Source organism: Bacillus sp. 5w2, from assembly GCF_054353775.1.
The window spans coordinates 1-57,671 of the sequence record NZ_JBTIWT010000018.1; the positions used below are offsets into that span (position 1 = coordinate 1).

62 protein-coding genes and 1 pseudogene (1 of these 63 running past the window's edge) are annotated in these 57,671 nt (G+C 35.7%); 22 read left to right on the top strand and 41 right to left on the bottom strand.

Translation table 11 applies throughout. The features are described from left to right. Nucleotides 1-308 precede the first annotated feature (308 nt). Nucleotides 309-824: a type 1 glutamine amidotransferase domain-containing protein gene (locus ACXY7N_RS23470; protein ID WP_016133702.1), complete on the top strand. Its 516-nt coding sequence runs from the start codon at nucleotides 309-311 to the stop codon at nucleotides 822-824. 322 nt (nucleotides 825-1,146) lie between these two features. Next, complete coding sequence (locus ACXY7N_RS23475) at nucleotides 1,147-1,350, top strand: hypothetical protein (protein ID WP_016089175.1); 204 nt, start codon at nucleotides 1,147-1,149, stop codon at nucleotides 1,348-1,350. Between the two features lie 51 nt (nucleotides 1,351-1,401). Here ACXY7N_RS23475 and ACXY7N_RS23480 read toward each other — a convergent pair whose 3' ends face one another. Then, entirely contained in the window at nucleotides 1,402-2,664 is a 1,263-nt protein-coding gene (locus tag ACXY7N_RS23480) for an MDR family MFS transporter (protein WP_488592633.1), read from the bottom strand. A gap of 103 nt (nucleotides 2,665-2,767) precedes the next feature. Here ACXY7N_RS23480 and ACXY7N_RS23485 point away from each other — a divergent pair, with 103 nt between their 5' ends. Next, entirely contained in the window at nucleotides 2,768-4,507 is a 1,740-nt protein-coding gene (locus ACXY7N_RS23485) for an ABC transporter substrate-binding protein (protein ID WP_488592634.1), read from the top strand. Nucleotides 4,508-4,689: 182 nt separating this feature from the next. Further along, complete coding sequence (locus ACXY7N_RS23490; RefSeq protein ID WP_016133699.1) at nucleotides 4,690-5,208, top strand: hypothetical protein; 519 nt, start codon at nucleotides 4,690-4,692, stop codon at nucleotides 5,206-5,208. A gap of 54 nt (nucleotides 5,209-5,262) precedes the next feature. Here the strand turns inward: ACXY7N_RS23490 and ACXY7N_RS23495 are convergent, their stop codons facing one another. Together ACXY7N_RS23495 and ACXY7N_RS23500 are read right to left on the bottom strand one after the other, a co-directional pair. Beyond that, a complete protein-coding gene (locus ACXY7N_RS23495; RefSeq protein ID WP_016089179.1) occupies nucleotides 5,263-5,811 on the bottom strand; it encodes an NAD(P)H-dependent oxidoreductase in 549 nt (182 codons plus the stop codon). A gap of 19 nt (nucleotides 5,812-5,830) precedes the next feature. Then, nucleotides 5,831-6,370 (bottom strand): ester cyclase, encoded by a 540-nt coding sequence (locus tag ACXY7N_RS23500; protein ID WP_016089180.1) that lies wholly within the window; start codon nucleotides 6,368-6,370, stop codon nucleotides 5,831-5,833. 169 nt (nucleotides 6,371-6,539) lie between these two features. Between ACXY7N_RS23500 and ACXY7N_RS23505 the strand changes: the two genes are divergently transcribed. Then, the gene (locus ACXY7N_RS23505; protein ID WP_001059468.1) at nucleotides 6,540-6,878 is read left to right on the top strand and encodes a winged helix-turn-helix transcriptional regulator; all 339 of its coding nucleotides are present in this window, start codon (nucleotides 6,540-6,542) and stop codon (nucleotides 6,876-6,878) included. A 33-nt stretch (nucleotides 6,879-6,911) separates the two neighbouring features. On the opposite strand, the gene ACXY7N_RS23510 is transcribed toward ACXY7N_RS23505, so the two are convergent. The 5 genes from ACXY7N_RS23510 to ACXY7N_RS23530 form a co-directional block, all read right to left on the bottom strand. Then, nucleotides 6,912-8,114 carry an MFS transporter gene (locus ACXY7N_RS23510; RefSeq protein WP_016089182.1) on the bottom strand — a complete coding sequence of 401 codons (1,203 nt, stop codon included), beginning with the start codon at nucleotides 8,112-8,114 and terminating at the stop codon, nucleotides 6,912-6,914. 209 nt (nucleotides 8,115-8,323) lie between these two features. Next, complete coding sequence (locus tag ACXY7N_RS23515) at nucleotides 8,324-8,902, bottom strand: TetR/AcrR family transcriptional regulator (RefSeq protein ID WP_016133698.1); 579 nt, start codon at nucleotides 8,900-8,902, stop codon at nucleotides 8,324-8,326. A gap of 129 nt (nucleotides 8,903-9,031) precedes the next feature. Next, nucleotides 9,032-9,346, bottom strand: coding sequence for a DMT family transporter (locus ACXY7N_RS23520; protein ID WP_000539674.1), 315 nt, complete (start codon nucleotides 9,344-9,346; stop codon nucleotides 9,032-9,034). Nucleotides 9,347-9,348: 2 nt separating this feature from the next. Then, nucleotides 9,349-9,693 carry a DMT family transporter gene (locus ACXY7N_RS23525; protein WP_000796014.1) on the bottom strand — a complete coding sequence of 115 codons (345 nt, stop codon included), beginning with the start codon at nucleotides 9,691-9,693 and terminating at the stop codon, nucleotides 9,349-9,351. A gap of 1,041 nt (nucleotides 9,694-10,734) precedes the next feature. Further along, nucleotides 10,735-11,094 (bottom strand): MerR family transcriptional regulator, encoded by a 360-nt coding sequence (locus tag ACXY7N_RS23530; RefSeq protein WP_016089185.1) that lies wholly within the window; start codon nucleotides 11,092-11,094, stop codon nucleotides 10,735-10,737. 138 nt (nucleotides 11,095-11,232) lie between these two features. Between ACXY7N_RS23530 and ACXY7N_RS23535 the strand changes: the two genes are divergently transcribed. Continuing rightward, nucleotides 11,233-12,003 (top strand): SDR family NAD(P)-dependent oxidoreductase, encoded by a 771-nt coding sequence (locus ACXY7N_RS23535; protein ID WP_016089186.1) that lies wholly within the window; start codon nucleotides 11,233-11,235, stop codon nucleotides 12,001-12,003. A 67-nt stretch (nucleotides 12,004-12,070) separates the two neighbouring features. On the opposite strand, the gene ACXY7N_RS23540 is transcribed toward ACXY7N_RS23535, so the two are convergent. Beyond that, the gene (locus tag ACXY7N_RS23540; protein WP_016089187.1) at nucleotides 12,071-12,526 is read right to left on the bottom strand and encodes an N-acetyltransferase; all 456 of its coding nucleotides are present in this window, start codon (nucleotides 12,524-12,526) and stop codon (nucleotides 12,071-12,073) included. Between the two features lie 137 nt (nucleotides 12,527-12,663). Then, a complete protein-coding gene (locus tag ACXY7N_RS23545; protein WP_016089188.1) occupies nucleotides 12,664-13,158 on the bottom strand; it encodes an Lrp/AsnC family transcriptional regulator in 495 nt (164 codons plus the stop codon). Between the two features lie 204 nt (nucleotides 13,159-13,362). Between ACXY7N_RS23545 and ACXY7N_RS23550 the strand changes: the two genes are divergently transcribed. After that, nucleotides 13,363-14,274: a DMT family transporter gene (locus tag ACXY7N_RS23550; RefSeq protein WP_016089189.1), complete on the top strand. Its 912-nt coding sequence runs from the start codon at nucleotides 13,363-13,365 to the stop codon at nucleotides 14,272-14,274. A 32-nt stretch (nucleotides 14,275-14,306) separates the two neighbouring features. On the opposite strand, the gene ACXY7N_RS23555 is transcribed toward ACXY7N_RS23550, so the two are convergent. The 9 genes from ACXY7N_RS23555 to ACXY7N_RS23595 all read right to left on the bottom strand — a co-directional run bounded on the left by ACXY7N_RS23555 (nucleotide 14,307) and on the right by ACXY7N_RS23595 (nucleotide 22,144). Then, nucleotides 14,307-14,789, bottom strand: a complete 483-nt coding sequence (locus ACXY7N_RS23555; RefSeq protein WP_488592635.1) for a PRK06770 family protein — start codon at nucleotides 14,787-14,789, stop codon at nucleotides 14,307-14,309. Between the two features lie 87 nt (nucleotides 14,790-14,876). Beyond that, nucleotides 14,877-15,278 carry a nuclear transport factor 2 family protein gene (locus ACXY7N_RS23560; protein WP_016133692.1) on the bottom strand — a complete coding sequence of 134 codons (402 nt, stop codon included), beginning with the start codon at nucleotides 15,276-15,278 and terminating at the stop codon, nucleotides 14,877-14,879. A gap of 156 nt (nucleotides 15,279-15,434) precedes the next feature. Further along, nucleotides 15,435-15,839 (bottom strand): DoxX family protein, encoded by a 405-nt coding sequence (locus ACXY7N_RS23565; RefSeq protein ID WP_001077759.1) that lies wholly within the window; start codon nucleotides 15,837-15,839, stop codon nucleotides 15,435-15,437. A gap of 160 nt (nucleotides 15,840-15,999) precedes the next feature. Continuing rightward, the gene (locus tag ACXY7N_RS23570; protein ID WP_367888439.1) at nucleotides 16,000-17,064 is read right to left on the bottom strand and encodes a DUF871 domain-containing protein; all 1,065 of its coding nucleotides are present in this window, start codon (nucleotides 17,062-17,064) and stop codon (nucleotides 16,000-16,002) included. A 48-nt stretch (nucleotides 17,065-17,112) separates the two neighbouring features. Beyond that, on the bottom strand, nucleotides 17,113-18,477 hold the full coding sequence (locus tag ACXY7N_RS23575) for a PTS transporter subunit EIIC (RefSeq protein WP_048567144.1): 1,365 nt from the start codon (nucleotides 18,475-18,477) through the stop codon (nucleotides 17,113-17,115). A gap of 24 nt (nucleotides 18,478-18,501) precedes the next feature. Then, entirely contained in the window at nucleotides 18,502-19,386 is an 885-nt protein-coding gene (murQ, locus tag ACXY7N_RS23580) for an N-acetylmuramic acid 6-phosphate etherase (protein WP_016089194.1), read from the bottom strand. 294 nt (nucleotides 19,387-19,680) lie between these two features. Continuing rightward, entirely contained in the window at nucleotides 19,681-20,544 is an 864-nt protein-coding gene (locus tag ACXY7N_RS23585; protein WP_016089195.1) for a MurR/RpiR family transcriptional regulator, read from the bottom strand. Between the two features lie 17 nt (nucleotides 20,545-20,561). Further along, a complete protein-coding gene (locus tag ACXY7N_RS23590) occupies nucleotides 20,562-20,891 on the bottom strand; it encodes a hypothetical protein (protein WP_016089196.1) in 330 nt (109 codons plus the stop codon). A 125-nt stretch (nucleotides 20,892-21,016) separates the two neighbouring features. After that, nucleotides 21,017-22,144, bottom strand: a complete 1,128-nt coding sequence (locus ACXY7N_RS23595) for a cation:proton antiporter (protein ID WP_000899803.1) — start codon at nucleotides 22,142-22,144, stop codon at nucleotides 21,017-21,019. 343 nt (nucleotides 22,145-22,487) lie between these two features. Here ACXY7N_RS23595 and bcaP point away from each other — a divergent pair, with 343 nt between their 5' ends. Then, nucleotides 22,488-23,891: a branched-chain amino acid transporter BcaP gene (gene bcaP / locus ACXY7N_RS23600; RefSeq protein ID WP_088084621.1), complete on the top strand. Its 1,404-nt coding sequence runs from the start codon at nucleotides 22,488-22,490 to the stop codon at nucleotides 23,889-23,891. Nucleotides 23,892-23,919: 28 nt separating this feature from the next. On the opposite strand, the gene ACXY7N_RS23605 is transcribed toward bcaP, so the two are convergent. From ACXY7N_RS23605 to ACXY7N_RS23620, 4 genes and pseudogenes are all read right to left on the bottom strand, one after another. Next, entirely contained in the window at nucleotides 23,920-24,090 is a 171-nt protein-coding gene (locus ACXY7N_RS23605) for a hypothetical protein (RefSeq protein ID WP_016089198.1), read from the bottom strand. A gap of 12 nt (nucleotides 24,091-24,102) precedes the next feature. Beyond that, on the bottom strand, nucleotides 24,103-24,306 hold the full coding sequence (locus tag ACXY7N_RS23610) for a hypothetical protein (RefSeq protein ID WP_000391504.1): 204 nt from the start codon (nucleotides 24,304-24,306) through the stop codon (nucleotides 24,103-24,105). 126 nt (nucleotides 24,307-24,432) lie between these two features. Next, nucleotides 24,433-24,603, bottom strand: a pseudogene (locus ACXY7N_RS23615) (helix-turn-helix domain-containing protein); the annotation flags it as partial. 745 nt (nucleotides 24,604-25,348) lie between these two features. Next, on the bottom strand, nucleotides 25,349-27,811 hold the full coding sequence (locus tag ACXY7N_RS23620; protein WP_116329215.1) for a LamG-like jellyroll fold domain-containing protein: 2,463 nt from the start codon (nucleotides 27,809-27,811) through the stop codon (nucleotides 25,349-25,351). A gap of 353 nt (nucleotides 27,812-28,164) precedes the next feature. Here ACXY7N_RS23620 and ACXY7N_RS23625 point away from each other — a divergent pair, with 353 nt between their 5' ends. After that, entirely contained in the window at nucleotides 28,165-28,590 is a 426-nt protein-coding gene (locus ACXY7N_RS23625; RefSeq protein ID WP_488592636.1) for an S-Ena type endospore appendage, read from the top strand. Between the two features lie 59 nt (nucleotides 28,591-28,649). Here ACXY7N_RS23625 and ACXY7N_RS23630 read toward each other — a convergent pair whose 3' ends face one another. The 5 genes from ACXY7N_RS23630 to ACXY7N_RS23650 form a co-directional block, all read right to left on the bottom strand. After that, nucleotides 28,650-28,994, bottom strand: coding sequence for a DUF3992 domain-containing protein (locus tag ACXY7N_RS23630; RefSeq protein WP_000525819.1), 345 nt, complete (start codon nucleotides 28,992-28,994; stop codon nucleotides 28,650-28,652). A gap of 20 nt (nucleotides 28,995-29,014) precedes the next feature. Continuing rightward, nucleotides 29,015-29,383, bottom strand: coding sequence for a DUF3992 domain-containing protein (locus tag ACXY7N_RS23635; RefSeq protein WP_001277534.1), 369 nt, complete (start codon nucleotides 29,381-29,383; stop codon nucleotides 29,015-29,017). A gap of 110 nt (nucleotides 29,384-29,493) precedes the next feature. Then, complete coding sequence (locus ACXY7N_RS23640) at nucleotides 29,494-30,099, bottom strand: DedA family protein (RefSeq protein WP_000435008.1); 606 nt, start codon at nucleotides 30,097-30,099, stop codon at nucleotides 29,494-29,496. 11 nt (nucleotides 30,100-30,110) lie between these two features. Beyond that, nucleotides 30,111-30,392 (bottom strand): YkvA family protein, encoded by a 282-nt coding sequence (locus ACXY7N_RS23645; protein ID WP_000733844.1) that lies wholly within the window; start codon nucleotides 30,390-30,392, stop codon nucleotides 30,111-30,113. Between the two features lie 277 nt (nucleotides 30,393-30,669). After that, entirely contained in the window at nucleotides 30,670-31,044 is a 375-nt protein-coding gene (locus ACXY7N_RS23650) for a VOC family protein (protein WP_116363267.1), read from the bottom strand. Nucleotides 31,045-31,152: 108 nt separating this feature from the next. Between ACXY7N_RS23650 and ACXY7N_RS23655 the strand changes: the two genes are divergently transcribed. The 4 genes from ACXY7N_RS23655 to brnQ2 all read left to right on the top strand — a co-directional run bounded on the left by ACXY7N_RS23655 (nucleotide 31,153) and on the right by brnQ2 (nucleotide 33,756). Next, entirely contained in the window at nucleotides 31,153-31,368 is a 216-nt protein-coding gene (locus tag ACXY7N_RS23655) for a spore coat associated protein CotJA (protein WP_000362186.1), read from the top strand. A gap of 8 nt (nucleotides 31,369-31,376) precedes the next feature. Next, nucleotides 31,377-31,640 carry a spore coat protein CotJB gene (locus ACXY7N_RS23660; protein ID WP_488592637.1) on the top strand — a complete coding sequence of 88 codons (264 nt, stop codon included), beginning with the start codon at nucleotides 31,377-31,379 and terminating at the stop codon, nucleotides 31,638-31,640. 12 nt (nucleotides 31,641-31,652) lie between these two features. Continuing rightward, the gene (gene cotJC / locus ACXY7N_RS23665; protein WP_016133685.1) at nucleotides 31,653-32,222 is read left to right on the top strand and encodes a spore coat protein CotJC; all 570 of its coding nucleotides are present in this window, start codon (nucleotides 31,653-31,655) and stop codon (nucleotides 32,220-32,222) included. Nucleotides 32,223-32,439: 217 nt separating this feature from the next. Continuing rightward, a complete protein-coding gene (gene brnQ2 / locus ACXY7N_RS23670) occupies nucleotides 32,440-33,756 on the top strand; it encodes a branched-chain amino acid transport system II carrier protein BrnQ2 (RefSeq protein ID WP_016133684.1) in 1,317 nt (438 codons plus the stop codon). 42 nt (nucleotides 33,757-33,798) lie between these two features. On the opposite strand, the gene ACXY7N_RS23675 is transcribed toward brnQ2, so the two are convergent. The 3 genes from ACXY7N_RS23675 to ACXY7N_RS23685 all read right to left on the bottom strand — a co-directional run bounded on the left by ACXY7N_RS23675 (nucleotide 33,799) and on the right by ACXY7N_RS23685 (nucleotide 36,494). Next, nucleotides 33,799-34,803: an ABC transporter permease gene (locus ACXY7N_RS23675; RefSeq protein ID WP_061672631.1), complete on the bottom strand. Its 1,005-nt coding sequence runs from the start codon at nucleotides 34,801-34,803 to the stop codon at nucleotides 33,799-33,801. Between the two features lies 1 nt (nucleotide 34,804). Beyond that, nucleotides 34,805-35,671: an ABC transporter permease subunit gene (locus tag ACXY7N_RS23680; protein ID WP_016089204.1), complete on the bottom strand. Its 867-nt coding sequence runs from the start codon at nucleotides 35,669-35,671 to the stop codon at nucleotides 34,805-34,807. Nucleotides 35,672-35,759: 88 nt separating this feature from the next. Then, nucleotides 35,760-36,494: a YwaF family protein gene (locus ACXY7N_RS23685; protein ID WP_016089205.1), complete on the bottom strand. Its 735-nt coding sequence runs from the start codon at nucleotides 36,492-36,494 to the stop codon at nucleotides 35,760-35,762. Between the two features lie 211 nt (nucleotides 36,495-36,705). On the opposite strand from ACXY7N_RS23685, the gene ACXY7N_RS23690 reads away from it, so the two are divergent. The 4 genes from ACXY7N_RS23690 to entC all read left to right on the top strand — a co-directional run bounded on the left by ACXY7N_RS23690 (nucleotide 36,706) and on the right by entC (nucleotide 41,499). Continuing rightward, on the top strand, nucleotides 36,706-37,812 hold the full coding sequence (locus tag ACXY7N_RS23690; protein WP_016089206.1) for an efflux RND transporter periplasmic adaptor subunit: 1,107 nt from the start codon (nucleotides 36,706-36,708) through the stop codon (nucleotides 37,810-37,812). Beyond that, entirely contained in the window at nucleotides 37,809-38,483 is a 675-nt protein-coding gene (locus tag ACXY7N_RS23695) for an ABC transporter ATP-binding protein (protein WP_000609098.1), read from the top strand. Before ACXY7N_RS23690 ends, ACXY7N_RS23695 begins: the two co-directional genes overlap by 4 nt. Nucleotides 38,484-38,509: 26 nt before the next feature. Continuing rightward, a complete protein-coding gene (locus tag ACXY7N_RS23700) occupies nucleotides 38,510-39,661 on the top strand; it encodes an ABC transporter permease (RefSeq protein ID WP_431154278.1) in 1,152 nt (383 codons plus the stop codon). A gap of 446 nt (nucleotides 39,662-40,107) precedes the next feature. Further along, the gene (entC, locus tag ACXY7N_RS23705) at nucleotides 40,108-41,499 is read left to right on the top strand and encodes a cell wall-binding protein EntC (protein ID WP_488592643.1); all 1,392 of its coding nucleotides are present in this window, start codon (nucleotides 40,108-40,110) and stop codon (nucleotides 41,497-41,499) included. Between the two features lie 282 nt (nucleotides 41,500-41,781). Here the strand turns inward: entC and ACXY7N_RS23710 are convergent, their stop codons facing one another. From ACXY7N_RS23710 to ACXY7N_RS23740, 7 genes are all read right to left on the bottom strand, one after another. Then, on the bottom strand, nucleotides 41,782-42,867 hold the full coding sequence (locus ACXY7N_RS23710) for a DUF871 domain-containing protein (RefSeq protein WP_016136523.1): 1,086 nt from the start codon (nucleotides 42,865-42,867) through the stop codon (nucleotides 41,782-41,784). Beyond that, on the bottom strand, nucleotides 42,857-43,135 hold the full coding sequence (locus ACXY7N_RS23715) for a hypothetical protein (RefSeq protein ID WP_016089211.1): 279 nt from the start codon (nucleotides 43,133-43,135) through the stop codon (nucleotides 42,857-42,859). The genes ACXY7N_RS23710 and ACXY7N_RS23715 overlap by 11 nt, the downstream gene beginning before the upstream one ends. Continuing rightward, a complete protein-coding gene (locus tag ACXY7N_RS23720) occupies nucleotides 43,111-44,421 on the bottom strand; it encodes a PTS sugar transporter subunit IIC (protein ID WP_001013048.1) in 1,311 nt (436 codons plus the stop codon). The genes ACXY7N_RS23715 and ACXY7N_RS23720 overlap by 25 nt, the downstream gene beginning before the upstream one ends. Before the next feature lie 82 nt (nucleotides 44,422-44,503). Next, nucleotides 44,504-44,809 (bottom strand): PTS sugar transporter subunit IIB, encoded by a 306-nt coding sequence (locus tag ACXY7N_RS23725; RefSeq protein WP_033659631.1) that lies wholly within the window; start codon nucleotides 44,807-44,809, stop codon nucleotides 44,504-44,506. 1 nt (nucleotide 44,810) lies between these two features. After that, entirely contained in the window at nucleotides 44,811-45,131 is a 321-nt protein-coding gene (locus tag ACXY7N_RS23730; protein WP_016133680.1) for a PTS lactose/cellobiose transporter subunit IIA, read from the bottom strand. Between the two features lie 111 nt (nucleotides 45,132-45,242). After that, nucleotides 45,243-47,183 carry a BglG family transcription antiterminator gene (locus tag ACXY7N_RS23735; protein WP_016089214.1) on the bottom strand — a complete coding sequence of 647 codons (1,941 nt, stop codon included), beginning with the start codon at nucleotides 47,181-47,183 and terminating at the stop codon, nucleotides 45,243-45,245. Nucleotides 47,184-47,258: 75 nt separating this feature from the next. After that, on the bottom strand, nucleotides 47,259-48,347 hold the full coding sequence (locus ACXY7N_RS23740; protein WP_488592638.1) for a DUF871 domain-containing protein: 1,089 nt from the start codon (nucleotides 48,345-48,347) through the stop codon (nucleotides 47,259-47,261). Between the two features lie 473 nt (nucleotides 48,348-48,820). Here ACXY7N_RS23740 and ACXY7N_RS23745 point away from each other — a divergent pair, with 473 nt between their 5' ends. The 3 genes from ACXY7N_RS23745 to ACXY7N_RS23755 all read left to right on the top strand — a co-directional run bounded on the left by ACXY7N_RS23745 (nucleotide 48,821) and on the right by ACXY7N_RS23755 (nucleotide 53,365). Continuing rightward, entirely contained in the window at nucleotides 48,821-50,023 is a 1,203-nt protein-coding gene (locus ACXY7N_RS23745) for an MFS transporter (protein ID WP_016089216.1), read from the top strand. A 185-nt stretch (nucleotides 50,024-50,208) separates the two neighbouring features. Beyond that, on the top strand, nucleotides 50,209-51,195 hold the full coding sequence (locus ACXY7N_RS23750) for an NAD(P)-dependent alcohol dehydrogenase (protein WP_016089217.1): 987 nt from the start codon (nucleotides 50,209-50,211) through the stop codon (nucleotides 51,193-51,195). Nucleotides 51,196-51,709: 514 nt separating this feature from the next. After that, entirely contained in the window at nucleotides 51,710-53,365 is a 1,656-nt protein-coding gene (locus tag ACXY7N_RS23755; protein ID WP_088083252.1) for a Na/Pi cotransporter family protein, read from the top strand. 34 nt (nucleotides 53,366-53,399) lie between these two features. On the opposite strand, the gene ACXY7N_RS23760 is transcribed toward ACXY7N_RS23755, so the two are convergent. Then, nucleotides 53,400-54,398 carry a YhdH/YhfP family quinone oxidoreductase gene (locus tag ACXY7N_RS23760; protein WP_016089219.1) on the bottom strand — a complete coding sequence of 333 codons (999 nt, stop codon included), beginning with the start codon at nucleotides 54,396-54,398 and terminating at the stop codon, nucleotides 53,400-53,402. 465 nt (nucleotides 54,399-54,863) lie between these two features. Between ACXY7N_RS23760 and ACXY7N_RS23765 the strand changes: the two genes are divergently transcribed. Both ACXY7N_RS23765 and ACXY7N_RS23770 read left to right on the top strand, forming a co-directional pair. Continuing rightward, nucleotides 54,864-56,072: an LCP family protein gene (locus ACXY7N_RS23765; protein ID WP_016089220.1), complete on the top strand. Its 1,209-nt coding sequence runs from the start codon at nucleotides 54,864-54,866 to the stop codon at nucleotides 56,070-56,072. 148 nt (nucleotides 56,073-56,220) lie between these two features. Next, a complete protein-coding gene (locus ACXY7N_RS23770) occupies nucleotides 56,221-56,661 on the top strand; it encodes a hypothetical protein (protein ID WP_016089221.1) in 441 nt (146 codons plus the stop codon). Between the two features lie 33 nt (nucleotides 56,662-56,694). On the opposite strand, the gene ACXY7N_RS23775 is transcribed toward ACXY7N_RS23770, so the two are convergent. Both ACXY7N_RS23775 and ACXY7N_RS23780 read right to left on the bottom strand, forming a co-directional pair. Further along, nucleotides 56,695-57,459: a sulfite exporter TauE/SafE family protein gene (locus ACXY7N_RS23775; RefSeq protein WP_016133675.1), complete on the bottom strand. Its 765-nt coding sequence runs from the start codon at nucleotides 57,457-57,459 to the stop codon at nucleotides 56,695-56,697. 33 nt (nucleotides 57,460-57,492) lie between these two features. After that, nucleotides 57,493-57,671: the 3' end of a DsrE/DsrF/DrsH-like family protein gene (locus ACXY7N_RS23780; RefSeq protein WP_016089223.1), read on the bottom strand. 301 nt of this gene lie beyond the right edge of the window; only the last 179 of its 480 coding nucleotides appear in the window; its start codon lies beyond the right edge, outside the window; it ends in the stop codon at nucleotides 57,493-57,495.

A 57,671-nucleotide genomic window follows, 5' to 3' on the forward strand; every position in this document is an offset into this window, starting at 1 on the left:
TTTCTCCTTGGCTTTTTATTTTTAATTCTACACCTATCAAAAATCCCGGTAGGTTCGTCCTGTTTTTTCTTAAGCATAGAGTGCTAGACACCCCGCCTTCCCCTCCGGTGTTTTATAGCTTAATTATGATTTTTGACATACAAAAACGATAATACATGTTTACGTCCTAATAAAAAGGGTATGTATTAAATTAACAGGGCAAAGGAACTGGAGGGAATGAAAAAACATGAATTAAAGTTTCACTTTATAAAAGGCATTGCTCAAAGAAGATTCTGGAACCGATACTATAATGTAAGGAGCTGACTGCAATGAGTAAAAAAATTGCTATTTTAATAACGGATTATTTCGAGGATACAGAATACACAGAGCCAGTAGAAGCTTTTAATCAAAAGGGATATGAATTAACAACTATTGAAACGGAAAAAGGGAAAACGGTACACGGTAAACAAGGAAAAAGTGAAGTCGTAATTGATAAAAGTATTGATGATGTTTCTCCAGAGGACTTTGATGCCCTCTTCATACCAGGCGGGTTTTCCCCAGATATACTTCGTGCAGATGAACGGTTTGTTCGCTTTAGTAAAGCATTTATGAATGCGGATAAACCTGTTTTCGCTATTTGTCATGGACCTCAGCTACTCATCACTGCACAAACACTTGAAGGACGTGATGTGACTGGATATAAATCTATTGAAGTCGATTTGAAAAATGCCGGTGGAAATTTTCATGACAAAGAGGTTGTCGTATGCCAAAATCAGCTAGTAACAAGTAGACAACCAGAGGACATCCCAGCGTTTATTGAAGAATCGTTGCGTATATTAGGATAGCTACTTTGCTTCACTAACCTCCTTTTATTTATATAAAAAAATTTAATCAGTGGGGTTTCATTCATCCCCCACTGATTATTAGCCCTCACCAACTGGTCGTTTACAGGCAAACAGACCTCCACAAACAGCGGGATAAATAAAAAGAAGGGAATCTAAAAGTTCAGTTTTAATAATTTTTTGGATCCCTCCTTTTTTCGTCCCAAAATTTCTAATCACTATTCATAGGCAGTTCTCATATAGTGAAAATGACTATATAATTCCAATCCATAAGTTAAATAATCATTTTGCACATATATAAATACAAAAGATGGGAGCCTTATTTATGAATAACAATCCACCTTCAACGCCCCCAAATCCTACAGAAACAAATAATCGTGAAGTAAGCTTGCAAACGTTACGCGTCATTGGACTTATTGTACTGATTAGCGGCTACATATTAGTAGCTCTTTCTGAAGTAGGAACGTTAAAAAATCTTTTGCTACAGCCTAGCACTACTCCAAATTTAGCTGAAGTTGATCCGTTTTAAAAATTATATAAAAAGCGAGTCCCAGTATAACTGGTTCGCTTTTATATAGTTTCATCCAATCTGAGAAACATTTCTCTCATCCTCATACTTCTCTTTCCCTATCGCCTTCATAAATAATACAATACTGCTCATACCAACAATAAAGTACAGGGCACTCATGCCCCAAGATGCAAGAAATGAACCTAGCATAACACCTAATGCCCCGTTCATTTTTGCCACTTGAAAGACCATTCCGTTAATCGCCATATATGAACCTCTCGCCTCATTTGGCACCATATCTGCCATAATAGATTGACGCACTGGCACATACATCATCTCGCCTACCGTTTGGAAAAGCCCTGCAATTAATAAAATCCATAAAGTATTGCTCGTTCCGAGTATTGTAAAGCCAATCGTGTAAATGAATAAGCCTACATATAAAATTTTCAAATCGTTGAAGCTTTTCAGCATTTTAATAAGAAGTGCTGAACATAACACAACTAAAATTGTATTCTCTGCTGAAATCCAGCTCAGCATGCGAATACCTGTTAAATCAAACGTAAAACCATTCCCAAATAAAAAGTGCACCGTTTCAAATTCCTTCTGCAAACGCACTCCTAAATAATTATTTATTTGAAACTCTAAAGATAATGTACATATACTTGCTGCACAAAAAATTAAAAACGCTCTATCTTTCATCACGACTTTATAACTATCCGCCATATCTTTTAATACATTTTTCTTCTCCAGCGTTTTTCGTGCTACATACACTTCTTCCATATATACAGCCATCACATATAAAGTAATGGCTGCAACAAGCGTTAATACGATAAACAGTTGTAATCTATAGTTTTCAAATAGTAATCCGCCAAATATTGCTCCAATTGCAATTGATAAATTAATAGCCCAATAGTTAATGCTGTACATCACTTTTCGATTCTCAGGTGTACTCACATCAATTAACATCGCTTCAGTCGCTGGATTCATAAGTCCAGATCCTAAGCTATTCACTAACATAAATACGAACGTTAACCACGGTGAGTCTACATAATCTGAATTCGCAACTCCCATACAAGCAATGGAAATGACTTGTATACTTTGGCCAATAATCATCACTTTTTTACGACCGAGCCGATCTCCAACATATCCACCATATAAACCTATTACTAATGAAGCTATGACATTAATGAGTAGTAAAGTACCAGCAATCGCACTACCTAACTTTATGGAAAAATAAATCGCCATAAATGGAAAAATCATCGTGGACACAGTACGTGTTAAAAACGAAGTTATAATTCTAATTTTGATATTTCGATGCATACTCCAAAATCCCATTGTTCCCCCTCCTTATGCTTACTTATTTTACTTTGAAAAAGAGGAAGAAAAAGGTTAGAATATTCTAAAGAGTTTCCCCTTTTATAAAAGGAAGTGTATATGCATGAAGATTATGGACTATTACATTCGGTTAAGATTACACGCACAAGATCAACAACATATTCGAAATAGCTTACAAGAATTAGCGGATGTTTTATATTGCAGTACGAAAAACGTAAAGATTTTATTAAAGAAAATGAGCGAGGAACAATTAATTCACTGGACTCCAGGGCGAGGCCGCGGGAATAAAACGGAAATTAAATTTGCGCATAGTTTCCTAGAAGCGATTGAATCCTATACAGATGAACTGTTAACGCAAGAAAAGTTAAAGGATATTTTTCTTCTTTTAAAAGAACCCCTACCTCTTGCACTTCAAAAAAAGATAGAAAATAAACTGCATCATCATTTTGGATACGAACCTTCAAACGATATGTACGATATATTAAAGATTCCTATATCGAGAAAGATATTCCCATTAGATCCGGCCTTTGTGGCTGTAACTACGGAGAGCCATCTTACGAGTCAGATTTTTGACACGTTAGTCGTTTATAACGATGTTACTGAAAAAATGGAACCACACATTTCGCATACGTGGGAATTAAGTGAAGACGGGCTGACGTGGACCTTTTATTTACGAAAAGATATATATTTTCATAACGAAACAATTTTAACTTCTAAAGATGTACAATTTTCATTTGAAAGACTAAAACAAGTTCAATCTCCTTTCGAATGGTTAACAGAAGAAATTGTTCAAATTGAAACACCATCACCACTGCAAATTCGATTTCATTTAGCAAAACCCAACTTTTTTTTCTTACACTATGTTAGTTCCATGCAACTAGCAATTTTGCCGCTTGATGCGAGTATTCAAAATCATCATTATATAGGTACTGGACCTTTCAAACTTGCTCATTACTCTGAAGATAATATCGTACTCGAAGCGTTCACTCATTATTTTAAAGAGCGCGCGTTATTAGACCGTATTGAATTTTGGGGTATTCCTGATCATGTACAAATAGATGCTGATTATGAACTACCAAATGAAGAGCAAAATGAAAGGCATGATATACAAATAGAGGAAATAGGTTGTATTTATGCTAGCTTCAACTTTACAAAACCTGGCCCTCATCACGACATTTACTTTCGAAAAGCTTGGAGAGAACTATATGATGTTGAAACGATACTTCGTAACATAGAGGGTAGACGAACAATTTCTGCATCAAGCTTTTTCCCTGAAAGGAGTCGACAAGCTTCTAAAAGGTCTTACTCTTTAGAAAAAGCGAAAGAGTATGTAAACAAGAGCACCTATAATGGAGAAACGATACATATTTACTTCTTCGCATTTAAAGATAGTGCAAATGACGCATATTTCCTAAAAGAACGGTGTGAACAATTAGGAGTACACGTAGAACTTCATCCATTTCTCGTTTCAGATTATATGGATCGTTCTATTGATAAACATGCCGATATTATTTTCATGGGAGAAGTGTTTGCTGCTGATCATGAACTTGCATTCTTAAATGTATTTAAAAATAAAAGTTGCTTCGTAAATCGGTTCATGGACTCACACTATGGAAACCAAATTAACTGTTTACTTGATACCTTTTTATTAGAAGAAAATAAAGAGAAGCGCTATAAGCTTATGTATGAGATCGAAGAATTTTTACAAGCAGAACACATCATTTTATTTAACTATCACGTTTTAAAAAGAAAAACATACCCTTCTTCTTTGAAAAACGTAACAATTGATTCATTCGGCTGGGCAAATTTTGCAAAGTTATGGATACAGCCATCCACGTATTAAAATGTGAGTTTTTATAAAGTGAAACTTTAATCAGTGGGGGTTTTGTTCATCCCCACTGATTATTAGCCTTCACCAATCGGGCTTTTACGGGCAGCCCGACCCCCACCTAACTTCTTTGCTTCCGCTGAATTTTGAGGTGGGGGTCTTACTGCCCGTTAATGCGGGATAAAAGGAGAAGAACCATGAAACGCAACCTAGAAAAAAGACTTTCCTATCTATACACAGGTGAATTATTTTCAGTCATTACTTTTATTTTCACAAGTTACTTACTTAATTATGCTTATCCTACGTTACATTTATATTCCCTATATTCTTTTTGGGTCTCATTTCTTCTTTTAGAGTTTATCTTATTACAAGGAACAATTTACTGGTACGTAAAGTGGAAACGACTAAAGAAAGAGAAAACATCTGTTACGCCTATTAGAATGATTCAATATTTAAAAGTACTTAAAAAGATAAATATAGCATTCATTATCACGGGATTTATTACGTTTACTATTGATTTTGTAATTTGGTATCCCCACTTACCTTTAGGCGGGCTATCATTCACTCTATTTGTTTATATTTTTGCATTACTTGAGTACATTAACTATTATCATACTCAGCTTTCATACGATAACATCTCTGATATAAAACATTTAATCAAATCAAAAAAACTAAAACAGTCCTGTATAAGTAAAGATTTTCAACGTATTTCATGAAAGAGAAGGTACTACATCCTTAGTAGTACCTTCTTCACATACAGATCCAAACTATTATTTCATTACTCCATCTAAGTGATCTTTCAAGTTCAATAAATATTGCTCAATATTTGGATTCTTCACCACATCATAACAAGCAAAACTCTTTAACGGACTCATACCGAGAAACTTTTGCACGCGATGTAAATGACTAAGCACTGATTCTAAACTTTCTCCTTCAAAGAACTTCGTCTTATCTCCAAATGCTTTCTCAGGTGCATTCCAAGTTGTAGAGAACATATATTTCTTCTCTTTTAATAAACCACCTGTTCCATATTCATCAGCACCTTTAAAGAACAAACCGTATTCATATACTTCATCCATATACGTTTTAAATAAGCCCGGTACACTAAACCAGTAAATCGGTGTTTGATAAATTACAACATCCGCCCATAAAAACTTCTCTTGTTCTTCTTTCATATTGTAGCCATCTTGAATCGTTGTTGTTTTCACATGATGATTCTCGCTTAATACCGTTACCATATGATCTACTAACGTTCTATTTAATCGCCCTTCTTTCGTACCGTATTTTTCATGTCCATTTATAATCAATATATTTTCCATCGCTTTTCTCTCCCTTATTTTATTCCTCAGCTATTAACCCAAGTTGCTGTTTCAGCGTAAGATTATCTTCTAAATGCCAGTCTTCTGTTATCTTTCCGTCTTTCACATGTAAAATATCAATTGCAAAAAAATTGATTTTCTTATCATTATGCGTTCCTGTAAAAGAAAGACGAGCTGTTACTTTATCTCCAACGACTAATAAATCCTCAATCTCGCAATGTATATCAGGCACAACTTTACGAAAATTTTGTGCCGCAAACTTTAATCCTTCCGTGCCTTGTGGTCGCCCTTTCGGCAATGTATTATCGAAAAAATTTTCAGCAACAGTCTGCGGAATAAGCTCCTCTTTACCTGTATCCCAAAATGCGTAAAAACGCTGCGCGGCATGAACCATTTCGGTCGCTTCCTTTTTACTGATTGAAGGATCAATTGTCATTGCTTTTGGCTGTGGCATTTCTTTTAATAACTGGACTTCAGTTTTTTGCTCCCCGCCGCATGCTACAAGTACAATACAAATAACAAACAAACTAAGGAACCCAAACAACTTTTTTATCTCCATGAAAATCACCTCCCCCTCATACAAACCCTTTATATTTCTTATTGCTATTGTATATGTACTAACTTCCTTTATGGAAGTAGTGATATTTTTTTCATATAGTTACCAAAAGTATAGTTTTGTGATACTATAAAGCAAATTCATTCAAAAAAATTTTATGGAGGCTAGTTCCATGAACAATATAGATCCAGTTGAATTAACGAAAGGTTTACCTGGCATACCTTGTCCTATCGCTAAAACACTTGATGTAATTCGTACAAAATGGACGTTTTTAATTATTCGTGACCTTCTTATCGAAGGAACATTACGCTTTAGTGATTTGCAAAAATCAATGGACGGGATTAGTCCGAAAACATTATCGCTTCGACTAAAAGAATTAGAATCTCAAGGCATTATAACGAGAAAAGTATATCCAGAAGTTCCGCCTCGTGTAGAGTACACATTAACGGATAAAGGAAAGCAATTAGAGGGGATTTTTATTGAATTAAAACGGTTTGGATTAAGTTTATAAAACAAAAACCCCTTACCGTCGTAAGGGGTTTGATTACTTCGCAAAACTTTCAGCTAGTTGCTTCTCTCTCCACATAAATGTAATACCGAGACCAACTATTAAAACAACTCCTGAAAATGCATATGGATAATGAATATTCATATCAAATAATATTCCACCCATCGCTGGTCCTGCGATATTTCCTAAACTCGTATAAGTCGAGTTCATACCAGCAACGAATCCTTGCTCTTTTCCAGCTGCTTTTGATAAAAACGTCGTTAAAGCTGGACGCAGTAAATCGAATGCTAGGAAAATAAAACAAGTAACAAGAAGTACAATCCAATAATTAAAGACTATAGTTGAAACGAACGCTAATACCGCACCTACAATTAAACATATTTGAATCAACACTTTTTCACCGAACATGTCGACTAATTTGCCAAACATAAATACTTGCACAACTACCCCAAAGATTGAACTAATTGTAATAATTGCCGCAATATCTTTCGGTGTAAAACCAAACTTATGATCAGAAAACAGGCTAAACACAGTTTCATACGCCGATAAACCGAAAGCAAGTACAAATACGATAATAAATGCAATTGCATACATTGGATGTAATGATTTCTTTAAATCACCAATAAAACTTGATTCTTTCGTATTAGCAGAAATCTCTGCAAGCTCTTCTTTTGTTAACGGTTCTTTTAAAATAAAGATAGAAATTACACATGCTATAAAAGCAATTGCTGCAGCTACAAAGAACGGCACACGTATACCGTATTCTGCAATAAATCCGCCAATTCCAGGTCCTATAATAAAGCCGGTACTAATAGCAGCAGATAAATATCCCATCGCCTTTGGACGTTCCTGCATAGATGTAATATCCGCAACATATGCCGTAACACCAGGCATAATAAACGCAGCACTAATTCCGCCTAACACCCTCGCTGCATAGAGCATCCATACATCTGTTCCTAAACCAAAAAGAAGCTCTGAAACACCAAAAATAAATAATCCAATGATGATCATTTTCTTCCTACCATAAAGGTCGACCCACCGGCCTGTAATAGGTGAAGCAATAAGCTGAGCCATTGCAAACACTGCAACGAGATATCCCATCGTCTTCCCTGTTAAACCCATATCATTCATAAAGGACGGCATAACCGGAATGATTAATCCAATCCCTAAAAAAGCGATAAATATATTACTCAAAAGAATGACCAATACCATCTTTTGTTCTTTTATCGGTTTCTTCACTTTTAACACCTCTTCCCGTAAGTTCCTCTCAAAAAAATGCCTAAGAAGCTTTTTCTTTATCCTGCTATTTGTGGGCTAATCATGAGTAGAAATGCCTCCACCCATTAGAATTTCACTCTATCCTTCCACACATACATAAGCATTAGGTGAATGACTATCATTCAGTTTTCCTCAAAAATGAACCTACCTTTTCAGACAGGTTCATCCCACTATTTCTTTATATGTAGTGCATGTGTTAAAAAATCTAGTACTTCTGCCTTTTGTAGCTCGACTTGCTCATCATCTTTATGATCATATAAATAAACTTGTTCCGCTGCTGATTCAACAAGAGCAATAAATAACTTCGCTGTTCGCTCTGCATGAACCGAATCACGAATTTCACCAGCTTCTTTTGCCTCATTTAAAAACTCGCTTAGCCACTTATAAAGAGGCTCATACACAGCTTCCCATTCTTTTATATGTTCTGTAGATGCAAGCCCCGCATACATTAAAGCTTGTATTTCACGATATTCCTCTATAAAGTGAAATACCGCATCTATTACTTGCGTCACTTTACTTGAGAAAGGCGCATCATTTTGCACTTTTTCCTTTACTGCAAGTATCATCTTTTCAACCATCACTTCTGCTATTGCAGGCATAACAGATAACTTAGAAGGAAAATATAAATAGAAAGTTCCTTGTGCAATGCCCGCCAATTTCACGATATCAGAAATCTTCGTTTTTTCAACGCCCTTTTCCTGAAACACTTCAATAGCTGCATAGACAATTTTCTCTTTTTTATTCATCATCTAAACCCTTTCACACGCGTATTGAATGACTGTCACTCATTTTATAAAATAACTAGCTATACTGTCAATTATCGTGCACTTTTTATAATAAAAATCTCCTAACGACTTGTTAGGAGATGCAGTATACCTTTATGACAGAGCCTTTAATCCTGTCACGCCGCATACAATAAGAGCCACACTAATGATACGTGCTTTACTTTTCGACTCACCAAACAGGAACATATTTAATAAAACGGCACCTGCTGTTCCAATACCAATCCAAACCGCATACGCGACGCTTACTTGTAAGAATAAGAAAGATGTATACAAGAATGCGAAGGATGTAGCAAATCCACCTATATAAAGCGCTCCATTTGCTAACGTTTTATCTTTGCTATACATTTTAAGACCGATCACACCGACTATTTCACTAATTGCGGCACAAAATACGAAAAACCAACCCATCTTTAAGCAGCTCCTTCCACAGTTTCTTCTTTATTATCAGCTAGTTTTAAACCGATAACGCCAGCTACAACCATCACGATAAAAAATAGTTTTCCGACGCTGAAACTTCCGCCGAAAAGGAATACATCCATTAAGAAAGTACCTACCGTACCAGCTCCGGCAAAAATGGCATATACAGTCCCTGTCGCAAGATGTTCACACGCTTTAGAAAGAAAGTGAAAATCAACAGCGATAACTCCTAAAATAATAATCCAATGCCACCAAGTATCGGCCGTATTAAAGCCAAACACCCAAAAAATTTCAAAGATACATGTTAATATGACATATAACCAAGCTCTATTTTTCATACCTCTCACCTCTTATGACTGACTATCAGTCATTTTTGTTTTAAAAAAATATACTCCTTAATCACTACTATATAAAAACAGCTATCATCCTCATTTATCATTATATTCTTTCCATTTCCAAGCTAACTACATCCTCCCACAGAAAAATGACTGAATGTCATTCATAAATATTGTACATGAATATTTTAAGAACTGTCAATGCAAAAAGATTATTTAAAATTTCTTTCATCCGATTTGTATATTTCCTAATAATCTGTTAATACTGCTAGTAACATAATATTTTCTCCACTCCCCCTTGGAGAGATCCCTTGAATAGAGCAGTTAGCTTTTGCTAGCTGCTCTTTTTATTTTTCATCTTTCATAATCCAATTCAATCGCATGTTCACTTGATCCAAAATAAATATTTGCTTATGCAATACTATCACGATATTCTTCGCCATGAATTCCCGAAAAGTCATTTCAGATTCGTTTTAGATCTGATTTTCTTCGTTCTAAATCGGTAATGAGCTGTTTAATTTATTCAATTACCATTTCACTTTTTTGTTCTACAATTCGATATGCAATATTTCATATTTTATTATCGCAATATCACTTTATTAACCTTCATTTTATATAAATGGGTTCCTATTATGCGATAAATCAACATTTGTAATTTAATTCCTTATTTAAATCAGCTAGTTTTCATTTTTAAACACTATATTCGGATAATTATATTGGAATTTATTGTTCTACACATCCAAATACATCTTGTGTATTATGTAGGAGAAGAGTAATTAAAAGACTTACTCTTTGCTATTGAGGGAAGAGCCTGAGAGCCATATCAGGCTCTTCTTCGTTTATGTACCTTGTATTAAGATGCGATTTTCAGTAAAAAATTACATTCAAGAAATCATAATTTATCTACTATGAAAATATAAACACTAAATCTTCACATCCAATTTACCGAGCAGTTAGCTTTTGCTAACTGCTCTTTTTTATTTTCCAGCACACTGTGAGATTAAATCCATTTTTATCATATAACTAAGGAGCAGATTATGTTTTCTATTTATTTTCCAAAGAGGCCTTATATGCAATAATTTTATTCTCAAGCATCTTTTCTGTAGTTACTAAGTTTTCTCTTTGAATCTGAATAGATCTCCTATGATCTTCTAGAAGCTGTAAACGAGCTTCAGTCGTATGCTCTCCTTCTAAATATAACCTAGCGTATTCTCTTATTTTCGCTATTGGCATTTGCGTTTGTTTTAATTTCATGACAAACTGCAACCACTTTATATGTGACTCTTCATACAGTCGATTCCCATTTGTATCGCGATTTGCAATTAATATATTTTCCTTTTCATAATAACGTAGTGTATGTGTGCTCACTCCTAATAATGTAGCTACCTCACTAATTGTATACATACTCTAACTCCCTCCACGTGCTTACCCTCATATATTTTATAGCCTTATCAAATTTATAAAAAAACATTTGACTTAGAGTATACTCTAACAAATACAATCTAACCATAATACATTCATTTGAACTTAGGGGGATTTTATATGAAATACACTGTTATTACTGGTGCCAGTTCTGGAATTGGCTATGAATCAGCTTTAGCTTTTGCATCTCGCGGAAAGAACTTAATACTTGTAGCTCGAAGACAAGAAGAATTAGATGGATTAAAATTAAAAATTAACGAAATGAATCCAGAATTGGATGTTGTCATTCGAAGAACGGATTTATCTATCACGGAAAATGTTTATAAACTTTATGAAAGCCTACAAACTTTTCAAATTGAAACGTGGATTAACAACGCAGGGTTTGGTAATTTCGCCTCAATTGCTGAACAAAACTTAAATAAAATTGAAACGATGTTACATGTAAATATAGAAGCATTAACAATACTCTCTTCCCTTTTCGTTCGAGATTATTCAATGGTTGATGGCACACAACTTATTAACGTTTCATCAGGCGGTGGATACACGATCGTTGCTGATGCTGTTACGTATTGCGCTACGAAATTCTATGTAAGTGCATTTACAGAAGGCTTATCTCACGAATTGAAAGAACAAGGTGCAAAACTGCAAGCAAAGGTTTTAGCACCTGCTGCAACTGAAACAGAATTTGCAAAACGTTCATTGGATATTGATGAGTTCCAATACAATAATGTTGTACCGAAATTCCACACTGCAAAACAAATGGCACAATTTATGCTTGATCTTTACGACAGTGATAAAGTTGTAGGGATTGTCGATGGTTATACTTATAACTATGAGCTTAAAAACCCCATTTTTAATTTTGCAGTAAGAAAAACGAATTCAAGTTCTTAATTTCCCCTAAAATATAGATGCCCACTATTACGTAAATAATAGTGGGACTTTTTTCTCTCTGAAAATTTCACCCAACATATCGAATCATCGCCACCTCATCACAATGATCAACTTTTGGACAATGTCTACAATCAATCCATACTTTCTCCGGTAACGCCTCTCTATTCACAAAATCAAACCCGCACTTTTGAAAAAATTCCGTTTCATATGTTAAAGAAATGACTCTACTCACTTTTATTTTCGCTGCCTCATTTATTACATGGTTCACTAACATACGTCCAATTCCTTTTCCTGCATATGTATGCGAAACGACTAACGACCGAACTTCTGCAAGATCCTCCCCTAACACATGTAAACCAGCAACCCCAACAATTTTCTCGTCTTCCTTCATAACATATAAACATTGTAAATATTGATAGAGAGATAAAAGAGAACGCGGTAAAACCACTCCCTCTTTTGCATAAGCTTCAATGAGACTATAAATTTCTTTCACATCACTCGTAACTGCATTAAAGATTTTCATATTATATCCCCTTGCCCCGATATTAATATTTATAACCTAAATTGAATTTTAATACATATTTTTATATAATAATACATCTCTCCTTTTTCCCCGTCAATCACTTTTCTTAACCTTACACAAACAAAGAACCAAGCAATCTAATCGATGCTTGGTTCCTCATTTCGTATCGGCAATACGGTCGAATATTTAATTTCACGAAGTGCTAAACTCGTCTGTATCCTTGTAATACCAAGCTTATTCAGCTTTCTAATAAACTGCTCTAATTCTTTACGATCACGATTTGCAACCTTTAATAAATAATCATACTCTCCCGTTAAGCAGTGACATTCTAATACTTCCGGCATCGACTCTAATTCTTTTTCCAACACTTCAAGTTTATCCGATTGATGAATATTCGTACTCATAAAAATAAAGCATAACAAATCAAAACCAAGCTTTTCTTGGTTTAGAATGGCTACTTGCTTATCAATGAACCCTTCTCCATCTAATCTTTTTATTCTTGCATGCATCGCAGCCGGTGATAAATTAACACGTCGCGCAAGCTCTGCATTACTTACATGTGACTCCTTCTGCAATATATCTAAAATTTGTACATCTAAATCATCTAACACTTTAATAACAGACGACTCCACCAAAACTCCCCCTTTTTATTGCCGATGATTATTCGGAAATACACCTTATAACTTACATAAAATTGAATTTTTTTCCGCAAATGATATTCAAAACAAAACATTTTATCGACTTTTAACCATTATACAAAAGAATATATTACACAATGAAGAAAAATGCTAAAATTATTTACAATTGACATTGATTACAACAAAGGGGATTTTAGTATGCCTTATTTTTATGTCTTTTTACTATTATTAACGAGTTTATTATGGGGAGGAAATTTCGTCGTTGGAAAATCACTCGTTGATCATGCGTCGCCGATGACACTTACAAACTTAAGATGGATGATTGCCATCGTTTGTTTATTGCCGATGGTTTGGTTTAAAGAGAAGAAAATCATTCCACCACGTGCTGCCATACTTCCTTTAATACTAATGGGGATTTCAGGGGTCGCTCTTTTTAACATTTTTCAATTTTTAGCACTAGAAAAAACATCCGCAACAAATGTAGGACTTATTTCTACATTGAACGCAATTTCAATTGCACTATTTTCAGTATTATTTCTAAAAGAAAAAGTAAATACACTTCAAATTCTATCCATGATTCTTTCATTCTTTGGGGTTATTCTTGTTCTATTAAAAGGTAACTTTGCACTTTTATTTTCACTACATTTTAATAGCGGAGATTTATGGATGATTGCGGCAGTTTGTATTTGGGGAATGTATTCTGTTTGCAGTAAGTGGGCAACAAAAACAACTACACCACTTATGGCGACATTATATTCTGGTATTTTCGGCGTTATTTTATTACTGCCATTTAACATAGGGAACTTCACTGTTTCCAATATAAACACTTCTTTCATAACATCACTTTTATATACTGGGCTTATTTCCACAGTTCTTTGTATGGTATTTTGGAATATTGGCGTGCAAAAATTAGGAGCTACAACATCAGGGATTTTTCTAAACTTCAATCCGATTTTCACAGCTATTCTAGCATTCCTTTTCCTCGGTGAAGAACTAACGTGGATACAAATTTTCGGGACAATGATTGTTGTGACAGGATGTTATTTATTTTCTCATTTCAAAACGGTTACGGTTCAGCCCACTAGAGCTTTAATGCGGAAACATTCTTAATCAAAAAGATCGCCATCAAAGTGGTGATCTTTTTATTTACCTTTCATTTCTTTCACATACTGCTTTTCTTCTTCTGGCGATAAACGTTCTGTTGCCTTTCCAGTATCACCACCTTGAATTTCCCACAAAAAGTTATGCTCCTCAACCGTTTGTGAGAAATCCCCTTTCTTCCAACGCTCTAAAGTGGCAAGTAGCTTGGATTTATGTTTAAAATTTGTACTACTTTCTACTGCCTTCTTAGCACTAACAATTTCCTTATTTGTCATTTCAATAAATCCCCATTTTTCAGAGGATTTCACTTTTTGATGTACCATCCTATGCATGGTAGAAATAATTTCATCCTCACTAAATTGTGGCTTCTCTTCCTCAACTTTCTTCTCCTGTTGGCCCATTGCTTTTTGTGTTTTAAGACTCTTCTCCTCTTCCTCTATATAATTAAGAAGTTTAGTAGTACCGAATACAGCCCCTATCACAATTACAATCATGGTAATTGTCCCTATTATCCATTTCTTCATATTATGTACTCCCCATTCCCCTAATAATCACATAAACAAATGGAATCGCCTAGGCACAGTCGATTCCATTTGTTTCCTTATTTCATTTTAAACCTTCATCGCTTCCCTAACAATATAACTATCCACATACTGCTTAAACTTCACAATTTTTCCGTTCTCAAGTTGCCATACATGAACAAATTCTGCTTTAAATGATTTTCCCGTTTCTCTATAAACACCAGAATATATACCTTCAGCAATAATTACATCTTTTCCGTTTACTTCATGGTACGTATTTACACTCGCTTTATAATCATCCCATTCTGATCCTAATCGGCTAAATACATTTTCCATTATTGCTTCTACACCTATATAAGTTCCCCCGTACGGGAATCCTTCTGCCTCTGTCCATTCTACTTTTTCAGAGAGGGCTTCTACTAAATGTTTTGCATTCGAAGAAGCTGATCCTTCATACGTACTTCGAATAATTTCTAAATTTGATTTAGGCATGTTACTTCCTCCCGTTTTTATTCATTTTTTACACAAGGTGTAACCATTTTCGTTACACCTTGTGTAAAAAAATATTAAAATTATTTTATTCTTAATTCACAAGTTGTAATCATTATAGTTACAATAGTTCTTTAAGTCAACAATTTATAAATAAGTTTACTTCGTTTTCATTACTTTCTCTTTTAAGAAACGGTCTACATATCCTTCTGCTTTTACAACGAATAAATACGCACCCATTGATAATAATGCAAGATCTAATTCATATCCTGGATTCTTTCCATCTCCCAATAACCCTGCTGCTCCATTTACCTTTACGATAGCTCCAGCTAAAATAAGAGCGAATAACAATCCTACATATCGTACGCCTAAGCCGATAATTAATAATATACCACCAACTAATTCTACAGTTGCTACGCCATATGCAAGACCACCTGGTAAGCCAATGCTTGTAAACCATCCTGCTACGTTATCGATACCTGATTGAAATTTCGCTAAACCATGTGCAAAGAACGTTACTCCTAACACGATACGAATCATTAAATTCCCAATATATTGATTCATTTTGAACTCTCCTTTTTGTTTTGTTATGGTGAACTTTTATTTACAAATCAAAACAATACGGTATTTCATTCCATTCGTCAAATGATTTTTTTAAGAAAACAAAAAACATTATCCCTTTTACGGATAATGTTTTCTTACAAAGTAGCGCTAATTCAAGCTTTTACTCTATCGCACAAAAAAGTTGAAACATTTTTCCAGCGCCAACATACGGCAATAAAGATATATCCTCTTCTACAACCATGCCAACAACATTCACTTTCTCATCTTTAGGCAAATCATGTACAACAACTTGCATCTCTCCTGCATATCTACCGTACAATTCATTATCAATTGTAATGCTGCCTTTCTTTCTTGCAATTGCATGCATCGGCTGTAAAATCACTTTATTTCCTTCTCGTGATTCTACAGAACGAATGACATCACGAGCTGGATCTAGTCTATTTGTATGCACTTGTTTTACCATTTTTAATGCTTCACTTTCCTTTATCAATGGCTCATATCGTAGAGGAATAATCCCTCTACTCGCACTCGCTATCTCTTGTACACTTTCTAGACTTCCGCTTATATCCCCAATTAAAACTTTATCAACATCACACTCTTGTACAAGTTCTAAATAGGCTTCGAGCGGTCGCATATAACGATGTTTTTCTAACGTTGGTAAGCCTTCATATAACGGACCACGTTTTTCCCCATCGCCTGGAATAAATGCCATCGTTGTTATTCCGCACTCATGCAAATATTGATTTTGTTTTTGCAAGAAGGACTTTGCTAACGCTGTCTCTGGACGCGGATAAAAATTATGCCATGCTTCTACATTCTCTACTCGTATACTTTCTGCAAGTAACTCTTTCCAAAATGACTTTGTAATCGTACTCGCATTTAAAGCCACTTTCATCTTATGAGATACGCGCGCAATTTCTTTCGGCGTAATGCCATAATCCATTCGTAAACCAGTAATACCCCATTCTACTACCTCTTCCACATTTTCGTACGTCATTCCTAAATGGTGTAGCGATTTTGGAGAAACATCGACCATTAATTCCATTTCATTTTCAAGAGCCTGTTTCCCAAGTATTTGAATTAACTCTTTATACGTACCCGGATCATCTTCTGGAATGTGAAGTGATGTAAAAATAGATGAAAACCCGTTTTTCTTCGCTACTTTTAGCCACTCTTCTTGTTTCGTTACTCGTTCTTTTGCAAGATAAATTGAAACTCCGATCATATGAATCTCCCTTTCTATGAATAGAAAAAGAGAAAGGAATCCCTTTCTCTATATGTTTTCTGCCATTTCTTCTTTGAATCCGAAGAAGTACGTAAAGATGAATCCGAAAGTATATGCTACTACTAATCCAAGGAAATATAATAAATATTTATTATCAGCAATTAACGGAATTAATGATAATCCTGATACGCCGATTCCAAGTGCGGCTGTTTTCATAACGGCTTGGAATGCACCGCCGACAGCTGCACCGAGACAAGCTGTAAGAAACGGTTTCCCAAGTGGTAATGTAACACCGTATAATAACGGTTCGCCAATTCCTAAAAATCCAACTGGTAATGCACCTTTAATTACGTTACGCAGTCGTTTATTTTTTGTTTTTACAAAAATCGCAATCGCTGCTCCTACTTGCCCAGCTCCAGCCATGGCAAGTACTGGTAATAAAGGTGTTACGTGCGTTTGATTAATAAACTCCATATGAATCGGTGTTAAACCGTGATGTAATCCGACCATAACGAGCGGTAAAAATGTTCCCGCAAGTACTGCTCCTGCAAACGCGCCGCCAATATTTAAAATCCCATTAATTCCGCTTGTAATTCCTTCAGATAAGAAACCTGCAACTGGCTGAATGGCTAACATCGTTACGATACTTACGACTAATACAGTAATAAGCGGCGTTACAATAATATCAACTGCATTTGGCACTGCTTTTCGAACTTGTCTTTCCACTACAACCATAAGCCATGCTGCAAAAATAACTGCAAATAATCCGCCCCGTCCGGGTACGAGTGCTTCACCGAATAATTTTACAGTCGCCATCGCCGGGTTAAAAATTAAAATACCAGCAATTGCCCCAAGAACCGGTGTCCCGCCAAACTCTTTCGCTGTATTCCAACCGACTAAAATCCCTAAGAATGTAAAGATACCGCCACCAATGAGTAGTAACATTTGTAGCCACGTTGCATTCGGATCAGCACCTGCGTTTTTCGCAAAGTTAGCAACCCCGTTTATAATTCCTGACGCAACAAGACCCGGAATTAATGGAATGAAAATACTTCCTATTTTTCTTAAAAAGTTTTTCACTGGTGTATTATTTTTCTTCTTAATCTCTGATTTCATCTCTTGCCCGAGATCTTCAAGATGATGATCTGCCACCTCACCAATTCGCAGTCCTGTTAAACCTTCCATTTCAGCTGCTACTTTATTTACTGTCCCTGGTCCAACAACAACTTGAAGTGTCTCATCTTCAATAACACCCATAACCCCTTCAACCTTTTTCAAAAGGTCCATATTCACTTTACTTTCATCATGAAGCGTTAATCGCAGTCTCGTCATACAATGAGCAATACCACGAATGTTTTTTACTCCCCCAAGTTGCTCTGAAATTTCTTTGGCCATTCTCTCTTCTTTCTTCATAATAGAATCCCCCTCCCTATTATTTTATAGTGCCTTCTTCACAAACCCTTTCGCTTCTTTTAATTTCTCCAGTGCTTCCCCATACTCACACTGCAATAACACCATAACAATCGCGGCTTTCACATTACGTTCTGCTTTTTCGTAATACTCTGCTGCTACTTCATAACTAACACCTGTTGCTTCCACAATAATTCGTTTTGATCGTTCTACTAACTTTTCATTTGTAGACTGAACATCTACCATTAAGTTTTTATACACTTTCCCTACACCAATCATAGAAGCTGTTGAAATCATATTGAGTACTAATTTTTGCGCTGTACCAGCTTTCAAACGCGTTGAGCCTGTTAAAATTTCGGCGCCTGTTTCTACTTCCACATTTAGCTTTGCATATTTACTTATTTCAGCATTTTTATTACAGGAGATACTAGCTGTACTCGCTCCCACGCTATGCGCGTATTTCAATCCCCCAATGACATAAGGAGTTCGACCACTTGCCGCAATTCCAATTACAGTATCTTTCTCGTTTAATCCGATACTTTTTAAATCTTCTTCCGCGAACTCTTCACGGTCTTCGGCACCTTCCACCGCTTTAGTAAACGCTTTCAATCCTCCTGCTATAAACCCCTGTACCATTTTATTATCTGTGCCAAATGTCGGCGGACATTCCACTGCGTCTAAAATACCTAAACGACCACTTGTACCAGCCCCAATGTAAATGAGTCGCCCTTCTCTTTCAAATGATTGAATTACAGTTTGCACAACCTGTTCAATCTGTTCTATCTCTTTTTCAACTGCTAACGCAACAGTTCGATCTTCTTCATTCATGCTTTGCAAAACTTCTTTTATACTCATCTCATCTAAATTCATCGTCTTTTCATTACGGTGTTCTGTCGATAAATTTTCTAACATATTACCACCTACTTTGAAATTTAATTTCATACTTTTATTATAACTTTAAGAAATTTAAAATCAATATTACTTTATTATTTTATGAAATTTAATTTCTTTTCATGACGAATTTATCCCACTTTAACTGGCAGTAAGACCCCCACCTCAAATTCAGCGAAAGCAAAGAAGATAGGTGGGGGATCAACTGCCTGTAAAAGTCCGATTGGTTCAACTAATAATAAGTGGGGGATGCCCCCCACTTATTAAAGTTTCACTTTATGTCAGTACGAAAAAAAGATGGGTTTCCCCATCTTTTCATTTTAACTTCCGTAACCGCAAAGCTTCTTCTCTTGTCTCCATAAATTGATCCAACACTTTATTACCAATCCGATTAAACGTAATCACATATAAAGCATCAATCATATTCAATTGTGTCATTCTCGAAGCAATACTCGCAATACGATGATCTTGTTCTACATCTGGCATACAAAGACGAATATCCGCCTCTTTATATAACGGTGATGATTGATCGAGCTTGGTAATCGCAATAACTGTTGCACCTTGTCTCTTCGCATATTGCGCCATTTCAAGTACATCTTTCGTACGACCAGATGTTGAAATCGCCACAAATATATCGCCCTCTTTTAAATTTGTCACAAGCGGCAACATCATATGAAAATCAGATAGCATCATTGCAGTAAATCCGAGCCTTGTAAATTTATAAGCCCCGTCCATCGCTGGAGTAGCTGATCCGCCTACTCCGTAAAATATAATTTTATCCGCATTTACAATAAGGTCTGCTGCTTTTTCCAGCTCCTTCTTATCTATAGCCGTAACGCTCGCCTCAATTGCAGCTTTATTCACATATGTAACTTTATTAAACAAGTCATACGGTCCATCTTCCGTATTCATCACTGAAAAATCGTTAATATTATAATCAGCAATCGTTAATTCGCGAACGAGTGCGATTTTAAATGCTTTAAAACTTCCGATTCCAATCGACTTACAAAAGCGAACAACGCTCGCCTCACTTGCGCCTGCATTCGTTGACACTTCTTTCGTCGTTAAGTTCGGAACAATCTCTGCATTCTCCATTATGTACATGGCAACCTTCTTTTCAGCTGGTGAAAATTGATCCATATTACTTTCAATTTTAAATAGTAATGTAGAAGCTTTCACTATTTAACCTCCACTTCTTACGGTTGCGTATCTTCTCTACTATCATTTGTATCATATAGATAAAAAGCATCATTACCAGGTGGATGATGAACAATTACAGTTCGCTCCCCTTTTTTATATGACGTTATTTCACCTTCAGATCGCTGTTTTTCCCATCCATGTATCCAAATTGCAAAGTCAGGTACAAAAGCAGTGTACTTATAGTCTTTCGGATTTTCGTCTTCTACATAGGAAGAAAAAATAGAAACTGGAAAATCTTTCACTTTTGATTCTTTCCATGCAGTAAATGGTATACATAGTGCAATAAGTATGATTACACCGATAACCTTCCCCTTCGTAATCCTCACACATTTTCTCTCCTCGACTTATCATATACGTAGATTTTACCATAATTACAACCTATTCACGCTATATGACTATTGCTTTTTTCCAATAAAAAAGAGCTTACCTACATCAGATAAGCTCTTCCTCTCTATACAAAATATTTCTTCAAAAGCGGCGGCGTAATAATCGTCGTTAATATAACAACAATGACAATTGCTGTGAAATTTTCTTTCGCTAATAAATTCGCCGCAAGTCCATTCGCTGCGATGATAAGCGCCACTTCTCCACGCGATACCATTCCCGCACCGATACTAATAGAAGATTGAAGGTTGAATCCTGTTAGTCTTGCTCCTAAACCTGATCCGATTAACTTTGTAAAAATCGCAATAAGCGTCATAATGATAATGAACCAAAGCTGGCTTCCGATACCTTGAAATGTAATTTCCATTCCGATACTTACGAAGAACACTGGTACAAATATCGCATAAGCAATTGGCTCAATCTTATGTTCTACCTCATGCTTGTATTCTGTTTGAGAAATCGCAATCCCTGCTGCAAATGCTCCAATAATACCGGCGATTCCCATCATTTCACTGTAATACGAAAAAGAGAAACAAATAATAAGTGCTGCACTAATTAATGCTTCTGTTACGCGAAGTGGTACGAGCATCTTCATAATCCATGGAACCACTTTCCAGGAGATGAAAACGATACTTACAAAAAAGATAATTTTCTTTGCAATGACAAGCGTTACATTTACATCTTGTGTACCTAAAAAACTCATCACAAATGCTAATAAAATAACAACAATTACATCATCAAATACAGCTGCCCCTAAAATCGTCGTACTTTCTCTCGTATTCATTTTCCCTAAATCTCTTAATGTTTGAACAGAAATACTAACCGAAGTGGCACAAAGTAATAACCCTAAAAAGATCGCATGCGACTGTAACATTCCAAACGCAAGTCCTGCTAAATACCCACCAAGGAATGGGAAAATAATCCCTCCCATCGCTACTGCGAATGCAGATTTCAAATTCCGATTTAACTCTTCTAAATCCGTTTCAAGCCCCGCCATAAACATAAGTAGTAAAACACCAATCTCACTCAGTTCATCAATCAATTCAGAACTATTAATAATACCAAGCACAGCCGGACCGATAATAATACCAACAATTAACTTACCAAGTACAGAGGGCTGGCCGAGTCTTACACTAATATCACCAGCTAATTTCGTACAAAGTAAAATGACGACAAGTTCAAAATAAAATAACATAACATCTTCTCCTACTTTATAAAGTGAAACTGTAATCAGTGGGGAATTTCCCCATATCCACTGATTATTCGTTGAACCAATCGGGATAAAGTGAAACTGTAATGAGCGGTTTTGTCACTCTGTTAACCCTCGTCCATTCCTGCCAGTAGTTTCCCCTATTCATCCGCATTTTATTTGTCATATTTTTATTTGACAAAATATTCTGAATTATATTAAGATTAATCCAGCAATTTTAAAAAACTAGACACCATAACTGTACCTCCATTTACTTACGTACTCTTTTCTAGTGGGCTCATACTATATTCGCAGTTATGGAAATGAAAAAACGGGGGGAGAGTCCAAAGTGAAGTCATTATTACGAAAAAAAGCGCTTAGTACTGAATCACCACGGCAGTTAGATAGAACATTAACTGCACTTGATTTGACGTTTTTAGGAATTGGCGCCGTAATTGGGACAGGGATCTTTGTATTAACAGGTATTGTCGCAGCGAAACATTCTGGTCCTGGTATTATGCTATCATTCCTTATTGCTGCCTTTACTTGTGCTTGTGTAGCCTTTTGTTATGCCGAATTTGCTTCGTCTATTCCTGTCTCAGGAAGTGTGTATACTTACGCATACATGACAGTCGGAGAAGTTGTAGCCTTCATCGTTGGTTGGTGTTTAATGCTCGAATATTTACTTGCCGTAGCAGCGGTAGCTGTCGGTTGGTCTGGTTATTTACAATCTTTACTACAAGGCTTTAACATACACCTGCCCGCCATAATAGCCTCGGCCCCTGGCGTAGGAAAAGGCGGCATTATCGATTTACCTGCCGTTTGTATTTTACTACTCATTACAGGACTTTTAAGTTTCGGTATACGCGAAAGCGCACGCATTAATAATATTATGGTTCTTATCAAGCTAGCTGTTATTATCGCCTTTATCGTAGCAGGCGCAAAATATGTAAAACCTGAAAATTGGACTCCGTTCATTCCATTCGGATACGACGGTATTATTACTGGGGCTGCCACTGTATTCTTCGCCTTCTTAGGCTTTGATGCAATCGCAACCGCTGCAGAAGAAACGAAAAAACCACAGCGCGATTTACCAATTGGCATTATCGGTTCCCTTCTTATTTGTACTGTTTTATACATGATTGTATCTTTCGTTTTAACAGGTATGGTTCCGTATACACAATTAGATGTTTCGGATCCAGTTGCGTTTGCCTTACATTTCGTTGGTGAAGATACAATTGCAGGACTACTCGCTGTTGGGGCAATGACTGGAATGACAACCGTTCTTTTAGTCGTTATGTATGGACAAGTTCGCGTTTCGTATGCGATGAGCCGCGACGGTTTACTTCCAAAAGCGTTAGCACGTGTGAATAAAAAAGTAAAAATCCCTTTATTAAACACGTGGATTACTGGCTTTGTGTCAGCTTTATTAGCAGGACTTTTAGACTTACATGTATTAGCTAACTTAGTGAACATCGGTACGTTAACAGCCTTCACATTCGTTTGCTGCGCGGTACTTATTTTACGAAAAACACACCCTGACTTAAAACGCGGATTCCGCGCACCTTTCGTACCTGTATTACCAGTTGTTGCAATTCTTTGCTGTTTATATTTAATGATTAATTTGTCTAAAACGACATGGATTAGCTTTGCCGTTTGGCTTCTAGTCGGCTTATGCTTCTATTTCTTCTACTCTAGAAAACATAGTCACTTAGCTACTGAACAATCGAATGATGAAGAGAAAAAAGCATAACAAAATAGCTCGCCGATGAAACGGCGAGCTATCTTTCTGTACTATTATATTTTTTCGTTAACGATTGTAAAATAAAAAATATGCCGATGCAAGCTGTAAACCACGCCCAATTTCCTATTGGTGTAGAATATTTAAAAACGCCAATACCTACAAGCACTAGAAAAATAATCACCTGATATATAAGCTTCCACTTTTGCATATGTTCCCTCCTTTACTTCGTTCCCTTCTTTTTCTTCTTCCATGCATTTAAACTATCAAAGAAGAAATTAATAAATAACGTGCCTAAACCCGCTAATAAAAACGTCATTAAAAATAGAACCCATATACTTTTTTCTTTTAAGAAATAATATCCTACAAGGAGCACAACCGCGATCCATACATATTCAAGAATTCTTTTTAGCTTTTTCTCTTCCAAATTATTCGCTCCGATACGATAAACTTAACTAAATCTATACAATTCAATCAAATTTACACAAGTTAGTGCTTCATCGTGTTCTCGCAGCCCCAAAGGGACGAGGGGTATAACACTCCACACGAGGCAGTATCGTTTCTGTAAAGCTAACTGTGAAACAGATTTTCCAAATAGCTTATAGTATCTATCACTCATTCTTTTACAATAGTTATAAGCAAATCTTGCAGCACCAGCATGGTTTCTAAGCACTTTTTCTTGTTCAGGCGTTGGGATTAGTCTAACTTTCTTCGCCAATATCATCAGAAGCCTACTCCTTTACTGTGCGATTATTCGGGCACTCACCTTTCAGATAATGAAAGATTGGTTCTTCTGAATAGTAGCGTGTTCCACCAGCATTCTCCTGAGACTACTCGGATGCAAACCTGTTAATTCCGATACTTGACTAACTCGTACAAATTTCATTATTATTCTTACCTCATTGAATCCATCATAGCACATACGTTCGACAGATTCGATGAGGTTTGATAGATTTAATTAAATTTATCTCGTTCAACTAAGGGCGCAATTCCTTAGCCAGTTCTCTTATGAACTTCTCATGTTTTCACATGAGCGCAGACTATATGTTTATCTCTTTAGAGATAGAGGATTTTTCCATCACCATAGGCTTGTGATGTACTCTCGTCAGTTATACGAGATAGTCGTTGAACGTTCATCTTATCACTTTTGACTTAGATGATTCGAGGCGGAAGACCCATTGTTCTAGTGTTTAGGATTTAACCTTGCACCATCTGATTGATTTTTTCTGCTTTCGCGACATTCACGCTCGCTATTTCTAGCCACGTTGTAGTTCAATCAACTTTAGGGATTGCCCGCAGTTAACCCTCACTACTAGCCAATCACTTGACTAGCAGGGCTTACTGATATATTTAATTAACTTTCGTTATAATTGGTTAAATAAATCGTAACAGTTAATTACCCTTTTTCTATGCTATTTTTAGTATAACAAAAAAGAAGCCTATCATGATAAGCTTCTTTTTCTTCTCTCTTATTTGTTCATACTTTTTTCAACAAGCGAAATCGCATATTCTATCGTACGATTCATCGTTTCTACTTGTGCATCTTTTACTTTCGCATCTTTTAATACAGCTTCTGCCACTGTAATTTTTTGACTCAATGATTTCACTGAACCATCCGTTACATTTGCAGCTTGCGCTTTTTTCACCACTGTTTTTGCAGATTCAATATTGATTTGTAATTTTTCTTTCGGTGTTTTAGGTTGTTCTTCTGCCACCTTTGATTGTACAAATGCTACATTAGCTGTTTTTAATTCGTTATACGTTTGAACGATTTGCTCTCCAGTACTTCCTACATTTTCAAATGCTTGCTTTGCAGTGTTATAGCTTTTCTCTAGTTCTTGAAATGCTTCTTTTGAATATTGACCTGGTTTGTCACCAAACTCATATTTACCAGCTAACACTTCTTTCACTTTCCCAAGCTCTTCATATAACGTGTTTACTTGCTCTAACTTCGTGCGGTTAGAAAACTCATTGTACGCTGCTAATACTTCTGAAGAACTTAACGCTTTACTATATAATCTTGCAAGCGCGATTTGTCCATTTAACGGAATACCGCCATTTCCATTACTATCTGGGTCAGCTCCAAATGCAAATGGTACGTTTGGATGATACACTTTTCCTTGAGCTGGTTGGCTATTTACTTTTTTACCATCTACGTAAATAGCTACTTCACTTCCGTTATATGTTCCTGTTAAGTGATATGTTTTGTTTGCTTCTAGCTGAACTCCAACACGCTTATAACTACCACCAATATGAGCCCACAATTCAACATATCCACTTCCTGTAGATTCAAATCCAATTCCGCCACTCTCTGTATTTTGTAAAATACCTTGTCCACGAATTTCATTCATTGAAAATACAGTTTCTAACGTAAATGTATTTGCTGCTTTCTCTTTTTGTGCTGCTGAAAACGGAAGGTATCCAAATGTATTTGCTTGTCCATTCAATTTCATTACATTTGTTTTTAAAGCTTTATCGTATGCAATAGATACATTCCCTTTCACATCGCCTTTCGTCCCAAACAATGAGTTATCTTTAAACGTGCCATCTAAGAAATTCACATCAAAGACATCTGCCTTTGGTACTTTTATATTCGGGTCAATATTATCTTTTTTCGTAGTGATTTCTGCTGTTAACGGTTGTGCGCTTTCATTACCAAATGAATCAATCGCAACGACTTCAAGTGTATATGTTTTCCCGTCATCTAATCCTGCCAGTGTAAACGTAAGATCTTTTGGCACTGGGTCACGATAAAACTCTGAGAATGCTAACAACTTGTTTTTAATTTCTCCTGTTTGCTTATCTCTAGCTTGTACACGATAAGAATGGACAAGTAGGTTATCCAGTGCTTGCGGGAATGTCACCGTTGCCGCATTTTCTGTTACATTTGATACCGCAAGCTTTGCATCTTTAGCAAAGTAAGGCTTTTCTTTATCACGATCTTCTACATGTGTAAATGTATCTTTCTTTGCTGGTAATTTAATTTTCCAAGGCTCGCCTGTCCAAGAATTCGTATGGAAATCACGACGATTAATTGTTACCTCTTTATCATCTACTTCTACTAATAAACCCTGGCTTAACGTACTAGCTCCTGGCGGGATATTCCCTTGTACTTTACCACCTTCAACCTCCATATAACTTACTGAAGATGTACCAACTGATGTAAAGTCTTTTTGATGAATTGATCTTGGATCGTCTAACGGGTAATGCGAATGACCTGAAAACGTGATAACCTGCGGGTATCCTTTTAACACCTCATTAATTTTCGCACTATCTTTCGTTCCCCACTCTTGACTACCGTATACTGTATCTTTAATATGTTGGTGTAAAAATACGAAAATTGGTTTTTCTGGATCATCTTTTTGTGCCTTTGCCATTTCTTCTTTTAACCAATTAATTTGCTTGTCCGAATAATATCCATGAGTTGTCCCATCCTCTGGAGACATAACAAGGAAGTGATACCCTTTCACCACTTTATGATAGTAAATCGATTCCATTCCTGTTTTTTCTAAGAAACGCTTCTGCGCTCCCTCTACAGATAAACCGTTCCAATAATCATGGTTACCAAGAGAATTCATTCGTACTGCATCTTTATTTGCATTTTCATTATACACTTGCATGAAACGATCATATTGCTGCAGTGATCCTGAATCAGTAAAATCTCCCACAATTACGAACGCATCTTGTTTAGGTGCAAGTGTATTAAGTTGCTCGATTGCTCGTTTCCAGCGAAACGTATCATCCGTTCCACTATTTTTAATATGTACATCACTTACGACTGGAAAAACTATTTTCTTTTCACTTGGTGCCTTTTCTTGCTTTTTCTCTTCCGCTTTGACTGATGTACTCCACGGAAATGATACGAATGCTAATACAAAAACCATTAATAACCCAATAAGACCTTTTACTTTTCGTAAAGCTGTTCTTTCCACTTGAATCCTCCTCATAATAATTGATTCATTACAAGGGCTATTTTATCTAAAATATATTAATGTCGTTTAAATAACAAATAAATTTTATTAGATTTTTGTAAATATACAGTTAATTAAAAGCTAAGTCCAACATTCCTCGTACTATTGTATACAACCACCTTTTGTCTAAAAGAGTCTGATCATTCTTTTCCTATGACTATTCACATATAATCTTTTCTATAACACTAATGATAAGTTAAGGTTTAAGCCTATTAGACAATCTTAATTTTAAAAATTTTCTTCTTTTCTTAACACATCGGCCATGCTTCTACATTTAATAGTAGTAAAAGACAACTTAAAAAGGAGGGGTTGTATTGAAGAACAAAAAAAATATTGGCTGTTTCGCTCCTTTATCTATCATTTGCCCAAACCCTTGTCCACCGCCCCCTCCTCCAAATCCAAGTTGTGAGCGAGTAACAAATGAATTTGCAGGGAATTTCCTCATAACTAACAACACCATTTCCTCTATCAAAGATGCACTACAATCAATGATACTGTGGCAAAGTGATGGGATACTACTTATATCAGGTACTGTCTCGGTTTACAATAGTACTAGCAGCACAGAGGCAATTACAATTGAAATCGTTGGAGCAGTAACTAATATTTTCACTGTCTTTCCTGGCAATACTATATCTTACACAGGAAAAGACTTACAATCTGTCAGTATTATTAATATACAAAGTGATCCTTCACTATATTTAGAAGGCAAGTACTGTTGCCAATTTACATGTTGCTTATAGAATACCAATTTCATTACTTTCTCAATTTAAAAAAGCATACCATTTACGGTATGCTTTTTTTATGAAATCGGATAACGTACAGTAATACAAAACTCTCCTTGATTAACAGTTGTTCCTGTCGTAGTAATTCGAACAGTCGTAAAATATCGTACAGTGAAAGTACCACTACTTTGTGGCTGTACAGTAATTGTATCAACTACTGTAGCACCTACTAAAAAATCCACTGTAATCGGGTTCGCACCTACATCATATTTCACGTAACCTGAACCATATACTTCTTGCGTGATGTTATTTGTATATACAATTTGAGTACCAGCACCTGTAATAGACCAGTCTGTACATACTTGATCTTGTACAAGCGTTTTATTCGAACAACAAGACAAACTGGAACTTCTCATTCCCATTTCGATCCTCTCCTATTCTGCTATGAAAGTGGATAACGTGTTGTAATACAAAATTCTCCTTGATACGTTCCAGCAGGTGTTGCAGGTAACACAACTTGTATACTATCAAAGCGGCGATACGTAAAAGCAATACTCGTTCCTGGGTTTAATGTTTGTGTATCAATTGTAGCCCCAGCAGAATCCAGTGCTTCTACAGTAATCGGACCTGGTCCAACATCATATTTAACAAAACCAGTACCCACTACGTTTTGGTTAATATTATTTGTATAGAGAACATTATCAATTGCTGCCGCAACTACAGTAGCAGACCACGGACTACACACTTTATCTTGCACATAATTTTTATCTGGACAGCAAGTTAATGCTGACCCTGAGCACTCACAAGACATAGTTGTTTCCCCTCTCTCGTTTATATTCCCTATATGTGTATGTCCCTCAGAGTCTTTTGCCTGTACTATTCATCTATTTTCACAAAATGTGCAAATTCCAATACCAATGACTAGATAGATTCCGATCTATTTCGTTTTTTCATAAATTTATAGATTAAGATACCACCGACAATAATAACAACGACTGCTAATATCGGTAACATATATTGACCAACAACATCTGCTGCTTTTGCCCAATGCGGACCTAATTTCATTCCAAAATAAATATACAAAGTCGTTAATGGGAACATTGCTACAAATGTATATATGCTAAATTTCCATATGTTCATTTTCGCCATACCACACGGAACAGAAATAAGTGTTCGAACTCCCGGTACAAAACGTCCAACAAACGCTACAACTGGCCCATATTTCTCAAAGAAATCATCTGCTTTTTGAATTTGTTCTTCTTTAATAAAGAAGTATTTCCCATACTTTATTAATAGGGGGCGACCACCGTAATAACCGAGTGCGTATAACGTTAATGGTCCTGTCGTTCCGCCAAGTGTCCCTGCTAATACAGCTAACCAAAAATTCATATCACCCTCGTATACCCAATACCCAACCATGGGCAAAACTACCTCTGCTGGAATAAATTCAAACGTTAATGCTAACACAACTCCAAAATAAGAAAACTGCTTTAAAAACTCGATTATATCTAAAATAATTTGCTCCATACTTTCAACTCCTATCCTACGTTTACATTATGCTTTTCTTGCAATTGTACTGGCGCCATTTTTACAATTCGATTTAAAATGAATAACACAATTCCAATATCATCTAAAATACCGATGAACGGTAAGAAGTCTGGAATTAAATCGAGCGGCATCGCTACATAACCAACTAAAAAAGCAATAGATAAGATTTTCTTCTTTATTGAAACCTCTTTTGAAGTAAAAAAGTCAAATAGGAATGGAACAAAACGACGGACATGAAATACAACTCTTAATCTACTAATAAGTTTTTTCATTTTTATATCTCCTCTCTTTGTATACAAAAAGGACCCTACCAAATATGGTAAGGGTCCTAAAAAAGACAATAAGGGGCCTTTACCATTGCTGGTAAAGGTCTCACTAACAACGAAACGTTGCCAATAAAGCCGAGGGTTTCTCCCTGTAATGACGACTTTACTGTAATAAGTTACTCCCCTTTATATACACAATTTTATACAATCACATTAAAATATTTGGAGGGGCTTGTCAATATTTTTTTCATCCACCATTCAGGTTATTGCACTATAAATAATACTATGCTGTATTCTCCGCTGAAACAATTTGGACTTTAAAACGATCTGGATCATAGAAAGTTACCCTTATTTCTTCACCACATCGTTCTTCTAAAAATGCTACTTTATAAAACTCTAACTTTTTCTTTATCCGCTCAATGTTTGTAGTTCTTAAAAATACTTCCTTCACTGATGATGTGACGGTCTCTCTATATTCTCCCAGTCCCCTGTTTACAACAAAACAAATTCTCGTTGAACCGATATCATACCAAACACCTGTTACACGTAATTGTGGTCTTTCCTTGCTTGGCTTAAAGCCTAGAATCCCTTCGTAAAAGTATAATGTTTCCTTTAAATTTTTAGATTCTAATACAATGCATGTTGTAATCCTTTCCATCCGCACTCCTCCTGTCTCTATTAGTTTTCTATATGTGTCATAAATCTTAATTATGTACGAATACAATACGTAGTGATGAATATTTAATTAATAAAGGAGGCGTATAACATGGATAAATACATGAAATCCTACATACCTTATCATGGTCCAAACGATCCTTGTCCTCCAATTGGGAAAAAATATTACTCAACTCCCCCCCACTTATATATGGGCTTTCAACCAGCTAATTTACCCCAATTCCCACCAAAAGAAGCTTTAAGAAAAGGGACTCTATGGCCAGCATTTTATGATTACTATGAAAATCCTTACAAAAAAGGACGGTGAATAAAAACGTGACACAAACATTGCCTAATGAATATTACAAATGGATTGAAGAACTGCAAGAACTAGACTTTGTCTTAGTTGAACTTACCCTCTATTTAGATACGCATCCCGACGATACTGCCGCTATAAATCAATTCAATGATTTTTCTTATAAACGAAGAATACTACAACAAAAAATTGAAGAAAAATACGGACCACTTCAGCAGTTTGGAAATAGTTATTCTAACGCCCCATGGGAATGGAGCAAAGGACCGTGGCCATGGCAAATATAAAGGAGAGAAACTATGTGGATTTATGAAAAGAAATTACAATATCCTGTTAAAGTAAGTACTTGTAATCCCGCACTCGCAAGATTATTAGTTGAACAATATGGTGGTGCGGATGGTGAATTAGCCGCTGCTCTTCGCTACTTAAATCAGCGTTACACGATTCCTGACAAAGTCGTTGGCTTACTAACTGATATCGGTACAGAAGAATTCGCACACCTAGAAATGATCGCTACAATGATTTATAAATTAACAAAAGATGCAACACCTGAACAAATGAAAGTTGCTGGATTAGACGCACAGTACGCTAATCATGATAGCGCTTTGTTTTATCATAATGCTGGTGGTGTTCCTTTTACTGCTACTTATATTCAAGCAAAAGGAGATCCTATCGCAGATTTATATGAAGATATTGCTGCTGAAGAAAAAGCAAGAGCAACTTATCAATGGCTCATTGATTTATCTGACGATCCCGACATAAATGATAGCTTGCGCTTTTTACGTGAACGAGAAATTGTCCATTCACAACGTTTCCGAGAAGCAGTTGAAATTTTAAAAGAAGAACGCGATCGAAAAATTTATTTTTAATACACGTATCCTGGCGATATGTGTTTTTTTACGTTTAAAGTTAAATCCTTCCTATTAAACATATAAATAGTATATTTATTCGATTTAATGCATTATTTTTTAATATTTTCAAAATTCCCTATTGCTTTCTAGTCATCAGACCTTTAAAATAATAACAGTTACTCGACAAATTATTTGAATTTTCGACAAAAACACTCATTAGGAGGATTTTCTTTATATGCGTACAACTTTAAAACCAGCGCAAATACTTTCGATTAGTTTATTACTATTCGCAGTTTTCTTCGGTGCTGGTAATATGATTTTCCCGCCCCTTCTCGGTCTTTCTTCCGGAGAAAATATGTGGGTTTCCATTACAGGATTTATTATTACAGACGTCGGTTTATCTTTACTAGCTATCGTCGCTGTTGCCCTTGCCGGTGGTAGTTTTAATACTTTAGCAAGCCGTGTTCATCCAAAATTCGCAGCAGTATTCGCTATCGTTATTTATCTTTCAATCGGCCCACTATTTGTTATTCCACGAACTGGATCTGTATCTTACGAAATTGGGATTGCACCACTTTTCCCGGACCAATGGTACTCTATGTTAGTCTTTAGTGCGATTTTCTTTACAGTCGTCTACTTCTTATCATTAAATCCATCAAAATTAGTAGATCATATCGGTAAAATATTAACGCCAATTTTACTTGTAATTATTGCAATTATGGCAACAAAAGCAATTCTTTCACCAGGAACGTTTGCAGAACCTGTTGGTGACTATAAAGAAATTCCATTTTTCAAAGGATTTCTTGAAGGATTTTTAACGTTAGATGCAATTGGTGCACTCGTATTATCAACGATTGTTGTAAATGCAATTCGCCAAAACGGTATACAAGAGAAGAAATCTATTGCGAAATATACAATTATTTGCGGAAGCATTGCAGCCCTATTCTTAACAATTGTTTATTTCCTACTCGGTTATATCGGCGCTTCAAACGGCAACTTAGGACAATTCGAAAACGGTGGTCAACTATTAGCGACTGTTATGTACCAATTCTTTGGGACAAGCGGTAATGTTTTATTAAGTATCGCCATTATCTTCGCTTGTTTAACGACAGCAATTGGTGTTGTAAGTGCATTCGCAAACTATTTCGCAACAGTACTAACAAATGTTTCCTACAAAAAGCTCGTACTATACGTTTGTATTTTTAGCTTCGTTATTTCAAACTTAGGTTTAAGTTTATTAATCAAAATTACATTACCTGTATTAATTATTTTATATCCAATTACGATTATTTTAATTTTCGTATCATTTATAGATAAATATACGAAACGTAAACCTTCTGTATACATCGGAGCAATGATCGCAGCATTTATTATTAGCTGTATTCATGCACTGGATAATGTGGAAATGATACCAGGTTTTATTGCTAATATTGTACACACCATTCCTTTTTATAACTTAGGAATTGGCTGGATTATCCCGGCAATCATCGGTGGTATAATGGGATACTTTATTCCCCAATCAGAAGCTGAAGGTGAAGTTTCTACAAAATAAAGAAAAGAAGCAAGCAGTAATTGTGCTTGCTTCTTTTTATTTTCACATCGTATGTTTAAACGTAAACAACTCTTCTTTTGACTGCACAGCAGATTGTTCCTCTTCTACAACATCCTTCTTTAGCTCTCCTCCTAACCTTACTTTCATCATCGCCTCTTCGATACTTTTTACAATCATATTTCCTGAAAAAATAGTAAGTCCAAAAAATGTAATCGGAACGAGAGGGATCCACGGATTCACTGTTAATGACCTAAAGTATACTCCAATTAAACCTGACCATTCATGCGTATAAGATTCCACCTCTTTTATTTGTCCACCAAACATTACAGTCCCACCAAAGAACACTTCAAGTAATCCTAAGTGCAGTAAAATAGTAAGAGTCTGCGTAAACTGCTGAAGAAATACGAGTATAAACGGCATATAGAGATGCGGAAAAATATGTTTTATAACAATATGTCTTCTCGATCCACCTAATATGCGCGCGGCATCAACAAATTCTTCCGTTCGCAATTTACGAACTTCCTTCGCAACATACAGTGCAATAACTGGCATTACAAGCAGTACAAGTAATACCACTTGAAACGAAGCCCTTTCAAAAAAGGTTGTTGTCTCCTCTCCGCTTCCAAATGCATTTGCAGATTGAAGAAAAAAATACGCAATCATAACTGTCGGAATAACTGTAAAACTATCAAAGAAAGCCTCAATTTTTGAAAATCCTCTTTTTATATACGTTCCGAGTACGACACCGAAAAACACACCTATTACCATTCTAAGTGCCGCAATTAAAATAGATATACCAATCGTCCACTTCGCGCCCTCAATGACTAAATGTAACAGGTCATACCCTTTCCGGTCTGTCCCGAGTAAAAATTGTAATGAAGGTGGAAACGGTGGCACTTGTGGATTTTCATCCGCATCATATTGCAATGTAACTTGTCTAATATGTCCATCATTCCATAACGTATTTCCGATGCTCAAAAGAACTAATAGGAGAAGAAACCCAATGCTTATCCAAAATCTTTTATCACGTTTTATATACGTCCACATATTATAATCTCTCCTTCATCGCAGCCGGAATGAGATAATGAAACAATTTAAATAAAATAAAAATCGGAATATATATAAGAAGCACACTAACGATGAAAACCTCAACTCTAATACCGAAATACGATTTCAAAAACATAAAAATACCACCCGTATTAAAAATCCATTCTATAATATATAAATTAGATAACATAAAAAAGATATTCGTTTTCGCAAAGAATAATGTACTAAGCAACACATTTCGTAAAATATGACGATTTAAAATATGAAAGCGCCCCAGCCCTTTCGCCTTAGCAAATAGTACATAATCTTTTTCTAGTTCATTTTCAAAACGAAGCACGACCATTTTTACAAACATAATCGTAGTCGGGATGCTCAAACACAATATTGGCAATCCTCTAATCGACTCGCCTCCGATTGACGCAATTTGAAAAGGTAAAAAGCCTGTTTGTTTAAAAACCCATACAACTAAAATTTGCGATAATAAAATAAGTAAAATGTCTGGAATAGATTCTAGGAAGATAAGAAATGATTTAATACGATGTTGTATACGAGGTGAACTACTCATAATGACATAAACAATACAAAATGCTACAAATAATGAAATGAAAAAAGCAGCTAAAAATATAACAATTGTTTCTTTATAATGAACAAACAACTGCGGAAATAAAAATTTATCTCCCACATATTTAAAATTGGAGATGTCCATTAAATTCACAAACACTTCTTTTAAACTCTTTATGTACTGTGATGCATGCAGCTCAAATCCATAAAATAGTTTCGGCAATGTCCCTAAACAAATAATCCCCAAAATCGAAATAATAAATTGAACCGTCACTTCCATCCCATTCAGAAAAACTTTTTTGACCACGTTTTCCCTTCTCTCTCTATATAATTTACCTCCTAATTTTATTCTTAATTTTCTGAATTGTAAATATTTATATAAAAAAATCACTAGGTTATGATCCTAGTGATTCTTTATGCGCATGCCCTTCTCTTTTCGCAAACGGCATATACAAAATAAAACATCCAATAAGCGCTGCGAGTTCTAATGAAATAATATAGTAAGGGTGCGGCCCTAACATATCAAGTAATGAAGCAGTTTCTGGCTTACGAGCTAAAAACATATAATTACCGCCTGTTTTGTAATTCACAAACGAAACAATTGGAATCAATATGTTTAAAAATATCATTGTGCGTTTAATAGATTGTACTGTCGGACGATATCCTTCCACCCAAGTCATAAAGAGTGGTGCCCAAATGAGCAATATATGCGCGATAAAATATTCAATGAAACGAAAATGCGGAAAAGCATATTGCAAGTTTGGTGTTAACATAGCTTGTGATGCACCAATAATTCCCGTAAAAAATACAATCTCATATATGCGGTAACTTTTCGTTACAATCATAATCGATGCTAACAATAAACTAATCGTACATAACTCAAATGGTAATGAAGTGCCTAGTTCAAAAATCCCTGCTTTCCATTCCCACATATGAAGCCCAATTTCGCTTCCAATAAATAAAAATGCAATCACATATCGAACCGTTATATTCCACTCACTTTGACGTAATATATCTTGGTATTGATACAGAAAAATGATCCCCACCAACATAATAAATAATATAATGGCATGTTGCCTTGAGTATGGAATAAATGGTTTTAATGGATGCGCACTAAAATAAGCTTCCATCTTCCTTCCTCCTCTCCTTCATACAATATTATTGTAAGAAAGAAACAACGAGTCAATTCATTTGCTTAGGCTGGGACAACCTCTACCTTACATTTACATATTCATACCTTACAAAACTGTAAGGTTATTGTAAGCTAAAACGATTTGTCAGATTCTTCACCTCTTTTATACTTAATGTAGATACTAATACGAACGAAAAGGTGATAAATAGATGAAGAAGAAAAATAAAGTGTTAATTACTAGTGTAGTAGCAATTGGAATTGCAGCTGGATCATATTTTGCATTTGCTGGTGGCGGTGGTTCAGAAGTAGCAATGGCATATAGCGGTTATAAAGTTACAGAAAAACAAATTGAAAATGCACAAAAATTTGGTGGCGAAGTAATCCCAAGTGGAATTGAAACAATCTCATTTGATCCAACAAAAGGTACGTACGAATTAGCTGTAAAAAAAGGTGACGAAGTAAAAAAAGGACAGCTTCTATTTAAATATAATGATCCTACTGCGAAACAAGGTGTAACAGAAGCAGAAATGCAAAAAAAAATCGCACAAAAAGAAGTAACATTGTTCCAAAAACAGATTGATGCAGCGAAACAAAAATTACAAAAAGATAAAAATGCAGGCCTTCCTGCTGAAGCATTAAAAGCTTCAGAAATCGAAGTGCAACAATTAGAATCACAACTTGAAATGAAAAAATTTGAAGTTGAAAAATCTGATGAACTAATTAAAGCAGCAAAAGAGAAAGTAAACACGCTTTCTGTAACGAGCCCTACTGATGGCGTAATTGATGATATCGTAAAAACTGCTGATGAAAAAACAGGTATGAGCGGCATTACACTTCGTCACGCTGGTCCATTTAAAGTAAAAGGTCAACTTTCTGAATATGAGCTTGCTAGTATGAAAGTTGGGCAAGAAGTAACTGTTTCATCAAAAACTGTCGCTGGTAAGACTTGGACAGGAAAAGTAACAGAAATTGGCTCTACACCATTAAAGAGCATGGACGAAAACAAAACAGTTTCTAACTATCAATTCACTGTCACATTAGACAATAGTGAAGAATTACAAAACGGCTTCCACGTATACGTAACAAGTAAATCTGGCGAAGCAACTGGTACGATTGTTCCGAAGAGCAGCATCGTGAAAAAAGATAACAAAAATGTTGTCTTCGTTGTAAAAGACGGTAAAGCGAAAGAACAAGCAGTTACTGTTGAGTTCGAGACAGATAGCGAAGCAAAAGTTTCTGGAGTGAAAAAAGGAGAGCAAATTATCTCTAAACCTGAAAAAGACTTAAAAGATGGTATGGAGGTTGTCGTTGAATGATTAACTTAAAAGGCATCACGAAATCTTTCCAAAATGGTGCAGAGTCCGTTCAAATATTACACGGCATTGACGTAACACTGAACCAAGGAGAATTCACTTCTATTATGGGACCATCTGGTTCTGGTAAATCAACATTAATGAACATTATCGGTTGCTTAGATAAACCAACGACAGGTGCGTATGAACTGGCTGGTCAAAATATTTCAAACATGTCTGAAACAGAACTTGCACGCGTTCGTAATAAAGAGATCGGGTTCGTATTCCAAAACTTCATGTTATTACCGAGACTTACAGCACTTCAAAATGTAGAGCTACCTCTTATTTACGCTGGAGTGGATAAAAAAGAAAGACGTGAGCGCTCATTAGCTGCTTTAACAAAAGTAGGTTTAGCTGATCGTGCTACTCACCTGCCGAATGAATTGTCAGGTGGACAAAAGCAGCGTGTCGCAGTCGCACGTGCAATCGTAAATAACCCAAAATTCATTTTAGCCGATGAACCGACGGGGGCACTTGATACGAAAACAAGTACACAAATTATGGACCTCTTTTACGAATTAAACAAACAAGGCTCCACAATCATTATGATTACCCATGACCGTGAAATCGGGGAAGCTGCAGCACGTCAAATTGTAATTCGTGACGGAAATATCGTCCAAGATTGGAGAGGTTAATTTTGAACACGAGTGAAAATATACGCATGGCCCTTTCCTCTATCTTTGCCCATAAAATGCGTTCTATCTTAACGATGCTAGGAATTATTATCGGTATTAGTGCCATTATTACTATCATTTCAATGGGTGATGGTACAAACGCAAAGTTTAAGAAAGAGTTAGGCCAAGGAAAAGATAATGAAGTAACGATTTACTACAAAAACCCTGATTATGGACCAGACAACGCCAAAATTACAGCCGATATGCTGAAACGTCTTCAAACTGTACCAGGCGTTAAAGATGTGTATCCAGATGTAAGTATGAAAGTAAAAGCCTCTTCTGGTTCAAAAGATGTCTCCCTTGATTTAAAAGGTGGAACAGGCGCCTTTATGACAGATTCGAAAATAAAATTAGTTCACGGTCGCGAATTAAACGACAGCGAATTAAACCAAGCAGCTCCTGCTGTTATATTAAATGAAGAAGCTTTCAATAAACTATTTAATGGCTGGGAATCAAATTTATACACGGATATAAAAGGAAAACCTTATAAAGTAGTCGGTGTGTACGAAACGAAAAATGAGTTTGGAATGGCTATGTCAGAAGGTTATACATCACTTGAAAATGCCCCTGTAATTTCAGGAGTAACTGAGTATGACTCAGTAAAATTAACACTCGTTTCTCCAGCAGAACGTAAAAGTGTAGAAAAACAAGCCGTTTCTGTTTTAAACGAAATGAAAGCTCCTAAATTTGAGCACAAATTCGAAGCACAAGACTTAGGTGAATTTACGAAGCAATTAGATGAATCCATCGGTATGATGAAAATGGTATTCGGTGGTATTGCTGCTATCTCCTTACTTGTTGGTGGTATCGGTGTAATGAACATTATGCTTGTATCTGTAACAGAACGTACACGTGAGATTGGTATTCGTAAAGCACTTGGTGCAACGCGCGGTAAAGTATTAACACAATTCTTAATCGAATCTTGTATTTTAACAGGACTCGGTGGTTTCATCGGATTCATGCTCGGTATTTTCTTCGCTTGGATTGTCTCAATCTTTGCTGGATGGCCACTCGTTGTCTCAAAAGAACTTGGACTTCTTGCAGTAGGTATCTCAATGTTAATCGGTATTATATTCGGTTTACTGCCAGCTAACAAAGCTGCAAAACTTGATCCAATTGAATGTTTACGATATGAATAAACAAAAACGTAGGAGTTTACACTCCTACGTTTTTGTTTATCTATTAAATCGTGTTTCTTCTATTATATATGTTTCACGTTATCAACACCTTTAATTATTTTAACCTACTAAAGCTATTATAGAATCCTATTATTGCAAAAATAATATGTGATGACCTAAAATCAAGGCGTAATTTTTTCCATACCTCGACTTATTTTGTAACAATTATGGCGATTTTTTATTGATTTTCACCTCATTTATATTTCTCCACAACTAAAATAGTTATTTTTACATAACTACTTTCCTGTTCCAACAACAAAACACGCTATTTTTGTAACACCACAGAAACATTTGTGTAACGCTACAGAAACATTATTAACCTATTAGAAATTGAAATACTCCCCTTTTTATGTATCGTATGCTCAAACCTCCCCTAAAAACTATAAGAAAGCGCTTTTAGGATATTACTGGAATTATTACAGAATATTAATGCCCCGTTACGAAAGCTTTGTAATTCTATGTTTTTCGCAAATAAGAAAATAATGGTTGCTATAATGAGGTCAACGAAAACAAATGCAATGGAGGCTATTATGAAAAAATTTATGGGTATAGCAACAGCAGCGGTTTTTGGTCTTGGGATTTTCACAACATCTGCTAAAGCAGAAACAATCGTAACGACTGATGTACTAAATGTACGAGAAAACCCAACTACTGAATCAAAAGTTGTAGGAAAATTATTAGATGGATATAAAGTAGATGTTTTACATACAGAAAACGGATGGTCAAAAGTTAAATTGAATAGCGGTAAAGAAGCTTTCATAAGCGCTGACTATACAAAAGACACTTACTATGTAACAGCAAACGTATTAAACGTACGTGCTGGTGCAAACACAGACTCAGAAATTCTTGGTAAGTTGAAACAAGATGATGTAATCGAAACAACACACCAAGTGCAAAATGACTGGATTCAATTTGAATATAACGGAAAAACAGCTTATGTTCATGTTCCTTACTTAACAGGTAAAGCTCCAGTTAAAGTTCAACCAGCAGTTAAAGTTGAAAAAGTAACTAAAGTTCAAGATACAGCTAAAGTTCGTGAAGCAGTTAAAGCCGGGGAAGTAGCTGAAACGCAAGCAAAAGCTAAAGCTCAGGAAGCAACTAAAGCTCGTGAAGCAGCTGAAGCTCAAGCAGCAGTTAAAGCACAAGAAGCGGCTAAAGCTCGTGAAGCTGCTAAAGCTCAAGCAGAAGCTAAAGCTCAGGCAGAAGCTGAAGCTCAAGCAGAAGCTAAGGCCGAGGAAGCAGCTAAAGCTCGTGAAGCTGCTAAAGCTCAAGAAGCAGCTGAAGCTCAAGCAGCGGCTAAAGCTCAAGAAGCAGCTAAAGCTCGTGAAGCGGCTAAAGCTCAGGCAGAAGCTGAAGCTCAAGCAGAAGCTGAAGCTCAAGCAGAAGCTAAGGCTCAAGAAGCAGCTAAAGCTCGTGAAGCTGCTAAAGCTCAAAAACCAGCTACACAACAACCTGTTGCAAAAGAAACTGAAACAAGTGCACCATCATCTTCTCGTGAGTTACGCGTTGTAGCAACAGCTTACACAGCAGATCCACTTGAAAATGGTTATAAAGCAGGCGACCAAGTAAAATCAGCTTTAGGTCACAACTTAACAGCTAATCCAAACATGAAACTAATCGCAGTTGATCCAAGTGTCATTCCATTAGGTTCAAAAGTATGGGTTGAAGGTTACGGAGTAGCAATCGCTGGTGATACTGGTGGAGCTATTAAAGGAAATAAAATCGACGTTTTAATGCCAGACAAAGGTACATCAAGTAACTGGGGACGTAAAACAGTTACAGTAAAGATTTTAAACTAATTACTATATAAAAAAAGAGTCAGTCTCATTGTTGAGGCTGACTCTTTTTGCGTTCCTTCTCTTTTCATAAAAATGTCACAGTAAATGAAATTATATCAACGATTTTTCAAATATATCTATCGTAACCTACAATATATCAACGATTTTCCGAATATATCTATCGTAACTTATAATATATCAACGGTTCGACAAAAGATATCGATTTACCGACAAACTTTGACATTAAAAAAATACTTTATAATAAAAAGGCTGCCCAAAATTTGGACAACCTCCTTCTCTTCCCTATTCCACACAAGTAAACTGTGTCCAAGCTCCTACATAATCTAGTAAGAATAACTCTTCTTCCGCAATTGTACCGACAATATTTTTCCGTTCATCTATCGGCATTTCTTTTAAAATGATTTGCAGTTCGCCTTTATACTTACCAAATGAGTTGTTCCCAATTACAACTTGCCCTCTTTCCTGTCGTACGCTTTCACGCACTGGGAAGTCATAGTCTTTGTATTTTTTACGCACTTCTGTAGAACGTACCATATATTCTGTTATGTCGCCGCGTCTTACGTGTAATTCTTGCAGTGTTGCTCTCTTCTCTACTTCAGTTGCTTCGTCTACAAAGTGTACCTTTAGCTGTAACATGTAACGATTTAAGTTTCCTAGTTTCTCTAACTCTTCTTCACTCGCATAAGCATTTCCGATAATAACATCATCAATAAGCCCTGTCGCCCATAAATGTTTCGCTTGTACTTCAATCGGTAAGTTACGATGTTGTTCTAACGTACATAATCCGTCATTAATATCCCATGGACCGATTTCAGCTGCATGTGACGTAATAAATGCTGCTGTGCGAATACCGTGTTTTTTAAAGCGTTCACTACAGCGAATGAAATAATCATACGGAAGTCCAGTAAATTTTTGCGGATAGAAGTTATGACAACCGATTAAAGCTGGCTTATTCGCCTGATGTGAAAGGATATTTTCTAAGTATGCAATATCATTACTTACGTTCAGTTCAATTTTTAAGCCATACGGATTATTCGTCATTTTCGCTTCTGTTAATCCATCAAAACCTAAATCTAAACGAATACCGTCTGCACCTAACTCTGCAAAGAATGATAGATCACTATAGCTAATACCAAGTTGATCGAATACTGCCGGAGCTACATCTAAAATAACTTCCATATTGTTATCTTTTGCATGATTAATAATTTCTTTAAATTCAGCTACAATTTCTTCTTTTGGACGATTCACAGATAATAGACATGTGAATATTCTTGAAAAACCGTGGCGTGCCGCTGCCGAAATGTATGCCATATCTTTTTCTTTCGTTGAATGCTCTGGATAAAGTGAAATTCCTAATTTACGCTCCATGCTTTTGCATCTCCTTCACACGTTGTATTAATGCCATACTTGTAAATCGATATTTTGCAGATAAACATGTTGCACATAAAATTGTCGGTACAATGATAACGTACGGTGATTGCAAGCCTAGCATTACATATGCACCCATTGAACTACCGATAAATAAAATTGATACTAGTAGTAAAACGAATAAAGATTTACTTTGTACCCATTTGGAATAATGTGCGATACACTGCCCCGCCACGAATGTAATTAAGATGATAATTGCTCCGAGCATTCTGTTTTCTCCTCTCCTGCTAATTGTTGTTTCTCATACATTTTGAAGAATGGATAGTAAATAACGAATGAGATAACAAAGTTAACAAGTACAAGTACACCAGCCATAATTGTCCAGTCTGTACTAATAATCGCTGCAATTGGTGCTAACATCGTAAATGGCAATTTCGCCATCATCAACGGAATCATACCTGAAACAACTGCGAAATATGATACTGTCGTTGTAACTAACGGTGTAATAACGAACGGAATAATTAAGATTGGGTTCATTACAATTGGTGCCCCGAAAATAATTGGTTCGTTAATATTGAATAAACCCGGCACGAATGATAATCTACCTAACTCTTTTAGGAACTTAGATTTAGAGAACATAAACATAATAACTAAAGCTAACGTTGAGCCTGATCCACCGATCCATACGAACCATTGAATAAATTGCTCTGTAAATAAGTTTGGTAATTGATGTGCATTTCCTGTAGCTGTGAATACTTCCATATTTTCAAGAATTGCTGAATCCCACATCGGACGAATGATTGGTCCTAAAATCGCAGGTCCATGTATACCGAATGACCAGAAGAACACGATTAAGAATACTGTTAATAAACCGCCGAATAAATTATTTCCTACTAATACTGATTTTAGTGGTGCGATTAAATATGTGATTGTTGTATTCACATCAAATTTTAAACCGTAACGAATGCCCCAGAATAAAAGAATAACGACTAAAGTTGGAATTAATGCTGCAAACGAGTTTGCAACTGCTGGTGGTACACTGTCTGGTAATTTAATTGAGATATTATGTTTAATCATAAAGTGATAAATTTCTACTGCAATTAATGCTGTAACAATTGCGCCGAATAAAGACGTTGCACTTAATGTTCCTACTGAAATGTATCTTCCCGCATCAATAACACCTGGTACAGCTTTCGTAATTTGAATTGGTTCAACTGATGCTAGTAAAAAGGCGAGTACAGATAATAACCCTGCACTTAACTGATTGAGCTGGTAAAAATTCGCGAGTGAAGCCCCTACCCCAAATGCTGCGTATAACGCCATTAAACCTACTGTAAATCGGAATGGAATATCTAAAATATGGCGAAACGGTGCAATCCACTCCATATATGCATCAATTGGTAAATTTAAAAAGATAACGAAAAATGATCCGACAATCGTTAACGGCAATGTAGAAATAACTCCGTTTCGAATTGCTAATAAATGTCGTTGTCCTGCAATTTTTTGCGTTGTTGGCATAATCTTTTGTTCCATAAAACTCATAAAACCATTCATCAATACCCCTCCTCTTTCTCTTTACTACGAAAGAACAAAATAAAGTTATAACATTATAATGTTTATATTTAAAAAAATATAATTATGCTAAAACTAATTGTTCTGCTTGTTTCAGTACTTTTAAACCATCACACATGCCATAATCTCGTTGTTCTATAATTGCAACCGGTATATCGTATGAATTCGCAAGAAACTGTACCGCTGGAAACAAGTACTTCACCTGTGGCCCGATTAAAACAACATCAGCATGTTTTATTTCTAATTTCACAAGTTCTGAATCCACTGCTTTAATTTTATAATCCTTCCCTTGTTTCATTGCCTCTTCTTGCATTTTTCTTACAACCATACTCGTCGACATGCCTGCTGCACAACATAATAAAATGTACATCTTATACTGTCACTTTCTCTTCCACTCGTTTATGAAGAGTAATAAATTCTGCAGCAAGTTCCTTCACTGTAATTGCATTCATTAAATGATCTTGTGCATGCACTAACAGTAAACTGATTTCTGCATGATTTCCTCTCGCTTCTTCTTGAATTAAGTCTGTTTGAATACGATGAGCCGCTGTAATTTCTTCACTAGCAAGTGTCATTTTTTCACTCGCATTCTCAAAATCTCCTTGTCTTGCAAAAGCAATTGCTTCAAGCGCCGCGCTTCTCGCGTTACCACCATGTAAAATTAACGCAAATGGAGTTTGCATATCAGTCATTTTAAATTCCCCCAAGCTATCTTTTTTCTATATTTTTATCTTATTATGAAAACGCATACAATTAAACATAAAAAACTTCCGTTGTGTAACGGAAGTTTTTACATACTTTTCTTATATAGATAGTAATACCTCTTGAAAATCTTCAATTCCTTTAGCCTGCGTTAATTTCTCTATCGCACTTTGACTAGACATAATATCATATAAAAAATCATAAAGCTTTTGTAAATCTTCATTATTATTGCGCTTTACACTAAATAAAATAATAACTTGTACTTTCTTATCTCCCCATTCAACCGCTTTCTCAAGTGTACAAAACATCAAAAAAGTTTTCTCACTTAATAACTGCATCGGATGAGGAATCGCAACTAAATTCCCAACCGCTGTCGGAGATGTATTTTCTCTTTCTATAACAGAATCATAAAAGTTTTCTGGTACATAATTTTTCTCAGCAGCTTTCTCACATAAAAATTGGATAACCTCTTCCTTCGTAGAAGCGCTATAATTTAAGAAAATCAAATCTTCCTTCATATATTGCTGCACACTATTATTCACATGCGTAAACAACTGCTGACCAATCGATTTAATCTCTTTATCATCAAATATTGAATTCACTTTTATAACTGGTACAGGCAAACCACTCGGTATATGAATCGTACTAATAATACAATCTATCTTTCCTTTATAAAGGTCTTCTACTTTCAATTGATAATAGCCTGTAATCCCTACAATTTCTAATTTATCTCGGAACTGTGATAGAATTTTATATTTCAATAGCTGGGCGCTTCCTTGACCAGTCGCACAAACTAATAAACATCTTTTCTTTTGGTTCTGTTCCTGTAAACGACTCATCGCTCCGCCGAAGTGAATCGCAATATAACCAATTTCACTTTCCGAAATCGATTCTCCCGTATATTCACCAATTATATCTCCAACGAGAACCGCAATTTCAAAAGCATAAGGATAATTCTTTTTCACTTCTGCCAAAAGAGGATTTCTCGTATTTAACTTATACTTCAAACGGTTTAATAACGTTTTTAAATGAACACCAAATCCAAATAATAATTCTTCATCATAATAAAAAATAAGATTCCGTTCTTCCGCTACTTTAAAAAGAATATGTTGCATGAATGCATATAAATCTTTCCCTAATAATTCTTCCACATTTTCATAACGATCTTTCGCTGTAACAGCAGTACTTAATACATGCATTGTTACATATAAAACTTCTTCTTCTGGAAATGAAAGATGCAACTCATTCTCTAAATCCCCTAAAATCTCTTTCGCAATTGTATATTCTTTCTTTATGATAAGTTCAGCTTGCTCCGCATTCAGTCCTTTTATATAATGTTGATCTTCACAACGCCTTAATGCAATTGCAATATGAATGACTAAATTATCAATTTCAATATCTGATAAATATATCGTTCCTCCCTCGATATACTTTAATATAACCGAACGGATAAGCGGTATATGAGGTAACGATAAATATGTATCACTCTGCTCAAATTGCTCATGAAACGGAGTATGGTCATAACGCGGTAAACCATATTGTGATAAACAAGAACGAATATGAAACTCCTCTCCCACAATACGTATACCATAATACGGTCTCTTTTCAATTTGTAATTTATAACGACTACATATATCTGTAACATCTTTCATAATTAAATTTACAGTCGATTTACTTACATAAATCTCCTCTGCTAACTGTGAAAGCTTCACATATCCCTCTGTCGTTACAATACGCTGCAGAATGTACGCTATCCTTTCTTGATAAGAAGTTGGGATCTTTTCCGTCTGTTTTTGAAATAGACTCACGCAAAACTCTTCAAACTTCTTCGCTTGTATAATTTCTAGTTCGTATCCAGTCCCTCTTTGCGATTCAATTTTCGCTCCGTGTTCTTCCAATATATCATTTAATAATTTTATATCTTTTTGAATCGTCTTCGTTGATACATGTAAACGGCTCGCTAAAAAAGCTCGATTTAACATCGATTTCTCGTCTAAAAACTCTTCTAAAATAGAAATTAATCGCTGATGCACCTTTGTCATAGCTCTTCCTCTCGCTCTTTATAGATAAAGGGAAAAAGCTGCTGAAATCAGTAGTTTTCCCCCTTTATATTCTCTCTATTTCTTTAATGTAAATCCGAATTTATCCCACGCTTGTAAATAATCTAATAAGAAAATTTCTTCTTCCACAATTCGGCCAACTACATTTGTTTTTCCTGTATTCACCATATCTTTTAAAGCAATTTGTAATTCGCCTTTATATTGACCATATTGCTCATTATCAATTAAAAGATCGCCACGCTTAATTTCGCGTGTATTATGCGGTTTGAACTCTTCTTTCTTATATTTCACACGACTTTGTGTCGAGCGAATCATATATTCAGATACATCTCCGCGGTAAAAATGAGGTTCGTCTAATACGATAATTCTTTCTAGTTCTGTCGTTGTATCATATACCTCTATATCAAATGTTTGTTTCTCTTTATTTAATGCACCTAGTGCTTGTAATTCTTCTTCTGATGCATAAGCGTTTGCAATAATGACATCATCAATTAATTCTGTCGCAAATAAATGCTTCGCTTGTGTTGTCATCGGTAATTCACGATGCTGCTCTAACGTACATAAACCTTCTGTTACTGGCCAAGGTCCGTATGTTGCATCAAATGATGAAATAAAAGCAGCCGTTCTCATACCGTAATCTTTAAATTGTTTCGAGCATTTAATGAAATGATCGTATGATAATCCTGAATAACGATGTGGATAAAAATTATGGCAACCAATTAAATTTTCACGATTTGGTCTATGGCTCATAATGTTATCTACATACTTCGTACCGTTACTCATATTAATCTCAATTTTTAAGCCGTATGGATTATAAGTCATAATCGATTCTTCTAAACCAGAGAATCCAACATCTAAACGAATACCGTACGCACCTAGTTCATGGAAGAACGATAAATCATTATATGAAATACCTAGTTGTTCAAAAACAGACGGACTAATATCAACTAATACTTGGAACCCTAATGCATTTGCATGAGAGATTGCTTCTTTAAACTCTTCTATAATTTTCTCTTTTTCACCATCTACAGATAATAAACATGTGAATACACGAGTAAATCCGTATTTACTTGCTAATGTTAAATATTCCTTATCTTTCTCTACTGTCGAATGTTCTGGATAAATAGAAATACCTAATCGTCTCATATGTACACGCCTCTTTCTTCATCATATTGTAAACCTTTTCAAATATATGTAGCGAAAAAGTATATATCCCCTTCTCTTCCACTACCTTTTGAATCCGCTTTCGTTAAAGAAAAAACAATTTCTATCACTCATAACAACTACTAGTCTATACATCTATACTTTACATCTTTTTTTCATAGTTGTGTAGTCTTTCCACAAATTTGTCAGTTTTTTCACCTCGAAAATTGTTGTACGTTTTCAAGGCACCTTCCTTGACTGTTACATTGACCAATACATATACTCGAAAGAACAGAGATAAAGTGAAACTTTAATCAGTCGGGGTTTTGTTCATCCCCCACTGATTATTAGCATTCACCAATCGGGCGTTTACGGGCAAATCGACTCCCACCTAACTTCTTTGCTCCAGCCGGATTTTGAGGTGGAAGTTTTACTGCCCGCGAATAGCGGGAAAATTTTATATAGGGGATGAATATATGGGAGAGGCAATACTCGTAAAACGAGAACCGTTATGGACGAAAGAGTTTTTTGCGCTAATTCTAGCAAACTTATGTATGTTTTTAGGATTTCAAATGTTAATTCCTACTTTACCTGTTTATGTGAAAGAAATTGGTGGCACAAGTTCCAATATCGGATTTGTTGTCGGTATGTTTACCGTGGCGGCACTTTTTGTTAGACCGCTAACTGGAAACGCCTTGCAAAAATTCAATAAAAAAATCATTTTAATGATCGGTACTGCTATTTGTTTACTCGCTATGGGTAGTTATCTTTTCGCTTCAACTGTCTTCCTATTGCTTGCCGTTCGAATTTTACACGGAGCTGGTTTTGGTATTACAACGACTACATATGGAACTGTCGTTTCAGATTTAATTCCGCAAGCTCGCCGCGGTGAAGGCATGGGATATTTCGGTCTTTCCGGAACGATTGCAATGGCGCTCGGTCCACTGATCGGACTTTGGCTTATGCAAACATATAACTTCACGATTCTTTTTTTATGTGCACTTTCCTGTACAATTGTTTCATTAATATTAACGAAACTACTTCAAATCAAAAAATCACCACAACCACCACAGCAAACATCTGGTACCTTTCTCGATGGATTTATTGAGCGCAAAGCTTTACTTCCTTCATTATTAATATTATGTATTACATTAATGTACGGAGGAATCGGGAGCTTTATTACATTATTTGCTACGGAAGTCGGAATTGCTGATATAAGCCTTTTCTTCTTATTTAATGCACTTGCAATCGCTGTCACTCGTCCGTTTTCTGGAAAATTATATGACGCGAAAGGTCATGCATTTGTTATTATTCCAGGAGTTATCATTACGTTTACAGGTATTATTTTACTGTCGTATACAACTACAATTCCGAGTTTAATTATTGCAGCAGCATGCTACGGAAGTGGTTTTGGAGCGATTCAGCCTGCACTACAAGCATGGATGATCGACCGAGTAGCACCGCACCGAAGAGGAGTTGCAACAGCTACATTCTTCTCCGCATTTGACCTTGGAATTGGCGCTGGCGCGATTATTTTTGGATTCATTGCACATTTTACAAACTACGCAACTGTATATCGTTATTCCTCTCTATTACTTATTGCTTTCCTGTTCATTTACATCACAAGCTTACGGAAGCAAAAACAGGGAGATACAACAAACGAAAAAGCTGTTGGATAATGCTAATTCATTCTTTTTTGAGATGCTTGGACTAAGAAAATCATATATACACAAATACAAAAAGCAGTGGATTCTTAAGAAAAATCACACTGCTTTTTGCATTGTATTGAAGAGTGAACCACTGTTCTATTTATTCATGTTGTTCGTATGATATTAATATATAGAACGAATTGGAGGAAATATTAATGAAAGCAATAGTGTACACAAAATACGGTCCCCCCGACGTTCTTCAACTGAAAGAGATAGAAAAACCTGCTCCTAAGGACAATGAAATACTAGTAAAAATAAAAGCGACAACCGTAACAGCAGGAGATATTCGTTCAAGAAGTTTTACAGTTCCCTCTTCTGTTTGGCTACCTGCTCGAATCGCACTTGGTTTCAAACAACCGAAAAAACAAATACTCGGAATGGAATTAGCTGGTGAAGTTGAATCAGTAGGAAAAAACGTTACGCGTTTTAAAGCAGGAGACCAAGTTTTTGCTGCTACCCAAGCAAATTTCGGTTCTTATGCTGAGTATATTTGTATATCTGAAGATGGACCAGTATGCACGAAGCCCTCCAATATAACCTATGAAGAAGCTGCAGCCATCCCAATTGGAGCACGTACAGCCTTATTTTTCCTAAGGAAAGCTAATGTTCGAAGCGGCCAAAACGTTCTTATTTACGGAGCTTCTGGAAGTGTCGGAAGTTATGCAGTACAAATTTCCAAGTATTTCGGCGCAACAGTTACAGGTGTGTGCAGTAGCTCCAATTTAGAATTGGTCAAATCTCTAGGAGCTGACGAAGTAATTGATTACACCACAAAAAATTTTTCTACTACAGACGAAACGTATGATGTTATTTTTGAAGCGGTAAACAGGAGCTCCTTTTCAGAGTGTATTAAAATGTTAAAGGAAGATGGTACCTATATAAATATCGTTGAACCGTTACCAAGTGCTCAAATGCTCTGGACTAAATTGACAAGTCGCATGAAACTCATATTAAGTCAAAACGCACCTGAAACTTCCGAAGCATTAAATTTCCTTAAAGAACTTGTTGAGAACGGTAAAATAAAAGTGATCATTGATAGGCAATATACTTTTGAGGAAATTGTTGAAGCTCATATATATGTAGAAAAAGGACACAAAAAGGGAAATGTCGTCATAAATGTGAAACATAACGAACACTCCTAATAAAAGAAGAACACTGCACATAGTTTTACAATACGAAGTACTCAAACTTTTTCAACATAAAAAAACAGGGCAAATTCATATGCGAATTGCTCTTTTTTATTGTTGCGAGCATCTCAAAAGAAAACAGTTTAAAATAATGTAATCGTTTTTTACTTTCATTAAATAAATCCATTTCAAACCTCCCCATTTCCCCTACATATTTTTCTAACTTTAATCAAAAAATATGCAAAGAACTATTGGTATAAATAAGGTGAACCTCTACTTAGCACATCCAATTTGGTTAGTTTACCTCTCCTATTTTTATTATCCAAGAATAGTGTGACAACTGTGACTTTTTTACAAACTGATTAGATATATCATCTAAAAAACCAATTAAATCCAGGTGTTTCTTTAAAGATTTGTAAACTTTTTATCTCTTTGTAAATTTAGTGTAAATTTTACTAGCAAACCGTTTACAGTACCTCAAGGTTTAGTTAATAATTACAGCGTACATGAAATTTAAGGAGTGGAATGCGTGGAATATAATGTTCAAGAAATGATCTTCCAGTTCGTTGGTGGATTAGGTATTTTCTTATTCGGTATTAAATACATGGGCGATGGACTGCAACAAGCAGCTGGAGATCGTCTTCGCGATATTTTAGATCGCTTTACAACAAACCCACTTATGGGTGTACTAGCAGGTATGTTAGTTACTGTATTAATCCAATCAAGTTCAGGAACAACAGCTTTAACAGTCGGACTTGTAAGTGCCGGATTTATGACATTAAGACAAGCAATCGGTGTTATTATGGGTGCGAACATCGGTACGACAGTTACTGCATTTATTATCGGAATTAAAATCGGAGAATACGCTCTCCCAGTTATGGCAGTTGGAGCGATTTTACTATTCTTCTTTAAAAATAAAAAAGTACATTCTGTAGGTCAAGTTGTATTCGGTTTTGGTATGTTATTCTTCGGTTTAGAATTAATGAGCGCAGGTATGAAACCTCTTCGTTCTTTAGAGTCATTCCAAGATTTAATGATTAGCATGAGTGATAATCCAATTTTAGGAATTATTGTCGGTACAGTGTTCACTTTAATTGTACAAAGCTCAAGCGCAACAATCGGTATTTTACAAGAATTATTCGGTCAAGGTGCAATCGATTTACAAGCTGCCCTTCCTGTATTATTCGGTGATAACATCGGTACGACAATTACAGCAGTATTAGCAGCAATCGGTACTTCAATTGCTGCAAGACGTGCAGCATTAGTCCACGTTATCTTTAATATTATCGGTACCATTATCTTTACGATCATATTAATACCATTTACAAATTTAATTCAATATTTCCAAACGTCATTAAATTTAAATCCAGAAATGACAATTGCATTCGCACATGGAACATTTAACGTAACGAATACAATCATTCAATTCCCATTCATTGCAGTATTAGCCTGGATTGTAACAAAAATCATTCGTGGTGAAGATGCATCGATTAACTTCAAACCACAACATTTAAATCCAATCTTTATTGAACAATCTCCAGCTATTGCTTTAACAGAAGCTCAAAAAGAGATTATCCGTATGGCGGAGTTTTCATTAGATGGATTAAAAGAAGCAAACCAGTTTTTAAATACACAAGACAAAAAACACGCTAACATGGCTACTCAATTAGAAGGCGCTATTAACAATTTAGATAAAAAAATTACCGAGTATTTAGTTTTACTATCAGAAAAACCACTTTCATCAGCAGATTCTGAGAAGCATTCTATTTTAGCTGGTGTTGTTGGAGATATTGAACGTGTTGGTGATCATGTAGAAAACCTTGTAGAACTTGTAGATTTCCAAATTTCAAACCGTGTTTCCCTATCGGATGAAGCACTAGCTGAACTAAATGAAATGCTTGAATTAACAATTTCAACATTACAAGACGCAGTCGAAGCTTTAACAAACTTCGATACTGAACTAGCTCAAACTGTTATTGCAAAAGAACGTAAAATTGACCAAATGGAACGTGTTCTTCGCAAACGTCACGTAATACGTCTAAACGAACGTAGCTGTTCAGGCGATGCAAGTATCATCTTCGTTGACATGGTAAGTAACTTAGAGCGTATCGGTGATCACGCTGTAAATATTGCTGACGGTGTTCTAGGTGAACAAGGAAAGATTAATTTAAAACAATCATTATAATAGGAAAGAGACGCTAACTTGAGCGTCTCTTTTTTTATTTCATATTTATAACTGTTCTTCCTTTTAACTTCCCTTGCAATATAAGTGTAAACTTCTCATCTAACTCTTCTAATGTACATTCTTCTGTATAAGATAATAGCTCTTTATTTTCCCATTTACTTGCTAAAAGCGTCCACACATCTCTTCTTACATCCACTGGGCATTGCACAGAATCTATTCCTAAAAGGCTTATCCCTCGCAAAATAAACGGATATACTGTTGTTTGTAATTCCTGTCCTGCCACATTACCGCATGTCGTTACACAACCACCATACTTTACCGTTTTTAAAGCTGTTTCTAACATATGTCCACCTACAGTATCGATAACCCCGGCGTATACCCCTTTTAGCATCGGTCTTCCTGATTCATCATTCAATTCCGCGCGATGAATCACTTTTTTCGCTCCTAAACGTAGTAGCATCTGTTCCTCTTCCATTTTCCCTGTCGCTCCTACTACGTTAAATCCTAACTTACTTAAAATACTAACCGCTACACTCCCTACGCCGCCTGTGGCACCCGTTACTAGAACATCTCCCATACTAGGCGTTATGCCTGCTCCAATAAGCTTATATACTGATAAAGCAGCTGTAAAACCTGCTGTCCCGTACATCATACTTTCCCTTAATGACATTCCCTCTGGTAAAGGGATAATCCAAGATGCTGGCACGCGAATATATTCTCCGAAACCACCAGAAGTATTCATACCTAAATCATAACCCGTTACAATGACTTTATCTCCTACCTTAATGGTTTCATCTTCACTACTCATAACTTCTCCTGCTGCATCAATTCCTGGTGTATGAGGATATGTTCTCGTAACACCTTTATTACCAGTAGCTGAAAGAGCATCTTTATAATTTAATGAAGAATAATGAACCTGTATTAATACTTCCCCCTCAGGTAAACTACTTACTTCTCTCTCTACAACGTTTCTTACAAATTGTTTACTATCTGTTTCGTTCACAACGATTGCTCGGAATGATGTATGATTCATTATGTAATCTCCTTTATCCGTAAAATTCTTCTTTATCCCGCATTAACGGGCAGTAAGACCCCCACCTCAAAATTCAGCGGAAGCAAAGAAGTGAGTTGGGGATCAACTGCCCGTAAACGCCCGATTGGTTCAACTAATAATCAGTGGGAGATGAACAAAACCGCCACTGATTAAAGTTTCACTTTATTATATAGAAGAAACAAGTAAACCTACTCATTTCTTCTTGGCTATATTTCAACAAATCTTACTTCTCTATTACTTTCTCATAATACATATTTTCATTTCCACTAAAACAACTTATACTTATTCTACATCTCAAAAATAAAATATAAAAAATCTGACTTTTTATAAATATATTGAATTTTTACGAAATGTAAATGATTTGTAATGTTTTTTTTCGTCAAATTTCATTATAATAAGTGGATATGAGTGTCGTATTTCAATCCAAATGAAGGAGTACAAGAAATGGAGCAAAACCCATCTTTGCAAGAAAATACACGCAGTAAACCGAAAAAAGGTAAGAAAAAAACAAAAATTATTATAAGCGTTATTCTATTCTTTTTAATAATAGGTGGCGGTTATACTTGGTTTTTAGTAAATAAAGCATCTTCTGCTGTTCGAAATGCCGCACACGATTTAGCACGCGGTGATAAATCTGATTTACGTGATAAAGCTGTAAAACCTATCGCAAACAATGTCTCTGTCTTAGTCATGGGTGTTGATGAAAGCGATGTCCGCGGGAAAGAATATGGTGAAGCTATAAGAACGGATGCACTATTACTTGCAACGTTTAATAAAGATAGCAAAACTGTAAAACTATTAAGTATTCCACGAGATACATATACTTATATTCCAGTGGAAAAGAAAAAAGATAAAATTACACACGCTCATGCATACGGTTCTACTAAAAACGGAAAAGATGGTGGACCACAAGCAAGTATTGATGCAGTTGAAAAATTACTAAACGTTCCTGTTGATTACTTTGTAAAGTTTAACTTCAAATCATTTATGAAAATTGTCGACGATTTAGGTGGCATTGAAGTCGATGTACCAGTTGAATTTACTGAACAAGATAGTAACGACAATGCTGATGCAATTCACCTGAAAAAAGGTGTTCAAAAGCTAAATAGTGAAGAAGCGCTTGCACTTGCTAGAACGCGACACATCGATAGTGATGCAATGCGTGGACAACGTCAACAGCTCGTTATTGAAGCTATTTTAAAGAAACTAACAAGCGTTGGCTCTGTAACAAAAGTTGGCAACATCATTGATGATATTAACGGACAATTCGTTACAAACTTAACATTCGATGATATGCTTTCATTCTATAAGTATGGAGCGGATTCTTCAATTGAGAAATTACAAATTCAAGGTGACGACTGCTATATGGAAAAAGGTGACGATACATGCAGCAAATCTGCTGGTGGTGGTCGAACATATTACTACAATCCAGATAAAAAAGAATTAGCAAATGTTACAAACGAACTTCGTGCTCACCTTGGATTACCTGCATATACAAAAACAGACTCTGATTCAAAGAAAACAAGCACAGAGAAAACAAAAGAGTCTAAGTCTGAAAATTCAAGTGAACGCGAATCAAGTAACAATGAAGTGAAAAATAAGAATAAAAATAACAATGAAGATACAGAAACATCGTCTAACGACAATGAATAAAAAAGAAGCAGTTCTCTATGGAGGTAGAGTACTGCTTCTTTTTATTTCTCCACAATCAAAAATCAGAACTTTCTAACTATCTTTTTTAATATTTTTAAATTATAATAAATAGTAGCAATCTATTCCAATTATCAGGGGGCTCATACATATGAAAGCTGCAGTAAAACATAACATCTCAGATTTTAAAGACTACTTAAAATCAAACGATATATACATGGAAGAAAATATAGATGAAAATGATGGTTCTGTTCATTTTTCAGTAGGTTTAGAGACAGAAGCTGGAGCAAAAATCCAACTTATCGCTGCTTTCCAAAACGAACATCCTACTGTGGATATATACTGCTTCAATGTTGCTCACGTACCTAATGAAGCATCAACAAATGATATTTTGCATGTCATTAATGAACTAAACACATCTTATCGATTTGCAAAATTCACGCTAAACAAGCAAAATGCAATTGATATCTCAGCATCTCTTGCATTCTCAGAACCAAATTTCAATCCAGCACTTGTCTTTGAACATACGAGAATGCTATATAAATTAGCAAATGACGAATATAAAAACTTAATGAAAGTTATTTGGGCATAAATAAAAGGATGGGCTGCAAGCAGCGCCATCCTTTTATTTCGATAACATATCAATCCACATCTTAACAGCAGTGCCTACAATCAAAATCGATAACATATATTGCAGTGCTTTTTGATTGACCCTTTTCCCAACTCGCACTCCAAGCGGCGCAGCAAAGATACTTGCAACCGCAATAATAAGGGCTGGAATTACAACTACTTGCCCAGTTATCACTTTTCCAGTCGTAATCCCTACTGAGGAAATAAACGTAATAGCGATAGAAGTTGCTATTGTTGTACGTATCGGTAATTTTAAAATAACTAGCATAATCGGAACTAAAAGGAACGAACCTCCAGCTCCTATAATGCCTGATGCTCCGCCTACAATAAATGCTAACAAGCTTGCTAACCATTTATTATATTTCACTTCATCACCATTATTTCGTTTCGGTACGAACATCATAATAGCAGCAATTGTGGCTAACGCTGCATAAACAACATTGACCGTATGTTCCTCTAATACATTCGCACCAAAACTACCTATGAAACTTCCTATTAATATACTAGCTCCCATATACACAACTAGTGTTTTATCCATATCATTACTTTTCCGATAGGCCCATGCCCCTGCAAAAGTTGCAAAGAATACTTGCACCGCTGTAATACCACTCACTTCGTGTGATGTATATCCCGCAAACCCTAGCAATACCGGAATGTATAAGATCATCGGATAATTAATAATCGCACCGCCAATTCCAACCATTCCTGATATAAACGATCCTATAAACCCAATTATAAAAAGTAATACGACTAAACTCACCTTATATCCCCCGCCTTCTAAAAAGAAGGTGATTTAAATGAATAAGTTCACATTCCCATCCGAAGCATCTGCTAAATAAGCTCCTACTCCTGCAAACTCTACCCCTTCCATAATCTCTTCCTCTTTTAACCCTAATAAATCTACTGTCATTTGACAAGCTACAAGTTTAATCCCCTGTTCTTTCGCCAAGTCTATTAAATCTGGTAAAGGCA

What these genes read in the sequence shown, in the direction of transcription:
- ACXY7N_RS23735 (WP_016089214.1), bottom strand. Translation starts at nt 47,183, where the DNA reads ATGACAAAGGTGCATCAGCGATTAATTTCTATTTTAGAAGAGTTTTTA.
- ACXY7N_RS23720 (WP_001013048.1), bottom strand. Translation starts at nt 44,421, where the DNA reads ATGAATGGTTTTATGAGTTTTATGGAACAAAAGATTATGCCAACAACG.
- ACXY7N_RS23560 (WP_016133692.1), bottom strand. Translation starts at nt 15,278, where the DNA reads ATGCCTAAATCAAATTTAGAAATTATTCGAAGTACGTATGAAGGATCA.
- ACXY7N_RS23525 (WP_000796014.1), bottom strand. Translation starts at nt 9,693, where the DNA reads ATGAAAAATAGAGCTTGGTTATATGTCATATTAACATGTATCTTTGAA.
- ACXY7N_RS23740 (WP_488592638.1), bottom strand. Translation starts at nt 48,347, where the DNA reads ATGAGACGATTAGGTATTTCTATTTATCCAGAACATTCGACAGTAGAG.
- ACXY7N_RS23595 (WP_000899803.1), bottom strand. Translation starts at nt 22,144, where the DNA reads ATGTTATTTTATTTTGAACTTGTCGTCATTTTACTTTGTACGAAATTA.
- ACXY7N_RS23515 (WP_016133698.1), bottom strand. Translation starts at nt 8,902, where the DNA reads ATGATGAATAAAAAAGAGAAAATTGTCTATGCAGCTATTGAAGTGTTT.
- ACXY7N_RS23575 (WP_048567144.1), bottom strand. Translation starts at nt 18,477, where the DNA reads ATGAAGAAAGAAGAGAGAATGGCCAAAGAAATTTCAGAGCAACTTGGG.
- ACXY7N_RS23490 (WP_016133699.1), top strand. Translation starts at nt 4,690, where the DNA reads ATGAAACGCAACCTAGAAAAAAGACTTTCCTATCTATACACAGGTGAA.
- ACXY7N_RS23635 (WP_001277534.1), bottom strand. Translation starts at nt 29,383, where the DNA reads ATGTCTTGTGAGTGCTCAGGGTCAGCATTAACTTGCTGTCCAGATAAA.
- ACXY7N_RS23530 (WP_016089185.1), bottom strand. Translation starts at nt 11,094, where the DNA reads ATGTATACAATTAGTGAGGTAGCTACATTATTAGGAGTGAGCACACAT.
- ACXY7N_RS23715 (WP_016089211.1), bottom strand. Translation starts at nt 43,135, where the DNA reads ATGCTCGGAGCAATTATCATCTTAATTACATTCGTGGCGGGGCAGTGT.
- ACXY7N_RS23540 (WP_016089187.1), bottom strand. Translation starts at nt 12,526, where the DNA reads ATGAAAATCTTTAATGCAGTTACGAGTGATGTGAAAGAAATTTATAGT.
- ACXY7N_RS23655 (WP_000362186.1), top strand. Translation starts at nt 31,153, where the DNA reads ATGGATAAATACATGAAATCCTACATACCTTATCATGGTCCAAACGAT.
- ACXY7N_RS23700 (WP_431154278.1), top strand. Translation starts at nt 38,510, where the DNA reads ATGGCCCTTTCCTCTATCTTTGCCCATAAAATGCGTTCTATCTTAACG.
- ACXY7N_RS23470 (WP_016133702.1), top strand. Translation starts at nt 309, where the DNA reads ATGAGTAAAAAAATTGCTATTTTAATAACGGATTATTTCGAGGATACA.
- ACXY7N_RS23750 (WP_016089217.1), top strand. Translation starts at nt 50,209, where the DNA reads ATGAAAGCAATAGTGTACACAAAATACGGTCCCCCCGACGTTCTTCAA.
- ACXY7N_RS23630 (WP_000525819.1), bottom strand. Translation starts at nt 28,994, where the DNA reads ATGGGAATGAGAAGTTCCAGTTTGTCTTGTTGTTCGAATAAAACGCTT.
- ACXY7N_RS23520 (WP_000539674.1), bottom strand. Translation starts at nt 9,346, where the DNA reads ATGGGTTGGTTTTTCGTATTTTGTGCCGCAATTAGTGAAATAGTCGGT.
- ACXY7N_RS23500 (WP_016089180.1), bottom strand. Translation starts at nt 6,370, where the DNA reads ATGGAGATAAAAAAGTTGTTTGGGTTCCTTAGTTTGTTTGTTATTTGT.
- ACXY7N_RS23645 (WP_000733844.1), bottom strand. Translation starts at nt 30,392, where the DNA reads ATGAAAAAACTTATTAGTAGATTAAGAGTTGTATTTCATGTCCGTCGT.
- ACXY7N_RS23675 (WP_061672631.1), bottom strand. Translation starts at nt 34,803, where the DNA reads ATGTGGACGTATATAAAACGTGATAAAAGATTTTGGATAAGCATTGGG.
- ACXY7N_RS23505 (WP_001059468.1), top strand. Translation starts at nt 6,540, where the DNA reads ATGAACAATATAGATCCAGTTGAATTAACGAAAGGTTTACCTGGCATA.
- ACXY7N_RS23485 (WP_488592634.1), top strand. Translation starts at nt 2,768, where the DNA reads ATGAAGATTATGGACTATTACATTCGGTTAAGATTACACGCACAAGAT.
- murQ (WP_016089194.1), bottom strand. Translation starts at nt 19,386, where the DNA reads ATGTTAGAAAATTTATCGACAGAACACCGTAATGAAAAGACGATGAAT.
- ACXY7N_RS23605 (WP_016089198.1), bottom strand. Translation starts at nt 24,090, where the DNA reads ATGCAAAAGTGGAAGCTTATATATCAGGTGATTATTTTTCTAGTGCTT.
- ACXY7N_RS23475 (WP_016089175.1), top strand. Translation starts at nt 1,147, where the DNA reads ATGAATAACAATCCACCTTCAACGCCCCCAAATCCTACAGAAACAAAT.
- ACXY7N_RS23640 (WP_000435008.1), bottom strand. Translation starts at nt 30,099, where the DNA reads ATGGAGCAAATTATTTTAGATATAATCGAGTTTTTAAAGCAGTTTTCT.
- ACXY7N_RS23690 (WP_016089206.1), top strand. Translation starts at nt 36,706, where the DNA reads ATGAAGAAGAAAAATAAAGTGTTAATTACTAGTGTAGTAGCAATTGGA.
- ACXY7N_RS23565 (WP_001077759.1), bottom strand. Translation starts at nt 15,839, where the DNA reads ATGAATCAATATATTGGGAATTTAATGATTCGTATCGTGTTAGGAGTA.
- ACXY7N_RS23570 (WP_367888439.1), bottom strand. Translation starts at nt 17,064, where the DNA reads ATGATCGGAGTTTCAATTTATCTTGCAAAAGAACGAGTAACGAAACAA.
- ACXY7N_RS23695 (WP_000609098.1), top strand. Translation starts at nt 37,809, where the DNA reads ATGATTAACTTAAAAGGCATCACGAAATCTTTCCAAAATGGTGCAGAG.
- ACXY7N_RS23555 (WP_488592635.1), bottom strand. Translation starts at nt 14,789, where the DNA reads ATGAAGAAATGGATAATAGGGACAATTACCATGATTGTAATTGTGATA.
- ACXY7N_RS23725 (WP_033659631.1), bottom strand. Translation starts at nt 44,809, where the DNA reads ATGTACATTTTATTATGTTGTGCAGCAGGCATGTCGACGAGTATGGTT.
- ACXY7N_RS23765 (WP_016089220.1), top strand. Translation starts at nt 54,864, where the DNA reads ATGGAGCAAAACCCATCTTTGCAAGAAAATACACGCAGTAAACCGAAA.
- cotJC (WP_016133685.1), top strand. Translation starts at nt 31,653, where the DNA reads ATGTGGATTTATGAAAAGAAATTACAATATCCTGTTAAAGTAAGTACT.
- ACXY7N_RS23710 (WP_016136523.1), bottom strand. Translation starts at nt 42,867, where the DNA reads ATGGAGCGTAAATTAGGAATTTCACTTTATCCAGAGCATTCAACGAAA.
- ACXY7N_RS23495 (WP_016089179.1), bottom strand. Translation starts at nt 5,811, where the DNA reads ATGGAAAATATATTGATTATAAATGGACATGAAAAATACGGTACGAAA.
- ACXY7N_RS23650 (WP_116363267.1), bottom strand. Translation starts at nt 31,044, where the DNA reads ATGGAAAGGATTACAACATGCATTGTATTAGAATCTAAAAATTTAAAG.
- ACXY7N_RS23730 (WP_016133680.1), bottom strand. Translation starts at nt 45,131, where the DNA reads ATGACTGATATGCAAACTCCATTTGCGTTAATTTTACATGGTGGTAAC.
- ACXY7N_RS23480 (WP_488592633.1), bottom strand. Translation starts at nt 2,664, where the DNA reads ATGGGATTTTGGAGTATGCATCGAAATATCAAAATTAGAATTATAACT.
- ACXY7N_RS23770 (WP_016089221.1), top strand. Translation starts at nt 56,221, where the DNA reads ATGAAAGCTGCAGTAAAACATAACATCTCAGATTTTAAAGACTACTTA.
- ACXY7N_RS23685 (WP_016089205.1), bottom strand. Translation starts at nt 36,494, where the DNA reads ATGGAAGCTTATTTTAGTGCGCATCCATTAAAACCATTTATTCCATAC.
- ACXY7N_RS23550 (WP_016089189.1), top strand. Translation starts at nt 13,363, where the DNA reads ATGCCTTATTTTTATGTCTTTTTACTATTATTAACGAGTTTATTATGG.
- ACXY7N_RS23745 (WP_016089216.1), top strand. Translation starts at nt 48,821, where the DNA reads ATGGGAGAGGCAATACTCGTAAAACGAGAACCGTTATGGACGAAAGAG.
- ACXY7N_RS23535 (WP_016089186.1), top strand. Translation starts at nt 11,233, where the DNA reads ATGAAATACACTGTTATTACTGGTGCCAGTTCTGGAATTGGCTATGAA.
- brnQ2 (WP_016133684.1), top strand. Translation starts at nt 32,440, where the DNA reads ATGCGTACAACTTTAAAACCAGCGCAAATACTTTCGATTAGTTTATTA.
- ACXY7N_RS23760 (WP_016089219.1), bottom strand. Translation starts at nt 54,398, where the DNA reads ATGAATCATACATCATTCCGAGCAATCGTTGTGAACGAAACAGATAGT.